We start from the raw sequence: 50,325 nt of genomic DNA, 5'->3' as shown, positions 1-50,325 counted from the left end.
ACCAGCAGCGGGGCAAGAACACGGCCGGCTTCATCAGCGGCTACCGCGGCTCGCCGCTCGGCGGCTACGACCAGGCGCTGTGGAAGGCCAGCAAGTACCTGAAGGCGCAGAACATCGTCTTCCAGCCCGGCGTCAACGAGGAGCTCGCGGCCACCGCGTTGTGGGGCACGCAGCAGCTGGGCTTCTCGCCGCCCGGCACCAACAAGTTCGACGGCGTTTTCGGCATCTGGTATGGCAAGGGGCCGGGCGTCGACCGCTGCTCCGACGTCTTCAAGCATGCCAACATGGCCGGCACGACGGAGTTCGGCGGCGTCATCGCGGTGGCCGGCGACGACCACATCTCCAAGAGCTCGACCGCGGCGCACCAGAGCGACCACATCTTCAAGGCCTGCGGCACACCGGTGTTCTTCCCGGCCAACGTGCAGGAAATCCTCGACCTCGGCATCCATGCCTTCGCGATGAGCCGTTTCGCCGGCATCTGGTCGGGCATGAAGACGATCCAGGAGATCGTCGAATCGAGCGCCACCGCGATGATCGATCCCGAGCGGGTCGAGATCGTGATCCCGACCGACTTCCAGATGCCGCCCGGCGGCCTGCACATCCGCTGGCCCGACCATGCGCTCGAACAGGAAGCGCGTCTGATGCACTACAAGTGGTACGCCGCGCTGGCCTACATCCGCGCCAACCGGCTCAACCACAACGTGATCGAAGGGCCGAACGACCGCTTCGGCATCATGGCCAGCGGCAAGGCCTTCAACGACACGCGCCAGGCCTTGATCGACCTCGGCCTGGACGACGCGGCCTGCCGGCAGCTTGGCATCCGGCTGCACAAGGTCGCGGTGGTGTGGCCGCTCGAGGCCCAGCTCACGCGCGAGTTCGCCACCGGCCTGCAGGAGATCCTGGTGGTCGAGGAGAAGCGCCAGGTCATCGAGTACCAGCTCAAGGAAGAGCTCTACAACTGGCGCGGCGATGTGCGGCCCAACGTGGTCGGCAAGTTCGACGAAGGCGAGGTCCACGAGGCCGAAGGCTATTCGGGCGGTGAATGGTCGGTGCCGAACCCGACTGCGCACACGCTTTTGCGCGCCAACGCCGACCTGAACCCGGCACTGATCGCCAAGGCGATCGCCCAGCGCCTCAAGAAGACCGGGCTGCTGGCCGCGGCCGGCGCCGACATGGCGGCGCGCATCGACGCCCAATTGGCGATCCTCGAGGCCAAGGAGCGCGCGATGGCGGCGCCGAAGTCGCTCGGTGCCGCCGACGCGACGCGCCAGCCCTGGTTCTGCTCGGGCTGCCCGCACAACACCAGCACCGTGGTGCCCGAAGGCTCGCGCGCGATGGGCGGCATCGGCTGCCACTTCATGGCGACCTGGATGGACCGCTCGACCATCGGCTTCACGCAGATGGGGGGCGAGGGCGTGCCATGGGTCGGTCAGCAGCCCTTCACCACCGACCAGCACATCTTCGCCAATCTCGGCGACGGCACCTACTTCCACAGCGGCCTGCTGGCGATCCGCCAGAGCATCGCGGCCGGCGTCAGCATCACCTACAAGATCCTCTACAACGACGCGGTCGCGATGACCGGCGGCCAGCAGGTCGGCGAGCGCCCCGAAGGCCATTCGGTGCTGCAGATCGCCGAAAGCCTCCATGCCGAAGGCGCGGTCAAGGTGGTGGTGGTCACTGACGAGCCCGAGAAATACGAAGGCGTGACGGTGCCCGGCGACCACGTCAAGGTGCGTCACCGCGACGAGCTCGACGAGATCCAGCGCGAGTTCCGCGAGATCAAGGGCACCACGGCCATCATCTACGACCAGACCTGCGCCACGGAGAAGCGCCGCCGCCGCAAGCGCGGCACGGCGGTCGACCCGGCGGTGCGCGTGGTGATCAATGAGCTGGTCTGCGAAGGCTGCGGCGACTGCAGCGTCAAGAGCAACTGTCTGTCGGTGGAACCGCTCGAGACCGAGTTCGGCCGCAAGCGCACGATCAACCAGAGCACCTGCAACAAGGACATGAGCTGCCTCAAGGGTTTCTGCCCGAGCTTCGTGACGGTCGAGGGCGGCCAGCTCAAGAAGAAGTCGAAGAGCAAGGGCGCCTCCCCGGTCGAACTAGGCGCATTGGCCGACCCGGTGCTGCCGGCGCTGGGCAACGGCCAGGTCTGGGGCGTCGTGGTGGCCGGCGTCGGCGGCACCGGCGTGATCACCATCGGCCAGCTGCTCGGCATGGCCGCGCACATCGAGGGCAAGGGCATCGTCACGCAGGACGCGGCCGGCCTGGCGCAGAAGGGCGGCGCGACCTGGAGCCACGTGCTGATCGGCGACACCCAGGATTCGATCCGGACCACCCGCGTCGGCACCGCCGCGGCCGACCTGGTGCTGGCCGCCGACCCGCTGGTTGCGGTCAACGCCGAGACCACGGCGCGCATGCGCGAGGGGCGCACCAACGTCGCGCTCAACAGCCACAGCACGCCGACCGCGGCCTTCGTGCGCGATGCCAACTGGGTCAATCCGCAGGACGATTGCGCAAACGAGATCGCGCGCATGGTGGGCGCCGATGCAGTCGGCGCCTTCGATGCCGATGCCGCGGCGACCTCGCTGATGGGCGACAGCCTGTATGCCAACCCGATGCTGCTGGGCTTCGCCTGGCAGAAGGGCTGGATCCCGCTCGCCCACGAGTCGCTGATGCGGGCCATCGAGCTCAATGCGGTGGCCATCGACAACAACAAGACGGCCTTCGAGTGGGGCCGCCAGGCCGCCCAGCGACCGGCGGAGCTGCAGAAACGCATGCAGCCGGGGCAGGTCATCGAGTTCAAGAAGCGCGAGACGGTTGAGAGCCTGGTGGCCCGCCGCGTCGAATTCCTGACCGGCTACCAGAACGCCGCCTATGCCGGCGAGTACAAGGCCTTCGTCGCCAAGGTGCAGCAGACCGAGTCGGCGCTCGGCAAGACCAGCCTGACCGAGGCGGTGGCGCGCTACCTGTTCAAGCTGATGGCCTACAAGGACGAGTACGAGGTTGCGCGACTGCACATCGACCGCAGCTTCCTCGACCGCGTCGAAGGCATGTTCGAGGGCGACTTCAAGCTCAACTACCACCTGGCGCCGCCGATCATCGCGAAGAAGAACACCAAGGGCGAGTTGCAGAAGCAGAAGTTCGGCCCGGCGATGCTGACCGGCTTCAGGCTTCTGGCAAAGCTCAAGGGCCTGCGCGGCACCGCGCTCGACCTCTTTGGCCGCACCGAGGAGCGCAAGGCCGAGCGCGCGCTGATCGGCGAATACCGCGCCAGCATCGAAGAGGTGATCGCCGGCTTGAGTGCTGGCAACCACGCCACAGCGCTGGAAATCGCCAGCCTTCCCGAACAGATCCGCGGCTACGGCCACGTCAAGGAGCGCAATCTGGCCGCCGCGCGGGTGCGCTGGGCCGAACTCATGGCCAAGTGGCGCAACCCGCAGGCCCCGCGCGCCGTGGCCTGAGTGCCCGGGGCTGCCAAGCCCCGAAAACCCCAAGCACGGCCCCGGAATAGGGTCGTCTGCCCTCTATACAATGCCCGGTGCTGTGCGCGGCGGCTTGGCCCCGCGCTGCGTGGCTGCTGGGTGCGGCCGCGGAACCGCCGGGCCCTTTTCCCATCCAAGGCCGGCGCTCCTCTTCTTTCCCTCTGTTGGAGACTCCCTTGTTCATTTCCTCTGCTTTCGCCCAGACCGCGCCCGCTGCCGGTGGTGGCGACATGATGTCCTCGCTTGGCAGCATGCTGCCGCTGGTGTTGATGTTCGTGGTCCTTTACTTCGTCATGATCCGCCCGCAGATGAAGCGCCAGAAGGAAGCGCGCGCCATGATCGAGGCCCTGGCCAAGGGTGACGAGGTCGCCACCTCCGGCGGCATGCTCGGCAAGATCACCCAGCTCGGCGAGCAGTACCTGACGATCGAGATCGCCAAGGGCGTCGAGGTCCAGATCCAGCGCAGCGCCGTCGTGCAGGTGCTCCCCAAGGGCGCGATCAAGTAAGTAGAGCTACAACGCGGGCGCCGGACACCGCGCGCCCCTGAAGGTTGAATCGATGAACCGTTACCCGGTCTGGAAGTACGCGATCATCGTGATCGTGCTGCTGGTGGGGCTTGTCTATGCCCTGCCCAATTTCTTCGGCGAGGCGCCTGCGGTGCAGGTCTCGTCGGCCAAGTCGACCGTCAAGGTCGACGCCGGCACGCAGGCCCGTGTGGCCGAGGCGCTCAAGGTCGCCGGGCTGGCGCCCGACCTCCTGACGCTCGACGCCACCTCGGTGCGGGCCCGCTTCGCCACCACCGACGACCAGTTGAAGGCGCGCGACACGCTGCAGCGGGCCCTGGTGCCCGATCCGAGCGACCCGCCCTACACGGTGGCGCTGAACCTGGTGTCGCGCTCGCCGAGCTGGCTCGCGGCGCTGCACGCATTCCCGATGTACCTGGGCCTCGACCTGCGCGGCGGCGTCGACTTCCTGCTGCAGGTCGACATGAAGGGCGCCATCGACAAGCGCGCCGAATCCTTCGCCAGCGACCTGCGCACCGGCCTGCGCGACAAGAGCGTGCGCGGCAGCGCGGTCAGCCGCAACGGCCAGACCGTCGAGATGCGTTTCCGCGATGCCGCCGGCCTGGACGCCGCCAAGCGGCTGCTGCAGGACCAGTTCCCCGACCTGACCGGCGTCGAGAGCCAGGAAGGCACCGATTTCAAGCTGGTCGCCTCGATCAAGCCCGAAGCCGTGCGCCGGCTGCAGGACGCGGCCCTGAAGCAGAACATCACGACCCTGCACAACCGGATCAACGAACTCGGCGTGGCCGAACCCGTGATCCAGCAGCAGGGCCTGGACCGCATCGTGGTCCAGCTGCCCGGCGTCCAGGACACCGCCAAGGCCAAGGACATCCTGGGCCGCACCGCCACGCTCGAGATGCGCCTGGTCGACGAAAGCGCCGAAGGCCGCGCGGCCGAGCTCGGCACCGGCCCGGTGCCCTTCGGCTCGGAGAAGTTCCTCGACCGCCAGGGCCGTCCGGTGATCGTCAAGAAGCAGGTGCTGGTGACCGGCGAGAACCTCACCGACGCCCAACCCGGCTTCGACTCCCAGACCCAGCAGCCCAAGGTCGACCTGACCATGGACGCCAAGGGCGGGCGCATCATGCGCGACGTCAGCCGCGAGAACTTCCGCAAGCGCATGGCGATGCTGATCTTCGAGAAGGGCAAGGGCGAGGTGCTGACCGCGCCGTCGATCAACGGCGAACTCGGCAACCGCTTCCAGATCTCCGGCTCGATGAGCGTGGTCGAGGCCAACGACCTGGCGCTGCTGCTGCGCGCCGGCTCGCTGGCGGCGCCGATGGAGATCATCCAGGAACGCACCATCGGCCCCAGCCTGGGCGCCGACAACATCAAGAAGGGCTTCGACAGCGTGATGTACGGCTTCGCCGCGATCATGGTGTTCATGTGCCTGTACTACGCGCTGTTCGGCGTCTTCTCGTCGATCGCGCTGGCGGTCAACCTGCTGCTTCTGGTGGCGATCCTCTCGATGCTGCAGGCCACGCTGACCCTGCCCGGCATCGCCGCCATGGCGCTGGCCATCGGCGTCGCGATCGACTCCAACGTGCTGATCAACGAGCGCATCCGCGAGGAACTGCGCGGCGGCGCCTCGCCGCAGGCCGCCATTCACGCCGGCTACGAGCGCGCCTGGGGCACCATCCTCGACTCCAACGTCACCACGCTGATCGCCGGCGTGGCGCTGCTGGCTTTCGGCTCCGGCCCGATCCGCGGCTTCGCGGTGGTGCACTGCATCGGCATCGTCACCTCGATGTTCTCGGCCGTGTTCTTCTCGCGCGGGCTGGTGAACTTCTGGTACGGCAGCAAAAAGAAGCTCAAGACGGTGTCGATCGGCACCGTCTGGAAGCCGGACACCACCGCCGTGGCCAACGCGAAATAAGGGACACGACAAATGGAATTCTTCCGGATACACAGGACGATCCCGTTCATGCGCCACGCGCTGGTGCTGAACGCGGTGTCCTTCATCACCTTCGCGCTGGCGGTCTTCTTCCTGTTCCACCGCGGGCTGCACCTGTCGGTGGAGTTCACCGGCGGCACGGTCATGGAAGTCGCCTACCAGCAGTCGGTCGACGTCGGCAAGGTGCGCGCGACCATCTCCAAGCTCGGCTACCAGGACGTGCAGGTGCAGAACTTCGGCACCTCGCGCGACGTCCAGATCCGCCTGCCGGTGCAGAAGGGCCAGACCTCGGCCCAGCAGAGCGAGCAGGTCATGGCCGCGCTGCAGGCGGTCGACCCGACCGCGACCCTGCGCGGCAACGAGTTCGTCGGCCCGCAGGTCGGCGAGGAACTGACCACCAACGGCCTCAAGGCGCTCGGCATGGTGGTGGTCGGCATCATGATCTACCTGGCCTTCCGCTTCGAATGGAAGTTCGCCCTGGCCACCGTGCTCGCCAACCTGCACGACGTGGTCATCATCCTGGGCTTCTTCGCTTTCTTCCAGTGGGAGTTCTCGCTGGCGGTGCTGGCGGCGGTGCTGGCGGTGCTGGGCTACTCGGTCAACGAGTCGGTGGTGATCTTCGACCGTGTGCGCGAGAACTTCCGCCGCTACCGCAAGCTGAGCACCCCCGAGGTGATCGACAGCGCGATCACCTCGACCATCAGCCGGACCATCATCACGCACGGTTCGACCCAGCTGGTGGTGCTCTCGATGTTCTTCTTCGGCGGCCCGACCCTGCACTACTTCGCGCTGGCCCTGACCATCGGCATCTGCTTCGGCATCTACTCGTCGGCCTTCGTGGCGGCGGCCATCGCCATGTGGCTGGGCGTGAAGCGCGAGGACCTGGTCAAGGGGCCGGTCAAGCGGGACGGCGATCCGAATGACCCGAACGCCGGCGCGACAGTCTGAACCTGGGGTAGCCGAGCATGGAGGGCTCTTGTGCGGTTACGCTTCCCGATGCAAGCTCGTGCCTGCCGTCGAAACGAAACAATTGCCGTCCTGACCATCCATGACCCCGCGGTCCCATGCAGCTTCCCTCCAACTCTCCCGTGAGACACGCGAGCGTTTCGTCTCCGCCACCGAGCCGCTGATCGCGCCGATCGGCCAGGCGGTCCGCGATCGCCTGACTGCCCTGGCCGCGCAGGTCGGAAACTCGCGCGAGATGCAGGAGAACCGCGACGGATTCCTGGCCTTCGAGGCCCAGGGCGCCAACTGGGTGTCGCAGTCGCGGGCGGCCTGGCGCAAGGCGCTGGCCGGCAGCACGGCCGAGGGGCCGAGCTCCAATTCCTTGGCGAGCCTCGAGCTGATCGGCGACGAAGTGGTCGAGACCAGCATCCTGTCGTCGCGGCTCGCGCAGGCGATCCAGGACAAGGCCAACTTCGAGCTGAATGACTTGCGGCTGCGCATCCAGCACCTCGAAGGAACTCAAGAGCTGAGCGCCAAGGACATTCTCAAGCCCGAGGCGCTGGCCAAGGTCCTGGTCGACCAGTGGCTGGCCACGGGCCTGAGCCGCAGCCTCTGGACCAGGGTGCAGGACCAGGTCCAGCAGCACATGGTCGAGCCCGTGGTCAAGGCCTACAAGGACGCCAACGCTTTCCTGGTCGCCAAGGACGTGATGCCCGAGATCGACCTCAAGAGTTTCGTCCGGCGCACCGGTTCGGTCAGTTCCGGCAACGCGGCACTGGGCGGCAGCTTCGCGGGAGGCAGCGCCCCAATGGGCATCGCCGGCCAGCCCCAGATGGTGCCGGGCGGCTTCGGTGTGCCCGCCGGGAGCTTCGCGCCCGCCGCCATCGGCGTCGGGCGTGGCACGGCCGGTCCCGGCCAGGCGGGCGGCGACACCCTGGTCGCCACCGGCGGCTCGCCGCTGCTGATGGCGCGCCAGCGGGCCCAGGGCGTGCTGCTCAATCTCAAGCGTTTCGTCACCGCGCGCATCGGCGGCGACATCACCCAGCCGCGCGGCCAGGCCGGCAGCCAGATGGTGGGTGGGATGGGCGGCGGCATGGTTGCCGGCGGCGCTTCGCCCGCCTTCGTCGCGGCCATTGCCGACGCCGAGGCGGCCTACCAGGTCGCGGCCTCGCGGTACGTGGTCGGCGAGGAGGCCACGGCGATCCACCATGCCTCGGCCGAACTTCGGCGCCGCTCCAGCGAACTCAAGAAGAAGGCGCCCACCACCGCTGACAAGGCGACGGTCGAGATCGTGGCGCTGATGTTCCAGGCCATCCTGGCCGAGGAGCGGATTCCGTTCTCGGCCCGGGTCTGGTTCGCGCGGCTGCAGATGCCGGTGCTGCGCGTGGCCATCGCCGAGCCGGAGTTCTTCGGCACCCTGCAGCATCCGGCGCGCATGCTGATCGACCGCATGGGCTCCTGCGTGATGGGCTTCGACGCCGCTGCGATCTCGGGCAGCGCGCTCGAAGGCGAGATCCGCCGCGTGGTCCAGGTGATCGAGCAATACCCCGAAACCGGCCAGCGCGTGTTCAAGCTGGTGTTCGACGAATTCGTCGTCTTCCTCAACAAGTACCTGACGCAGAGCGACACCACCCAGCGGGTGATGAGCGTCGCGCAGCAGGTCGAGCAGAAGGAGACGATGGCGATCCAGTACACCATCGAGTTGCGCAAGATGCTCAACGACATGCCGGTGCGCGAGGAGATCCGCGAGTTCCTGTTCAAGGTCTGGGCCGAGGTGCTTGCCATTGCCGCCCTTCGCTATGGCGCGCAGGACGAACAGACCGTGACCCTGAAACGGGTCGCCTCCGATCTCGTGTGGGCGGCCAGTGCCAAGCCCAACCGCAACGACCGGACCCGTGTCATCCAGGATTTGCCGAAGCTGCTGCAGCGGCTGCGTCAGGGCATGACGCTGCTGGCCATCGTGGGCGACCCTCAGGAAGTGCACATCAAGACCATCGGCGCGACCCTGTCCGATGCCTTCCTGTCGAAGACCGAGGCAATCCCGCCGGCCAAGATCGAGGCCATGGCGAAGCGCCTGGCCAACCTCGAGGACTTCGTTTCCGACGAGGGCATGACCGAACTGCCGCTCGACGCGGGAAGCATCGAACTGCTGCTCGGAGTCGATGCCGCTTCGATCGAAGTGGTGCCCGACACCGGCACCAAGGTCAGCGAGGACATGCTGGCCTGGGCCCACGAACTGCAGGTCGGGACCTGGTTCATGCTCGACCACAACGACCGGGTCAACCAGGTCCAGTTCGTCTGGCGCAGCGACCGCAAACAGCTGCATCTGTTCGCGTCGAGCGACGGCCGCAGCTTCCTGATCCAGGTCGGGCGCCTAGCCTCCTACCTGCAGGCCGGCCTGCTGGTGCCGGCCGAAGAGGAAACCCTGACCGTGCGGGCGACGCGCGAGGCGCTGGCCAAGCTGGACGCCAATCCCGAAAGATTGTTGAACTAGCGGCTAGTTGGAGCTAGTGCGCGACGCGATCTGTCGCGTCGTCGCAGAGCTCGTCGAGCACCAGCGCGTCGGGCTCGACGCCGGTGCTCCAATGCACCATCAGCACGATGATCTTAAGCTCGTCGAGCGCCAGCGGCTCGCCCGGGGTGGCCATGGCACGCTCGATCACGATCTCGCGCATGCCGGCCGGCAGCACGCCGGCGGACTCGAGGAAACTGATGAAGCCCAGGCATTCGGCGCCGATATGCTCCTGCTCGGCGGTCGAGTAGACGCGCATGGCATCGGCCGACTGGGGAATCGCGGCATCGGCCGCCGTGCCCGGCAAGACGGTGGCGCTGAGGCCGTCGGCGTGGCGGTCGAGCTGGACGCCTCGCGTCGCCAGGCTCAGACCGTCGAGCCAGTGCAGCGCCTCGCGGATCTCGTCTGCATCGAAGCCCTGCGCGCTGAGCTTGCGCCCCAACTGCTCGGGTTCGGGRCAGGCGTCGCCGCGCCAGTAGTTTTCGTAGACATACACGAGCACTTCGAACATGGGTTCAATATAGCCCACCCGAAGCGCCGCTCGACGAAAGTTGCGTCGACGCGACGCAGCCTGTGGCTCAACCGAGCCCAATGCGCTGGAACAGGCCGCCGGGCAGGCGGGCGATGCGGCCCGCCAGTTCGAGTTCGAGCAGTTGGGCCTGCAGCATCRCCGGGTTGAAACCGGTGCGGGCGCACAGGGCGTCGAGGCTGACGGGATCGAATCCGAGCTCGCGCAGCAGCGCCGTTTCGGTCGCCTCGTCCAGCGCTTCGGGCATGGACGGCCGAGGCGCATCGGCCAGGCGCAGTTCCTCCAGCACGTCGCCGACCGATTCGACCAGCTTGGCGCCCTGCCGGATCAGCGCGTGGCAGCCGCGCGATTGCGGCGAATGGATCGAGCCCGGGATCGCGAACACCTCCCGGCCCTGCTCGACCGCGAGTCGGGCCGTGATCAGCGAACCGGAGCGCAGCGCGGCCTCGACCACCAGCGTGCCGCGCGTGAGTCCCGCGATGATGCGATTGCGCTTCGGGAAGTTCTGGTTCAGGGGCGGCGTGCCCAGGGGGTACTCGCTGACGACCAGGCCCCGGGCGGCGATCCGGTGCGCCAGCGCGCGATGCCGGGCCGGAAAGACGCGATCGAGCCCGGTTCCGACCACCGCCACCGTGGCCAGCCGCTCGGGTCCGCCGGCCTCGAGCGCGCCCTCGTGGGCTGCGCCGTCGATGCCGAGCGCCAGGCCCGAGACCACGGGGATCCCGGCTTCGCCGAATGCCCGCGCGAACGCCCGCGCATTCCCGGCGCCTTGCGCCGTCGGATTGCGGCTGCCGACCATCGCGATGCTGCAATCCAGCTGCGCGAGCTCGAAGGCGGGTGCACCGAGAAGATAGAGCATCAGCGGCGGATCGGCGGTCTCGAGCAGCGAGGCCGGGTAGCCCGGGTCGCCGAGCGTCAGGATGCGGCGCGTGGCGCCCTCGGCGTCGGTGCCGCGCAGCCAATCGAGGGTGCGCTCGAGCAACGCGGCCAGCTCGACCGGCTCGTGCTGCAGCGCCTCGGCCTGCGCGCTGCCGGCGACCTGCAGCAGGGCTTCATGCGACTGGGCGAAGATGCCGGCCGGCAGGCCGAAGGCCGCGAGCAGCGTGCGGGCGACGACGTTCCCGATGCCTGGCGTCAGCGAGAGGCGAAGCCAGCTCGCAAGTTCGTCGCGTTCCACGCCAAGATGGTGCTCACATCAGGGGTTGACCAGCAAGTCGCCAATCCGCGGGGTATCGTTGATCTCGAGCACCAGCGCATAGGACGCCTTCTCGAAGGGGCGGAACACCATCAGCAGGCCGATTCGTTCGTTCGGCAGCTTGAGCACTTCCTTGCCGGTGTAATTGGGGGTGGCGGCGCGGTCGACGATGGTGTCGCCGTTCTTCAGGATGGCCAGCACGTGGCCGGCCTCGATGCCGTCGCGCGTCCCCTTGTTGATCACCACCACCTGGTTCTGGGCCGCGAACTGCACGGCGTTGCCGTAGACCGAGACGATGCGTCCGTTGACGATCTGTTCGGGCGCCCGCGGTGCGTAGCTCAGCAACTGGCGCTGGGGCTCGGGCAGCAGGCGGTCGCCGGCGCGCATTTCCTCGCGCGCCGCCACGATGTCGATGGTGGCCGGGACCACGTTCGCGACCTCCTTGCCGTCGACCAGTTGGCTGGCGATGTTTTGGCTGCGCTTGAGTTGGGCCTTGCCGAGGTAGGCCGCTTCGTAGCCGAGGAGTTCGCCGCTGGCGGGGTCGAACAGCGGTGTCGCATTGCGGAAGATGCGGAAGGTCTTGATCGGGCCGGCGGTCTCGATCAGCGGGGAGTTCGCGTCACCCAGCGCGTAGGCGCGGTCGCCGCGGGCCAGCAGCACGCGGCTGTCGTTGCCAGCCACGATGTGGGGCGCGGTCAGGAGCGTGTCCTCGTCGACGATGATCGGCTCGCTCAGGAAGGGTTCGATCAGGCTCGGGTTGAGGGTCGGCAGCGCCATCCCCGACATCGACTCGTAGCGGGTGCGTGGCGACAGCTTGACCGTGCCATCGGCGGCGCCGCCGCGGCGCGTGCTGAGGCGGGCGCGGCCGCCGCTCTTTTCGAGGAAGAGCACCTGGCCCGGGTAGATCCGGTGCGGGTTCGAGATTTCGCCGAGGTTCATGCCCCAGAGCTCGGGCCAGCGCCACGGGCTGCGCAGGTAGAGCCGGGAAATCGCCCACAGCGTGTCGCCGGGCTTGACCGTGTATTCGTCGGGCGCGTTCGGGGCCAGCTCGCCGATCGGGATGCCGGCCTGGGCCGTCTGCTGGGCCACGGCGCGCTGTTGTGGCGTGACCGGATAATTCTGCGCGAAAGCGGTCGCGGCACCGGCAACCCCCAGGGCGACAGTCGCCAGGGTGGTCAAGAGGCGGGGGCGCGAGCTTTCGCTGATTCGGAGTTTGGTCATGGTTTGATGGTGTGCACACACTACGCCACGCAGGATGTACGAATCCTCACAATTTGCTACGAATTTTGCGCTGAAGCCCTTGATAGGGCAACGTATTCGGGGAGTTCACCGGCAACGCGTCGCGGAAATGGCGAAAATAGCGACAACTTTTCCTCGCTTTCATGGCTAAAAGAAACATTTTGAGTTACCCGGACCCGCGCTTGCATACGGTGGCCAAGCCGGTGCAGGGTGTCGATGCGCGCATCAAGACGCTGGTCGCGGACATGCTCGAGACCATGTACGACGCCAACGGCATCGGCTTGGCCGCGACCCAGGTCGACGTCCACGAGCGCCTGGTCGTGATCGACATCTCCGAAGAACGCAACAAGCCGCTGGTGCTGATCAACCCCGAGATCGTCTGGGCCAGCGACGACAAGGTGCTCAACGAAGAGGGCTGCCTCTCGGTGCCGGGCATCTACGATGGCGTCGAGCGCTCCACTTCCGTGCGCGTGACCGCGCTCGATGCCGAGGGCGAACCGCAGGCGATCGAGGCCGAGGGCCTGCTGGCGGTCTGCATCCAGCACGAGCTCGACCATTTGCTGGGCAAGGTGTTCGTCGAATACCTGTCGCCGCTGAAGCGCAATCGGATCAAGAGCAAGCTGCTCAAGCAGCAGCGCGAAGAGCAGAAATCGGAACAGCGCGAAGGGCGGCGTTGACCACGCAGCGCCTGTGGCCCGTGGCGGTGGCGCTGGTCTTGGCGCTGTCCGGATGTGCGCTCGATCCGACGCGGCTGCCGATCGGCAGCACCCGGGCCGAAGCGCTGCAGAAACTCGGCAATCCGACCGCTACCTACGCCATGCCCGGCGGCGGCGAGCGGCTCCAGTATTCACGTGCGCCGTCAGGTATCACGGTCAACAACGTCGACCTCGACGCCAGCGGCCGGGTGGTCGTCATCCGCCAGGAACTCGAGGACGGCATGTTCGACAACACGATCCAGCCCGGCGTCTGGCGGGTCGATGACGTGTTGCGCAGCTACGGCCGGCCGTTCGAGATTTCGACGGTGCGCCCGTTCGACGGCGACGTCTGGGCCTGGCGCTACCAGTCGCTCAACAATCCGCGCATCCTCTATATCTACATCGACCTGGACGGCGTGGTCGAGCACTATCACACGGCCGACGACCTGCGTCGGCTCATGACCGACCAATGAAAGTCGCGTTTGCGGGCACGCCCGAATTCGCCCGGGTCGCGCTGGAGGCGATCGCGACGGCCGGGTTCGAGGTCGTCCTCGTACTGACCCAGCCCGACCGCCCGGCCGGCCGGGGCATGAAGCTGCAGGCCTCGCCGGTGAAGCAACTCGCGCTGAACCGCGGCTGGCCGGTGGCGCAGCCGCGCAGCCTGCGCCTCGACGGCAAGTATCCGGACGACGCCAGCGCTGCGCGCGAGGCCATCGCCGCCGCGCAGCCCGACGTGATGGTGGTCGCGGCCTACGGCCTGATCCTGCCGCAATGGGTGCTGGATGCGCCGCGGCTCGGCTGCCTCAACATCCACGCCAGCCTGCTGCCGCGCTGGCGCGGCGCGGCGCCGATCCATCGCGCCATCGAGGCCGGCGACTCCCGAACCGGCGTCACGATTATGCAGATGGACGCTGGCCTCGACACCGGCGGCATGCTGATGCGCGAGTCGCTGGCCATCGGCGACGACACGACCGCGCGGCTGCACGACCGGCTGGCCGAGATGGGCGGGCGGCTGATCGTCGATGCATTGCGGCAGGCTGCTGCCGGCCCCCTGACGGCCGAGCCGCAGCCCGCCAAAGGCGTGACCTACGCGCACAAGGTCGAGAAGGCCGAGGCCTTGATCGACTGGTCGCTGGATGCCGCCACGATCATGCGCCGGGTGCGTGCCTTCGACCCGTTCCCGGGCGCCAGCAGCGTGCTCGACCGCGAGACGATCAAGTTCTGGGCCGCCGATGCCCAGCCGGGCGTGCCGGGCGAGGCGCCGGGGACGGTCCTGGCCGTCACGCCTTCAGGCATTGCGGTGGCGGCGAAGGATTCCGTCCTGCGGGTCACCGAACTGCAGCGTGCCGGCGGCAAGCGCCTGGCGGTCGCCGACTTCCTGCGCGGCTTCGACCTCAAGCCGGGCCAAGTGTTCGGCCGGTGAACCGCTCCTGATGTTCCTGTCCTCTGCGATCCGGCGCCAGCCGGAGTTCCGCCAGGGCGTGCGCGACATGTCTTCGGTCGCGGTCGGCATCGGCGCCTGGGGCCTCATGACCGGCGTGGCGATGCTCAAGTCGGGCATGAGCGTGTTCGAGTCGGTGGCAATGACGCTGCTGGTGTACGCCGGCAGCTCGCAGCTGGCAGCCATTCCTCTGCTGATCGCTGGCGCGCCGGCGTGGGTGGTCCTGGCCACGGGCTTCTGCGTCAACCTGCGCTTCGTGGTCTTCAGCCTGCACTTGCGGCCCTACCTGATGCACATGCCCCGCTGGCGCCGCATGACCCATGGCTACCTCACGGCCGACATGAGCTATGCGCTCTTCACCCGCAAGTACGCGCAGCCGCCGGTCACTCTGGCCGAGAAGCAGGCGCAGGAGGCCTATCTCACCGGCAACTATTGCGTGACCTGGTGCGCCTGGATGGGCATGAGCCTGCTCGGCATCGTGCTGGCCAACATGATTCCGCAAAGCTGGGGCCTGGGCTTCGCCGGCGTGCTGAGCCTGGTGGCGATCGTGTGTTCGATGGCGACCACCCGGCTGCGGCTGCTGGCGGTGCTGATCGCCTCGGCCACCGCGGTGGCAGCCTACGCCCTGCCGCTCAAGCTCAACATCGTGGTCGCCATTGGCGTCGCGGTGCTGGCCTGCTTCTCGCTCGAGAAGCAGTTCGGGCTCGATGTCGACGCGGAGGACGACAAGTGAGGGCATTGTTTGATGGGACGGATTTCTGGACCCTGGCGGTGATCCTTGGCCTGGCCGGCGTCACCGTGCTCACGCGCTGCTTCTTCTTTATTCTCGACCGGCCCTGGGGCCTGCCGGAGTGGGCCCACCGTGCACTGCACTACGCGCCCGCGGCCGCGCTGGCGGCGGTGATCGCGCCCGAGGTCGTCATGACGCAGGGTCACCTGGTCTCGACCTGGCAGGACGCCCGGCTCTACGGCGCCGCCGCCGGCGCCGTCTACTTCTTCTGGCGCCGCGGCGTGCTGGGGACGATGCTGGCGGGGATGGCGGTGTACCTGCCGCTGCACCTGGGCCTGGGCTGGTAGCCGTTCAATCCGGATGCGCCAGTGCGGTGTGGACCGCGGCCGAGATGGATGCCGGCGTCGGGTCGGTCAGCAGCGCGGCGCGATAGGCATCCGGGCGCACGATGCACAGGCTGCCGTCTGCCGGATCGCCGAGATGGCGCGCCAGCATCTCGGCGGGCTGCAGCGTGGGCAGCCCGCTGTCGCCGCCGACGGCCACGAGCCGCAGCGGGAGCGAAGCCGCGAGGTCGGCCACCGCCGCGGCTTCGGCGGGCGTCGGCGCGAACCAGAGGCCGAGGCATCGGGTGCCGTCGGCCAGCAGTTCCATGAGAGTGGTCGATGTTCCGTCGAGGTGGTGCAGCGGCAGGTTCTGCACGCTCCGCCCGCCCTCGGGCAGGTGGGTCGCCGCCGGATAGTCATTGGCCACCGACATGCGGCCCGTGTTGACGAGCGCGCGAGCGAAGGCATGGCGCGACGCCAGCGCCACCACCGCGCGCCGCAGCGTGTGCTCGGCCGGCGATCGCGGCGCCAGGAAGCGTGCCGAGCGGCTGGTGACGCGCCGATTCTCCACCGCAGCGGGACGCCGCTCGGCGTCGTAGGTGTCGAGCAGCGCGTCGCCGGCAAGGCCCTGCGCGACCAATGCCAGCTTCCAGCCGAGGTTGGCCGCGTCCTGGATCCCGCTGTTGCCGCCGCGCGCGCCGAAGGGGCTCACGACATGCGCCGAGTCGCCGATGAACACGATGCGGCCGTGCCGGAAGTTGTCGAGCAGGTGGTCGCGGTAGCCGTAGGGCCCGATCCACACGAACTCGAACTCCACCCCCGGCCCGAGCTGCTCGCGCAGGCGCGCACCGGCCACTTCGGGCTTGCTGATGTGGGCCGTGTCGCAATCCTCGGGCATCTGGTAGTCGATGCGCCAGACGCCGTCGCCCATCAGGTGCTGCCAGACGGCGCGGCCTTCGTTGAAAGGCGCGTCGACCCAGGTCCAGCGCTCGGTCGGCAGCGGCTTCTTGAAGCGCACGTCGCTGATGCACCAGCGGTCGGTGCTGCGCGACGGGTGCGCGTCGATGCCGAGCTGGGTGCGGATCGGGCTGTTGGCGCCGGTGGCATCGATCAGGTGGTCGGCTTCGATCGTGTAGCTGCCGGCGGGTGTCTCGACGTCGACGCGAACGCCGTCGGCGAGCGGCGTCACCTGCGTCGCGCGGTTCTTCCAGCGCAGGTCGGTCAGACCCAGTTCGATGATGCGGTCGACCAGGAACCACTCGACATAGAACTGCTGGAGGTTGATGAAGGGCGGCTGCACCGAGACGCTGTCTGTCTTCAGGTTGAAGTTATAGACCTCCTGCTCGTTCGAGAAGGTACGGCCGAAGGACCAGGTGATGCCTTTCTCCGCGATGCGCTCGTAGATGCCGAGGCGCGCGAAGATCTCGAGGCTCTTCTGGGCGTAGCAGATTCCGCGCGACGAGGCGCCGCGCACGCCGACCGTGTCGTCCTCGTCGAGCAGCACGGCGCGCACGCCGCGGCGCGCGAGGTCGCAGGCCAGCGTCAGCCCGGCCGGGCCGGCGCCGACGATCACGATCGGATGGCGCACGGTGGCGTCGCTGCCCAGTTCGGGCGGCGGCACGAAGGGCCAGCTCGGCAGTTCGTACGCGGGTGCGAAGTGGTACGTTTCCATCCCAGTGCTCACAGTGCGTGCGCCCATTCGGCGATCGCATCGGCGGCTTGCTCCACCAGCTCCGGCTGGCCCGCCAGGTAATGGTTGCCGCCGACGATGTCGACGTTGCGGATGCGCGCGCCGCCAGCCGCCAGCCACACATCGCGCGTGCTCGGGAAGGTCGATTGGTCGCCGGTGTAGGTCAAGAGCAGCTTGGGCACAGTCGTGCGCGCCAGATTCGTCGGCCCGTCGGCCTGCGAGCGCGAGGACCATTGCGACAGGAAGGCGGTCAGCGAGGTGGTGCGGCCCATCGCATTGGCCGAGTAGTTCACCTGCCGCGCATCGCCCCAGACGCTGCCGGGTGCGCGGTCGTTGGCATCGATCGACAGGTCCACGCAGCGCGGATCGGCGTGCGTGCGGTAGACGATGAAGGCCTGGTCGCGCGGGGCACCCGGCGTGCTGCGCAGCAGCCGGAGCCGGTCGAGCGCCCAGTGCTCGATGCGGTCGAGCCGCGCCTTCTGCGCTGCGCTGAAGCGGGCCAGGAACTCGGCGCCGTAGGGCAGCGCATGGCGGGGGTCATACATGTCTAGCTCGGGATCGACCGACAGCGGATCGTGCTCGTCGGTGACCGACGGGTCGATCCAGTCGCGCATGAGCTTCGAGCGACCCTGGTGTGCCGCACACAACGCAATGCTGTCGACTGGTGGCAGGTCGTCCGGGTGCAGGTGCGTCGGGTCGCCATCCGGGAAGTGGTGCGCCGTGAGCTGCTCGGCCTGCGCCTGGTAGAAGCTGGCCAGCGCGGCGCCGCCCGAGTTGCCGACCAGCAGCACCTTCTCGTAGCCGGCGGTGCGAAGGAACTGCACGCCGGCGCCCAGGTCCTGGATCGCGCGCTCCATCAGCAGCACCGTGTCGTTGCCCATGTAGCGCGAGTTCAACCCCATGCAGCAGATGCCGCGCGCGGCCAGCGGTGCGATCAGGTAGTGGCCCATGAAGTTGCTGGTTGGATGCATCAAGATGGCCGCGACCTTCTTCGGACCGGACGGCACCTGGTACGCACCGTAGATCCGCGGGCGCAGCATCTGCAGGCCCGACTGGCTCTCGAGCGAGGCCCCGGGCTTGACGTCGATGACGGCGAGTTGCAGCTCAGGCATGGGGAGCCTCTACGGCAGCGGCGGCGCGCAGGCCGGCCTTGCGCAGCGTCCAGGCGTCGAGGTCGGCGCGCGCATGCAGGGCATGGGCCTCCATCTCGGCCTGCGGCACGGTCGGCGTGGTCAGCTCGACGCGGATCCCGTTCGGATCGAAGAAGTAGATCGATTCGATGATGTGGTGGTCAGTCGGGCCCAGCACCTCGACCCCGGCCGCCTCGAGCCTGGCCTTGGCCGCCAGCAGGTCGGCCACCGAATCGACGCGCAGCGCGATGTGGTTGACCCAGGCCGGCGTGTTGGGGGACGGCAGCGCCGCGATGTCGTCGCCGAGGTCGAAGAAGGCGATGTACGCGCCGTCGCGCATCTGGAAGAAGATGTGGACGTAGGGACAGTACTCGCCGGTGCTCGGCACGTGGTCGCTCTTGATCACGTGCACCAGCGGCAGGCCCAGCAGGTCTTCATAGAAGCGGCGGGTCTCTTCGCTGTCGCGGCAGCGCCAGGCGAAGTGGTGCAGTCCGCGCACGGGCACGGGCGGTGGTGTTGGCGATGGCATGGCTGTCTCCTTCTGGGGGCTCGGGGCGGATTGGGCCGCGATTCTTCTTATGATTCAATCGAAATAAATTCATCGATTGATGAAGAATGACCATGAATCTGACCCTGCGCCAATTGCGCGCCTTCGCTGCCGTGGCCGAGACCGGCAGCTTTACCGCCGCGGCCGCGACCCTGCATCTGACCCAGTCGGCGCTCAGCGTGCTGGTGCGCGAGCTCGAGCGCGAGTTGGGCGTGCAGCTGTTCGACCGGCACACGCGGCGCGTGCTGCTGTCGGAGGCCGGGCGCGAGTTCCAGCCTTCGGTGCAGCGCCTGCTGGCCGACCTGGCCGGCGCGGTGGCCGGCGTCACCGACCTGCGCGACAAGAAGAAAGGCGTGCTGCGGCTGGCGGCGCCGCAGCTGATGGCCTGCACGCTGATGCCGCGCGTCATCGCCGCCTATCGCGAGGGGCACCCGGACATCGACGTGCGATTGGCCGACACGCTGCCCGAGCACCTGCTCGACGGCCTGCTATCGGGCGAGGTCGAGCTGGCGGTTGGCCAGGACGTGGCGGTGGATGCGGCGCTGGTCGAGCGCCGCACGCTGTTCCGCGACCGCCACTGGCTGATCTGCCCGCCCGGCCATCCGCTGTCGCGCCGGCGCAAGGTGCGCTGGAGCGAACTCGGCCCCTACACCTTCATCGCGCCGACGCGCGACTTCCGTCAGCGCGTGCTGCCCGAGCTGGCCGCCGATGCGCGCGCGCTGATGCTGCGCGCGACCACTCAGGAGGTCTCGTACATGACCACCGCGCTCGGCATGGTCGCCTCGGGACTCGGGCTGACGGTCTGCCCGACCTACTCGGTCTCGCTGGTGCGGGCCCATGGCCTGCAAATGGTTCGGCTCGACCAGCCGGACTTCCATCGCGAGGTCTGCGTCTACGGGGCGGCGAAGCGCTCGCTGTCGCCGGCGGCCGCAAGCTTCGTCGAGCGGCTCCAGCAGTTCGTGCAGCAGCCGGGCCTCACGGGCTGAAACCTACAATGGGCGCTGCCCGTCGCGGCGCCCCTTCTTCGTTATTTGATCGCCACCCATGAACGTCCTTCGATTCACTGACCTCTGTGCGCAAGGCAAAGTCGCCGGCCAGCGCGTTTTCATCCGAGCCGACCTCAACGTGCCGCAGGACGACAGCGGCGGCATCACCGAGGACACCCGCATCCGCGCCTCGGTGCCCTGCATTCGCGCGGCGCTCGACGCCGGCGCCGCGGTGATGGTGACCTCGCACCTTGGCCGCCCGACCGAGGGCCAGTTCAAGCCCGAGGACTCGCTGGCGCCGGTTGCGGCCCGCCTCGGCGAGCTGCTCGGCCGTGAAGTACCGCTGGTGCCCGACTGGGTCGACGGCGTGCAGGTCGCGCCGGGCCAAATCGTGCTGCTCGAGAACTGCCGCCTCAACAAGGGCGAGAAGAAGAACGACGAGGCGCTGGCGCGCAGGCTCGCCGCGCTGACTGACATCTACGTCAACGACGCCTTCGGCACCGCGCACCGCGCCGAAGCCACCACCTACGGCATCGCCCAGTTCGCCAAGGTCGCCTGCGCCGGCCCGCTGCTGGCGGCCGAGATCGACGCCATCACCAAGGCGCTGGCCCAGCCGCAGCGCCCGCTGGTGGCGATCGTCGCCGGCTCCAAGGTCAGCACCAAGCTGACCATCCTCGAGAGCCTGGCCGAGAAGGTCGACCAGCTGATCGTCGGCGGCGGCATCGCCAACACCTTCATGCTGGCCGCCGGCCTGAAGATCGGCAAGTCGCTGGCCGAGCCCGACCTGCTCGACCAAGCCAAGGCCGTGATCGACGCCATGCGCGCGCGCGGTGCAGCGGTGCCGATCCCGGTCGACGTGGTCACGGCCAAGGCCTTCGCGGCCGATGCGGCGGCGACCGTCAAGGATGCCAGCGACGTCGCCGACGACGACCTGATCCTCGACATCGGCCCGAAGACCGCCGAGCTGCTGGCCGCGCAACTGCGCGAAGCCGGCACGATCGTCTGGAACGGCCCGGTCGGCGTGTTCGAGTTCGATGCCTTCGCCAACGGCACCAAGACCATCGCCCACGCGATCGCCGACAGCAAGGCCTTCTCGATCGCCGGCGGCGGCGACACGCTGGCCGCGATCGCCAAGTACGGCATCGAGGACAAGGTCGGCTACATCTCGACTGGTGGCGGGGCCTTCCTCGAGATCCTCGAAGGCAAGACGCTGCCGGCCTTCGAGATCTTGGCAAAGCGCGCGGCCGGATGAGTCGCCCTCACGCTCCGTCACTTCGTGTACTCGCCGCCCCCCAAGGGGGCCGCAAGCCGCCTTGGGGCGGCCCGGCGCCGGCTTGATTGGCGGCACGGCGGTTCGCCCCCTTCCGAAGGCCACACAAAGTGTATACAGTACGGAATACAAACAGGAGACAGCAACGATGAGCACGCCCCGCCTGCCCCGCCACGCCACCAAGATCGTCGCCACCCTCGGCCCGGCCTCGAACACGCTCGAGTTGCTCGAGCAGATGATTCACTACAAGGTCAGCGTGGTGCGGCTCAATTTCAGCCACGGCACCGCGCAAGACCACATCAACCGGGCCGCGATGGTGCGCGAGGCGGCGCGCCGCAGCGGCCGCGAGGTGGCGATCATGGCCGACCTGCAGGGCCCGAAGATCCGGGTCGGCAAGTTCGCCGAGGGCAAGATCTGGCTCGAGCCCGGCGCCCGATTCGTGCTCGATGCCTCGCGCACCGAGCCCGGCGATGTCGACGCCGTGGGCCTCGACTACAAGGACCTGCCGCGCGACGTCAAGCCCGGCGACAGCCTGCTGCTGAACGACGGCCTGATCGTGCTGACGGTCGACGCCGTCAAGGGCGATGCGGTCCACACCACGGTGCGACTCGGCGGCGAGCTGTCCAACAACAAGGGCATCAACAAGCAGGGCGGCGGCCTGACCGCGCCGGCGCTGACCGCCAAGGACATGGAGGACATCAAGACCGCGATGAGCTTCCAGGCCGACTACGTGGCCGTGAGCTTCCCGAAGAACGCCACCGACATGGAGATGGCGCGCCAGTTGTGCAACGTGGCGGCGGCCGAATTCGGCCACAAGCCCGGGATGATCGCCAAGATCGAGCGCGCCGAGGCGATCCCGAAGCTCGAGGAGATCCTGCGCGCCAGCGACGGCATCATGGTGGCGCGCGGCGACCTCGCGGTCGAGGTCGGCAATGCCGCGGTGCCGGCGCTGCAGAAGAAGATGATCCGGATGGCGCGCGAGATGGACAAGGTGGTCATCACCGCGACCCAGATGATGGAGTCGATGATCACCAACCCGGTGCCGACGCGCGCCGAGGTCAGCGACGTCGCCAACGCGGTGCTCGACGGCACCGATGCCGTGATGCTCTCCGCCGAAACGGCCTCGGGCCGCTACCCGCTCGAGACCGTGCAGGAGATGAGCCGCATCTGCGAGGCCGCCGAGGCCGCGGAGGACCTACAACTCGACGCCGATTTCAGCGGCAAGAACTACGCCCGCATCGACCAGTCGATCGCGATGGGGGCGCTGTTCACCGCGCACCACCTGGGCGCCAAGGCGATCGTCGCGCTAACCGAGTCGGGCTCCACTCCGCTGTGGATGAGCCGCCACCGGGCCCACATCCCGATGTATGCCCTGACGTCACGCCTGTCGACCCAGCGCAAGATGGCGCTGTACCGCAACGTGCGGCCGCTGCTGATGGATTCGGAAAGCGACCGGGACACCGCGCTCGATCAGGCCGAGGCCCACCTCAAGAAGCGCGGCATCGTGCAGACCGGGGATGTCTACGCGATCACCTGCGGCGAACCCATGGGGGCGCCGGGCGGCACCAACATGCTGAAGATCTGCCGGGTCAGCTAGCCGCGCCCCAGCGACGCAAAGGCCATCGAATCTGTCCTACAGGGGCCCTCGGTAGAATCACGAGAGTTCTTTCGTCTTCATCCTTAGATTCCCGCGAGGTATTCCCATGGCACTCGTCTCGATGCGCGAACTGCTCGACCATGCCGCCGCCAATGGCTACGGCATCCCAGCTTTCAACGTCAACAACCTCGAACAGGTTCAGGCCGTGATGGAGGCTGCCAAGGAAGTCGGCGCGCCCGTCATCCTGCAGGCCAGCGCCGGCGCCCGCAAATACGCGGGCGAGGCCTTCATCAAGCACCTGATCCAGGCCGCCATCGAAGCCTATCCCACGGTGCCGCTGGTGATGCACCAGGACCACGGCCAGAGCCCCGATGTGTGCCGCGGCGCGATCGACCTCGGCTTCAGCTCGGTCATGATGGACGGCTCGCTCGAAGCCGACGGCAAGACCATCGCCAGCTACGACTACAACGTCGACGTCACCCGCAAGGTGGCCGACATGGCGCACAAGGTTGGCGTCACGGTCGAAGGCGAACTCGGCTGCCTGGGCTCGCTCGAGACCATGAAGGGCGACAAGGAAGATGGCCATGGCACCGATGCCACGATGACCCGCGAGCAGCTGCTGACCGATCCCGAGCAGGCCGCCGACTTCGTCAAGCGGACCCAGATCGACGCGCTGGCGATCGCCATCGGCACCAGCCACGGCGCTTACAAGTTCACCCGCAAGCCCACCGGCGACATCCTGGCGATCGACCGCATCAAGGAAATCCACCGCCGCATTCCCAATACCCACCTGGTGATGCACGGATCCTCGAGCGTGCCGCAGGACCTGCTAGCGATCATTCGCCAGTACGGCGGCAACATGAAGGAAACCTACGGCGTGCCGGTCGAGGAAATCCAGGACGCCATCAAGCACGGCGTGCGCAAGATCAACATCGACACCGACATCCGGCTCGCGATGACCGGCGCGGTGCGCAAGTTCCTGGCCGAGAACCCCGAGAAGTTCGATGCCCGCGAATGGCTCAAGCCGGCGCGCGAGGCGGCCCGGTTGATCTGCAAGCAGCGCTACATCGAGTTCGGCTGCGAAGGCCAGGGCCCGAAGATCAAGGGCGATAGCCTGCAGGTGGTCGCCGCCAAGTACGCCAAGGGCGAGCTCGCGCAAGAAGTCGTCTAAGACCTCCATTGCGCCTGAAAGCCACCTTCGCGGTGGCTTTTTTCTGCGCGGGCCACTCCGCGCGCACAATCTCCGGCGTCACTCGTCACGCTTCACTCATTTCGCCATGACCACCGTCCATACCTCTTCCATCAAGAGCCTTCCGCTGCTGGCGCGCGGCAAGGTGCGCGACAACTATGCCGTCGGCAACGACCGCATCCTGATGGTCGCGAGCGATCGCCTCTCGGCCTTCGATGTCATCATGGGCGAGCCGATTCCAGGCAAGGGCGTGATCCTCACGCGGATGGCGCTGTGGTGGTTCGACCGGCTCGGCCACCTGTGCCCGAACCACCTGACCGGCGAGGCGCCCGAGAACGTGGTCACCCCCGAGGAGGTGCGGCAGGTCGAGGGCCGCTCGATGCTGGTCAAGCGCCTGACGCCGATCCCGGTCGAGGCCGTGGTGCGCGGCTACCTGGCCGGCAGCGGCTGGAAGGAATACCAGGACAACCGCGCGGTCTGCGGCGTGCCGCTGCCCGAGGGCTTGACCAACGCGAGCAAGCTGCCGCGACCGATCTTCACGCCGGCGGCCAAGGCCGCGGCCGGCGCGCACGACGAGAACATCAGCTACGACAAGGTGGTCGAGGTGGTCGGCCCGACACTCGCGCAACAGATCCGCGAGACCAGCATCACGATCTACGAGACCGCCGCCGAGATCGCACTGGGCAAGGGAATGATCATCGCCGACACCAAGTTCGAGTTCGGTCTCGACGAAGCCGGCACGCTGGTGCTGATGGACGAAGTGCTGACGCCCGACAGCTCCCGCTACTGGCCGGTCGAAGGCTACGAGGCCGCGCTGGCCGCCGGCGCCAACCCGCCGAGCTACGACAAGCAGTTCGTGCGCGACTGGCTCGAGGCCACCAAGATCAACGGCAAGCCCTGGGACAAGACGCCGCCAGCGCCGCGGTTGCCGGCCGAGGTGATCGAAAAGACGGCGGCCAAGTACCGCGAGGCGCTGCAGCGGCTGACCGGCTGAGCGGGGTGGAGAGCCCAGCCGCGGAATGTAAATAAATCACAAACTGCGCGGCAATACTCACCGCACGACAGGGTCGCAGTCTTCCACACTCTTTTCATCCCCCCAGATGAGGAGAGCACCATGGAAACGGCAGCCGACTTTCAGATTTCCTACGTCGAGCGCTTCGGCCGAGACGTCACTGCAGCCCCGCCCGATGCCCTGCAGCCCGGGATGCTGGCCCGGGTGCTCGACGAGATCGACCATGGGCTGCTGCTGCTGGATCTGACCGGCCGCATCCTGCACGCGAACTTCCCGGCCCGGCGCGAACTGACCTCGGCGCACGCGCTGCGCAACGGCGACGGCATGCTGTGCGCCGGCAGTCCCGCATCCCAGGCGAAGATTCGCCAGGCCTTGAAGGACGCCGAGCGCGATTGCCGCAGCATCGTGGAACTCGAAGACGGCAGCGATGCGCTGTCGGTGGCCTTCATCCCGCTGGCGGCGGTGCACGGCAGCGAAACGGTCGACACGGTGCTGGTGATCTGCAGCCGCCGGCCGGGCTGCGAGATGCTGACCATGCAGATGTTCGCCCGCGCCCGGCACCTGACGCGAGCCGAGCAGAACGTGCTGGCCCGACTCTGCGCCGGCCATGGCGCCGAGGAGATTGCCTGCCTCGAAGGCATTCGGATGTCGACAGTGCGCACTCACATCAAGAACGTGCGGCAGAAGACAGGCAGCAGCAGCATCCGCGAGGTGGTGCATCGCGTCTCGCGCATGCCGCAGATCGTCTCTGCCTTGAGGCTCGTCGACTGAGCGCGGCCGGGGTCGTCCCGATAGGACAACGGACTGACCGTATATTCCATGGATGCCCTCAGCATCCGTTGCCGACTCCCCCGCGCTCCCGTCCGCACTTCTGCAACTGGTGCAGCGCGGGGTGCAGCGCCGCTACCGCACGCGGGCGCTGCTGATCGAGGAGGGAGAACAGGGCGGTTCGGTCTACATCGTGCTGTCGGGGCGGCTGCGGGCCTTCCTGTCTGATTCCCGCGGGCGTGAAATCACGCTGAGCCTGCACGGGCCCGGCGAGTACGTCGGCGAGATGTCGCTCGATGGCGGTCCACGCTCCGCCAGCGTGGAGGCGATCGAGCCCACCGTCTGCGCCGTGGTGACTCGCGAGACCCTGCTGCAGCACATTGCCGAGCATCCGGACTTCGCGCTGGCGCTGATCGTGCGGCTGATTCGCCGCGCCAGGCTGGCGACCGAAAGCGCCCGCAGCATGGCCCTGCTCGACGTCTATTCGCGCCTCAAGCGACTGCTCGAGGAGCGCTCGGCGCCGAATCCCGATGGCACGCGGCGAATCGCTGAGCGGCTGACGCACCAGGCCATCGCCAGCGAGATCGGCTGCTCGCGGGAAATGGTCAGTCGGCTGCTGAAGGACCTGGAGCAGGGAGGCTATGTGTCGGTCACGCAGCGCCAGCTGGCGCTGCTGCGGGAGCTGCCGGCGCGCTGGTAGGCGGCGGTTTTCAGCGGCGGCCTTTGCCGAATCGCGGCGTGAACCAAGGGGGAGGCGTCGGCGGCTGCGGCAGCGGCACCACCTCGCCACCCTGCGTGGCGGCCAGTTCCCTGACCAATTGCGGCGCGGCGATGCTGGTGCCTGAAAGCCGCAGGCTGACGCCGCTGCGATTGCCCCTGCCCAGCAAGCCCGGGAGCACCCGGCTTTCTTCGATCGGATAGGCCCAGTCCGGAGCGTTGCGCGGGGCCGATGGCCGGCATGGGCCGCCGCTGCTGTAAGGCGCCGGAAGGCCGTCACTGAGGCGATACCCGCTGACCACCACGCCCTCGGCCCCGGTTCCGATGCCGTTGAGGCTGCCGCGCGCGAACACTTCGGCCAGGCCCGTATGAGGTGCATCGGGATCCAGTTGCTCGCTCGGGATCGCCCCGCAGGGGTCGTCGCAGTGAGGGCTGCCGAGATGGCCGCTACGGCCGCGCAACGGCCTTCCCATGTTCGGGTCGCTGCGCGCCAGATAGATGTGCGCCCGGCCCTGGATGTCGACGCCGGCATGCTTCGCCAGCAGGGTCACGCACCAGCGTCCCGGCGTGGCCAGCCGGGACGGCGCCGCTGCCGCCGCGGAGTCGGTCGAGGCGCGGGCCGTCGGCGAAACGCTGATCGTGATCTGCAGCTGGGTCTGCATGAGCGGTGGCAGCGGCGACGGCAGCGGCGGCGCCGGGACCTCCGACGTCGTGATGCGAACGGTCGGTTCCGGCACGGCCCCGGCCGCGGGCGGCGCGCTGAGCAGCGCGAATTCCCCTGTGGGTGATTGCGCGCGGACGTCGACATGGTCCAGCGTGACCTGCGGTGGCAGCCAGATCTCGAGCTGTGCGTGCGTTTGCGAGTCGGCCGCCACGAACCAGTCGAAGGAACGCCCGGCGATATCGAGTCCGGCGAGGCTCACCTCGGCGTGGGAGCGCAGCAGATGGTTGTTGCCTGAGGGCAGAACGACCCGGAACACGTAGCCCTCCGCCGTCGCCGTCTCGGTCATCTGCCTGATCGCGCCTTCCATGAAGGAACTGCCATCGTGCGGGCCGGTTTGCGGCCCGTAGCTCAGGTTCACGAGCACCTTGCCGGCGGGAGGGCTGAAGCGCTCACGCGCGTAGGCGCGAATGGCTTGCAGGCCCTCGAGGCCGTATTGCTTCAGCCAGAGGCCCGACGGATCGTCGAGCGCCTCCGTCGGCAGCTGGACGAATGCGATGTCCGTCCTGCCGCTGAGCGACAGCTGCGTGCGGTCGGCGATCGGCCGCGCGCAGCCCGCCGCGTGACTCATGACCTGCGCGCCATGGCTCGTCATTCCGCGCAGGCTTGGCAGCCCGATGAGCGCATAGGCGCTGTCTTCGTCGATGCCCTGGCCGGTGCCCGCCTTGGCCAGGATGACGTCGAGCTGGCTCGTGTACTCGGCGCCGTAATTGAGCGGCGGCGCATCCCCCGGCACCGGCCCGGTACCCGGGGTGCCGCCCTGGTCCCAGATGTAGCGCACGCTCGCTGCCGCCCCGGGGCGGTAGGCCTGGTGCGCGAAGGGGCAGCCATCGTCGATGATCCCGATCACGGTGTCGGGGCCCTGCTGGGCAGGCGGCGGGATGGGCACTGCGACGTCGTTCGGCGTCGGCGCCGCCGGGGTCGCCAACTCGCAGTAGATCGCACCCTGGGCTTGCAGCTCGTACAGCCGGTCGTCGAGGCCGTTGATCGGAACCGTCACGGTCGCATAAGAATAGCCCTTGAAGATCTTGCTGCAGCGCATGGTGCGGCTGTTCAGATCCTCGATCTTCTCGAGCGTGAGCGGGTCTTCGAACTGCACCAGCAGCGTCGCGCGGGTGGACTTGCGCTGGTCGAACAGTCGAACGCCCGGCTGCATGGCCCAGGCCAGATAGGCGTCGATGCGCAGCCCCGATGAATGGACGAGTGCCATCGCGGATCCCGCCTAGGGCATGAGCGCCGCGCGCTCCGCCTCGCCGTACGCGTAGATCTGCCTGAGCACCGAGGACGGTTGCGGGGATGCAGCCACGTTCACCGGCAAGCCGATGTTGTCGCCGATGCCCGCGGTGCCGGTCGAGTCCATGAGCTGCGCAACCAGGTCCAGATCGAGGCTGCTGCCAAGGCTGTCCGGCGGCGCGAAGCTGCGCACGATCACCTGGCTCCGCTCGTTCAGCCGGCAGAGGATGTACTCGGCGATCGTGTGGCCGAGCATACGTCCGGCGACGCTGTCGGCCGGAAAATGAAGGCCCGCAACGACCCGGTTGGTGGCGATCCGTGCGGCCTGTCGATAGAGCTGCTCGGCCATCGAAGGCGCCCGGGTGTTCAGGTCCAGGATGCCGACGAGCAGGCGTGCCAGCATGAAGGCCTGGGTCGAATGGCCGCTCGGGAAGGCTCCGTGCCCCGGCGTCGTGAGCATCGGCTGCACCTGGTCCGAATACTGGAAGGGCCGCCAACAGGCAAGCTGGTGCTTGAACTGCATTTCCGTCAGCACGGTGAACTGGATTGCGTTCGCCAGCAACTCGGTGGTCCACCGATGGCGCTCGCCATGGAGTCCGGTGACCGAGGCCACGAAGGCGAACTGGTTGTCGATCTGCGACAGGATCTCGGGCGCGCGTTCGAGCCGCAGTTCGCCCCAGGCCTGCACGAGTCGGGTCTGGCGCTGGAAGAAGAGCGTGCTGGGGCGTGCCAACTCGAAGACGGTCACGTTGTCGGCCAGCATGGACAGCGAACACGCAGTGGGTGCGCCGGGCGGCGGAGGCGTTGGTATCGGCGTCGTGGGAAGGGATACGAAGCTGATCCCCTGGCTCAGTTCCCACTGAAGCAGGTGCGAACGCACCCAGGCTTCCCAGCGGGCCGCGCTGTCGGGCCAGTTGAAGCCCGGATCGACGCGCGTGAAGAGAGGCGCGTCCGGGTTGCCGATGCCATCCCGACTGGTCGTCAGGGCGGTGGTGACCAGCGGGTTGGCGAAGGCGTCGGCCAGCGCCGGGCCGCCCGCGGGGGCGCTGCCGCCGGAAAAGCCGCCGAAACCCCCGAAGCCCCCAAAGCCGCCGAAGCCCCCAAAGCCACCGAATCCGCCCAGCTGTGACATACGGTTCTCCTCGTTGGTCAATCTTTCACTCCGGCCTCGCGCAAGGCGTCGACCAGCAGCCTGAACTGCTCGGGGGCGCGCTCGGCCGCCGGATAGTTCTTCTTGAATCGGGTCAGCGAATACGCCGGATCGAGCCGCATCAGACGCTCGACCGTCGCGCGTGCCTCGTCCGGGCGATGCGACAAGGCCTGCGCGATCGCCAGGGCCCGGTAGGTCGAGGGGTGGATGGCGTTGCGTTGCAGTGAGCGTTGCGCCAGGCGAATAGCCTCTTCGTAGTCGCCGTTGGCGATGGCCATCGATGCGGACAGCGATTCATAGTAGTAGGCCAGGGGGTCCAGCGGCGACAGCGCGCGCGCCCGCCTAGACGCGGCCTGGGCCTGCGGGCCCTGCGCTTCAAAGGCGTGGGTCATGCCCTTGAACAGCCATGCCAGGGGCTCGTTGGGGTTGTGTGTCACGGCTTCGTCCAGCCGCAGCGCCGCCTTGTCGAAATCCTTGATCAGGTGGCAGTAGACGAAGCCCTCCATCGCCAGCGCCAGCGCGTTGGCGGGGTCGCTGTCGAGGGCGCGGCGGGTCTGGTCGAGGGCGCGCGAGGCATCGTCGGCCGGCGACGTGGACAGCCCGCGGGTGGCGCAGAGTACATACCACTTCGCGAGCCAGGCACGGGCCAGCGGGTGCCGCGAATGCCGCTCGACCAGATGCTCGAGCACCTCCCGGCTGCGCACGAAGTCGGCGCGGGCCGAGCGGTGCATGAGGCTGATGCCGCCGAGCATCAGCGAATAGCTGGACAGGGTCGGGATCGGCGCGGTGCTGACCAGCGACAGTTCGCTGCTGAGGATCGCCGAGTTGATCTCCGTGGCGAACTCGTCGATGGTCTCACTGCGGACATTGAACAGGTCCTCCAGCGCTGCCGTGCGGCGCGAGGCCCAGATCACCCGGCCGGAGCCGACATGGGCGAGTTCGGCGTTCATCAGGATCTGCCGGCCGGGCGCGTAGTAGCTGCCGGACAGCACGTAGTTCGCGGCCAGGCGGCCGCCGATGTCGCCCAGGCTCAGGTCGCGCTGTCCCAGCGGGCGGGTGGAGAGCCGGGAGACCACGCGCAGTTGGTCCGACTTGGAGATCTGGGCGATGATGCCGTCGGCGATCAGGTCGCCGATCACGTCCATCTGGGATTCGCCGTGCTGGAAGGAGAATGGCAGCACGGCGATGGTGGCCTGCAAGACCGGCGGGGGCGCTGCGCTGTCGCGAAAGGTGATGGGTGCAAAAGGCGCTCCGAGACGTGCCAGGCGGTAGGCCCGAACCGGCTGGTCGATGTGCTTGAGCCAGCATTCGCCGAGATCCTCGAACACGCCATCGAGCTCGTCGTCCAGCAGATCGTGCATTTCCGCCGTGATCACGGTCTGGCCCGGCGATGCCAGCGTCGCCACGCGCGCCGCCAGGTTGACTCCGTGGCCGTAGATGTCGTCCTGGTCGACATAGACGTCGGTCGCGTGCATGCCCGCGCGCAGTCGCAGGGTGCGGCCATCGGCCAACCGGGGGCAGTGCGTGTCCATCCAGTCATGGATGGCGAACACCGCCGCTGCAGCTTGCCGCGGAGCATCGAACTCCAGCATCAGGCCGTCGCCAAGACTTTTCACCAGCCGTCCTTCGTGGTCGGGCAGGATCGACTGGTTCAGCCGCGCCAGCAAGGCTTGCCAGCTCGTGATGACACCCCGCTCATCTGCCTGCATGAGGGCCACGGATTCGACGAGATCCACGACCAGCACGACCTTGCGGCGGTACGGGAGGCGCAACCCCTCTGCTTCCGGAACGGAGATCGTGTGAGGATTGGTCTGCAACGTCATCCCCTCTCGGCAGGAGGCAAGCGCCAGAACGCGAATTCGCATTCTTGATGCAGACCCGGCGCCTGTCCATCGCACGGATGGCCTACGCCCGGGCGCGGGGGCAATTCCGGGGGAGCCTCAGCGCGAGGTGCTCAGCGTCGCCACGGTGCGGCCACCCGCATCGAGCAAGGCCAGCCGCGTCGGGCTTTGCAGCCGGTAGCTGGTGGTGGCCTGCAGGGCGGCGAAGAACTGCTGCTCCTTGGTGCCGAGCGCCGGATCGGTGCAGGCCATCCGCGTCGACGCCAGCTGGCTCAGCTTGAGCATGCTGCCGCTGCGCTCGAAGGTGCCCGACAGTCGGTTGCAGCCGCCCGAGCCGCTGACGCGCCCGTTGCGGCGGTCGAACTGGACTTGCGGATCGCGCTGCGGGTCGCCGCCGCTGGCCACCGGCTCGCCGCCGAGCTGGTCGAGGCGCCAGACCGGACCCTCGATCGGCTCGTCGAGGCTGATGGCGCTGCCGCATCCGGCGGTCAGCGCGGCGGCCAGCAGGGCGGCTGTGACAAGGGGAATGGCGGCAGGGCGGGAGCGCATGGCCTGTCTGTCCTTCTGCAACAAATTGATATTTGCTGCATCGTATTCGACCGGGCCCGCGCACTCAATCGCGCGGCTCCCGGGCCTTTCAGCTCAGCACCACGCTGCTGAGGCGCCGGCGGTAACTGGCCACGGTCGGGTCATCGGGCGGAATCTGGCCGTCGGCGACCTTGACCTTCGGCGGCTCGATGATGTCGAGGATGGCGATGTAGGTCTTGCGCGCCAGATCCTCGTTCCAGCTCTTGTCGCGCATCAGAATGTCGAGCAGCTCGTCCATCGCGTCGGTCCAGCGCTGGGCGGCCATCAGCAGGCGGGCGCGGTCGAAGCGGGCCTCGAAATCGCGTTTGTTGGCGGCGATCCGGGCTTCCAGTTCAGCCTGGGAGGGCGCGGCACCGCTGGCCGGTGCCGAGAAATCGATCGCATCCATCCAGCGCTGCAGCGAATCGAAGCGGCGCACCAGCGTGGTCTTGGCGATCACCGGGGCGAAGGCGACCTTGGCATCGTCGACGCGGCCTTCCTGCAGCAGCAGCTTGACGTAGTCGAAGCGGGCGTCGTCGTTGGCCGGGTCGGTGGCGACCGCATGCTGCAGCTTCTCGAGGGCGCCCAGCGTATCGCCCTCGGCCAGCGCCTCCTGGGCCGATGCCTCCTGCTCGGCCGCCTCGACCTCCCCGGCCTCCGGCACGTGCTTGTCGAGGAAGGTGCGGATCTGGTCGGCCGGGATCGCGCCGACGAAGCCGTCGACCGGCTGTCCGCCCTTGAACATCACGCAGAAGGGGATGCTGCGCACCCCGAACATCTGGCTCAGCTGCTCGGAGATCTGCGGCACCTTGTCGGCGTCGAGCTTGGCCAGCGTGAAGCGGCCGGCGTATTCGGTCTCGAGCTTTTCGAGCACCGGCCCGAGCTGCTTGCAGGGCCCACACCATTCGGCCCAGATGTCGAGCAGGACCGGCGTGGTCATCGAGCCGTCGATCAGCTCAGACTGGAAATTTTCGAGGGTGATGTCGATCATCGCGGGAAGGTGGGGGTGAAACGTAAAATTGGAACCATGAAGCAAGCAATTCAGGTTGGTGTGGTGATGGGCTCGAACTCCGACTGGGAGACGATGCGCAACGCGGTCGAGATTCTCCAGCAATTCGGCATCGCCCACGAAGCCCGCGTGGTCTCGGCCCACCGGATGCCTGACGAATTGTTCGCCTACGCCGAGAGCGCCGCGCCGCGCGGGCTGGCCGCGATCATCGCCGGCGCCGGCGGCGCCGCCCACCTGCCCGGCATGCTGGCGGCCAAGACCGCTGTGCCGGTGCTCGGCGTGCCGGTCGCGAGCCGGCATCTGCAGGGCGTCGACTCGCTCTACAGCATCGTCCAGATGCCCAAGGGCGTGCCGGTGGCGACTTTCGCGATCGGCAACGCCGGCGCGGCCAATGCGGCGCTGTTCGCGGTGGCGATGCTGGCGGTTGGCGACCCGGCGCTGCGCGCCCGGCTCGATGCCTTCCGGCTGGCGCAGACCGAGGCCGCGCAGGCCATGACGCTGCCGCCGGGCGACGCGGCGCCGGTGTCGCCGTTCTCGCCCCAGGGCGGGGGGGCGCTGTGAGCGTCGTGCTGCCGGGCGCCACGCTGGGGGTGCTCGGAGGTGGCCAGCTGGGCCGCATGTTCGTGCACGCGGCGCAGGCGATGGGCTATTTCACCGCGGTCCTCGACCCCGATGCCGACAGTCCGGCCGGGCGCGTGAGCCATCACCACATCCACACCGACTTCACCGATGTCGACGGCCTGTCGCGGTTGGCCGGACTGGCCGATGCCGTGACGACCGAATTCGAGAATGTGCCGGCGCCGTCGCTCGAGCACCTGGCCGTGTCGCGGCCGGTGGCGCCGGGCCCGGATGCGGTGGCGATCGCCCAGGACCGGATCCGCGAGAAGGCCCACTTCCTGCGCTGCGGCGTCGAATGCGCGCCCTACGCCGTGATCGAGACCGCCGACCACCTGGCCGCCGTGCCCGCCGACCTGCTGCCCGGTATCCTCAAGACCGCGCGGCTGGGCTACGACGGCAAGGGCCAGCGCCGGGTGGCGACCCGGGCCGAGCTCGAAAGCGCATGGAACGATGCCGGCGGCGTGCCCTGCGTTCTCGAGAAGCTGCTGCCGCTGGATTTCGAATGCTCGGTGATCGTCGCCCGCGGCGAGGACGGGCAGATGGTCAACTTCCCGGTGCAGCTCAACCTGCACCGCGACGGCATCCTCGCCGTCACCGAGGTCCATCCGCACAACATGCCGGAGTCGACCGCACGCCGCGCCGTCGCCGCGGCCCGCTCGATCGCCGAGGGCCTGGCCTACGTCGGTGTGCTGTGCGTCGAGTTCTTCGTCCTTGGCGATGGCCGGCTGGTGGTTAACGAGATGGCGCCGCGTCCCCACAACAGCGGCCACTGGACGCTGAACGCCAGCGACGTGTCGCAGTTCGAGCTGCAGGTGCGCACCCTGGCGGGCCTGCCGCTCAATCCGCCGCGCCAGCACAGCGTGGCGATCATGCTGAACCTGCTGGGCGACCTGTGGTTCGTCGATGGCGATGGGCCGCAGGAGCCGCGCTGGGCCGACGTGCTGGCCCTGCCCGGCACCCATCTGCACCTCTACGGCAAGACCGAGGCGCGCCGCGGCCGCAAGATGGGACACCTCAACATCACCGGCGACGCGATCGAAACGGTCCGCAGCACGGCCGATTTCGCCGCCGCGCTGCTCGGCCTGCCTATTCCGCTGTCCGAATGAACGAGGCCCGCGGGATGATCAGCGATGGCAATGCGCCCGATGCCATCGACGAGGCCGCGCAGGTGCTGCGCGCCGGCGGGCTGGTCGCGTTTCCGACCGAGACCGTCTATGGGCTGGGGGCCGACGCCGGCAACGACGCCGCCGTCGCCGGCATCTTCGCCGCCAAGGGCCGGCCGAGCGACCATCCGCTAATCGTCCACGTGCCGGCCGGCGCGAAGGGCGCCGCGGCGCTGGCGCATTTCGCGCGGCCGCTGCCGCCCTTCGCCGAGAAGCTGGTGCACGCTTTCTGGCCCGGGCCGCTGACCTTGATCGTCGAGCGCCAGCCCGGGGTCGGTGCCGCGGCGGCGGGCGGCCAGGACACCATCGGGCTGCGCTGCCCGGCCCATCCGGTGGCGCAGGCGTTGCTGGCCGCCTGCGCTGAACGGGGCGTGCTGGGCGTCGCCGGGCCGAGCGCCAACCGCTTCGGCCGGGTCAGCCCGACCACCGCGCAGCACGTGCAGCAGGAGTTCGGCGACTCCCTGCTGGTGCTTGACGGCGGGCCGTGCGCGGTCGGCATCGAATCGACCATCGTCGACTGCAGCCGCGGGGCGCCGGTGCTGCTGCGGCCCGGCGCGATCACGCGGGCGCAGGTCGAGGCCGCCGGCGGAGAGCCGTTGCGCGACAAGGACACGCTCGGCGCCCCCGACCCGCGGGCCTCCGGCACGCTCGAGGCGCACTATGCGCCGAGCGCCAAGCTGCGCCTGATGGACGCCAAGGCGCTGCAGACCGGCCTCGATGTGCTCGGCGCCAATGCCGCCAACATCGCGGTCTGGTCGCGCACCGTGCTGAGCAGCCGCTCGCAGCGGGTCCTGCAGCGGCGCATGCCGGACGATGCGGCCGCGGCCGCGCAGCAGCTCTTCGCGGTGCTGCGGGCATTCGACGCCGAGGGCGTCAAGCTGATCTGGGTCGAAACGCCGCCGACCGGCCCGGAATGGGAAGGGGTGCGCGACCGCCTCTCCCGCGCCGCTGCGGCCTGACCGGCCCTGCGTCGGCCAGGGCTCAGCCTCCTGCGGTCAGCACGCCGGCGAAGAAGCCGCGCGCGGACGCGAGGCAGAAGGGCGGCACCAGCGTGCCGTGGTAGGCCTGGACCACCGCCTGCTGCTGGTCCGCGGCGGTGCCGCCGGCGTTCGCCGCGGTGTTGATCTTGGCCTGGGCGAAGCCGGCGCGCGCCGTCGAGAAGGCGTCGATGGCGGTGGTTTCCTCGAGGTCGACCACGGCCAGCGCCGACGCCGGCATGCCGCGGGCGCGGAAGTATCCGGCAGTGGCGCGGGTGCTCAGGAAGTTGATGGTCGGATCGTTGGCGCCGCCGCACATCAGCACCGGCCGCAGCGGCAGCCAGTTGCGCAGGTCGTTCGCCACCGCGGCCTTGCGGAAGCCGAGCAGCGGCTGGCAGCCTAGCGGGGAACTGGTGTTCAGCGAGGTGGAGGTCGCCGGCAGCGCGTTGCCGGGGCAGGGATTGGCCAGGATGTCATTGGCAGCCTGCCTCAGGTAGCTCTGCCGGACCAGGTTGTTGGGGGCATAGAAGACCGCCAGCGACGGATCGACCGGGCCCGGGACCGCATTCGGCGGAAAGAGCGCCAGCGGCGGCAGCTTGCCCGTCGTGTAGAGCGTGTTGATCGGCGTCAGGCTCGGCAGCAGGGTGTCGATGCCGGCGGCGTACTGCGCTTCGTAGATGTCGCCGGTGGCACTGTAGACGTTGCCGAACTGCTTCTGCCAGCTGGTCGATTGCAGCGGCGTGAACAGCGTGGCGCCGAGCGCCGGCCAGCCGCTGAAGTTGTAGTCGATCAGCAGGCTGATGGCGGAGGGCGCCGACAGCCCCGCCGATGCCGTGACCGACCTGCCGGTGGCCTGGAGCTCGCGGTGCGCCGCCAGCGCCACATAGCCGCCCTGCGAATAACCCGTGACGAACAGCGATCCCGCGTCGCTGGCATTGATCGCCGAGAAGGTCTTGCGCGCCGCAATCAGCGCGTCGACCATGTCCTTGCCCTGCTGGTCGCCGTTGAGGAAGGGGTGGTAGGTCAGCGTCGACTTGTCGTAGCCAGCGTAGTTCGGCGCCACCACGATGAAGCCCTGGGCCGCGAACATCGCGGCCACGGCCACGCCTTCGCCCGCGGCCGGCTGGCTGGTATCGGTCCAGCGCGCGATGTTGAAGTCGCGTGCCGCCGTGGTGCCGTGGGCGTACAGCACGACCGGGCGCGGTCCGTTGCACCCAGCGTCGGTGCCCGTGGGCACCATGATCGCGGCGGTCGCATTGGTGGCTTCGCCCTGGCCGCCGATGGTGCGGTATTCGAGATAGCGCAGGTCGACGCCGCACTTCGGAGTGCCGGCGATCGTCTGCAGCGTCTTGCCCTGCGGGGTGGCCTGCAGCAGGGTGGAGAAATCGGCGCTCGATAGCTGCTGCACCCGCTCGGGCGGCATCGTCACGACCGAGCCGCGTCCGGTGTCGGTGGTCGCCGGCGTGTTGAACACAAAGCCATCGCTTCCGCCACCCCCGCATCCGGCAAGGACCAGGGCAATGCCCGTCAGGGCGAGGGCGGGGAGTCTGTTCATGGAAGGCGTCTCCTGTGGTGCATTCGAATGGGGATCGATTCTGGGCAGTGCCAGCCTCCTGCGCAATCGGTATCCGCCTAAGGGGCGCAGTGTCCCGCCGCTCAGTCGTCCTCGGCCGCCCAGTCGACCAGGGCATCGAAGGCCGGGCGCGCCGCAGCCGCATTGCCGTGATTGGCGATCGCGACGACCACCCAGCGCCGCCCGCTGGTGCCATGCACGTAGCCCGCCACGCCGGCGGCGTCGCGCAGGCTGCCAGTCTTCAGGTGCGCGGCGCCGCCTGAACGCAGCGCCCGCTTGCGCAGCGTGCCGTCGACGCCCGAGGCCGGCAGCGAGGACACCAGCTCCGGCATCACGGGCGAGCGCCAGGCCAGCTGCAGCATCTTCGCGAGCGCGGCGGCGCTGATGCGCTCGTCGCGCGACAGGCCCGAACCGTTGTCGATCACCGGCTGGCCCTCGCCGGTGCCGACCCGGTCGTTCCACCACTGGCGCAGCGTGGCGCGCGAGACCTCGAGCGTGCCGTGCTTCTTCTGCTGCAGCCCGAGCGTCAGGAAGAGCTGCTGCGCCATCACGTTGTTGCTGTATTTGTTGATGTCGCGGATCACCTCGGCGAGCGGCGGCGACGTCGCCTCGAAGGCCGGCCGCAGCTCGGCCGGGACGCGGCCGTCGCGCACCTGGCCCTTGAGCCGTCCGCCCATTTCGGCCCAGAGGCCGCCGATGGCGCGGGCGGCGTAGCCGCGCGGGTCCGCATAGGCCACCGCCCAGGTCTTGTCGCCGCAGGCCGCCGGGTAGCTGCCCGCGAATCCGAGTCGCTCCGGGTCGGCGAACTCGCCGGCCAGGCTGCTGCGCCAGTCGCCGCACTCGCCGGCCGCGAGCGGCACCGTGGCCTGCATGGCAACGCCGGCCAGCGGCGGCTCGTAGCTCACCTGGGCGGTTTGCGTGCCGCGCTGGGGCGCGAAGTTCATCACCACCGACTTGAAATTGACCAGCAGCGCATCGGGCGCCGCGTTGTAGGGGCGCTGGCCTTCGCCGTCGAAGGCATTCGGATCGGCCTCGGCCACTTCGAAGGCGCTGCGGTCCAGCACGATGTCGCCGTCGATGCCCTGGATGCCCAGGCCCTGAACCCGGCGCAGCAGCAGCCACAGCCGCTCGAGCACCAGCTTGGGATCGCCCTGGCCCTTGATGTACAGGTTGCCCTCGAGTACGCCGTTTCGCACCGGACCGTCGACGTACACCGGCGTGTTCCAGGTGAAGGCCGGGCCCAGCAGGTCGAGCGCCGCGTAGGTGGTGACCAGCTTCATGATCGACGCCGGGTTGACCGGCACCTGGGACCGCCAGGCGAGCCGCGGCGGCCGCACGCCTTCGGCATCGACCACCAGCAGGGTCACGGCGTCGCGCGGCACCTTCGCGCGTTCCAGTGCGGCGTCGACTTCGTTCGGCAGCGGCTGGGCCAGGGCCGGCAGGGCGGCGGCCAGTGCGATGACCCACGCGAAGCCGCGGATTCGATGGGGAAGACGGCGCGCGGCGCGCAGGACGACGGTCATGCGCGAATTATCCCGGGCCGGCCCCAGTTCGCGGACCCGACGCAGCGCGCCGGCCGCCCACCCTGGATAATCGCCCGATGCCCGTCGCTCCCCGTTTTTCAGCCCGCACCATCGGCATCGGCGCGGCCGTCGTCACCGTTGGGGTCTGGACCGCTTTCATCGTGATCGCGCGGGCCTCCGCGGGGCGCTCGCTGACGCCTTTCGACATCACCTTTGTCCGCATCTCCGGCGCCAGCCTGGTGCTGCTGCCCTGGGGCGCCTGGCTGGTGATGCGCGCGCGGGCTGCCGGGGCGACCCAGGATTCGTTCTTCGGGCTCTCACCGCTGCCGCTGCGCCTGACCGCGCTGGCGGGCGTCTTCGGCGGCCTCGCCTACGCCCTCCTGGCCTATACCGGCTTCTTCTTCGCGCCGGCCAGCCATGCCTCGGTGCTGATGCCCGGCAGCCTGCCGTTGTGGACCACGCTGCTCGCGGCCCTGGTGCTGCGCGACCGCATCACGCCGCTGCGTGCGCTGGGGCTGGCGCTGATCGTCCTCGGCGACCTCTTCGTCGGCGGGGCCAGCCTGCTGCACGCGCTGGAAGGCGGCGGGGTCTGGAAGGGGGACCTGCTTTTCATGAGCGCGGCCTTCTCCTGGGCCTGCTACAGCATCGTGGTGCGGCGGCACGGGCTCGAGGCCGTGCGTGCCACCATCGCCATCACCGTGTTCGCCTTCGTGGCCTTCGTGCCGGCCTATGCGCTGCTGACCGCGGCCAGCCTGGTCGCGAGTCGGCTGAGCAGCGCGCCGGTCGGCGAAATCCTGTTCCAGATGGTGTTCCAGGGCGTCGGCTCGGTGGTGATCTCGGGCATTGCCTTCACGCGGATGATCCAGTACTTCGGGCCCGTGCGGTCGACGATGATCACGGCGCTGGTGCCGGGGCTGTCGGCGCTCGGCGCGGTCATCTTTCTCGGCGAGCCTCTGTACTGGAACCTGATCGCGGGGCTGCTGCTGGTGACGGCAGGCATCCTGTTCGGGGTCCAGCGCAGCCGGGCTCCCGGTGCTCGCCCGGCCCCTGCCGTGGCGGTGGCCGGTGCCGCGGGAGGGTGCATCGATGGCTAAGCTGCTGGCGTTCGACACCAGCACCGAGGCGCTGTCGATCGCGGTGCGCCGCGACGACCTGCTGCTCGAGCACAGCGGTGCCGGCGGCGCGCAGTCGTCGGCGAGCCTGATCCCGCTGATCCAGCAGTTGCTCGCGGCGGCTGGCCTGTCGCTGTCCGAACTCGATGCCATCGCCTTCGGCCGCGGGCCCGGCTCCTTTACCGGACTTCGCACCGCCTGCTCGGTGGCGCAGGGTCTGGGTTTCGGCGCCGGTGTCCGGCTGCTGCCGATCGACACCTTGCACGCCGTCGCCGAGGAAGCCCATGACCGTTTCGGCGTCACCCGCGTGGTGGCGGTGCTCGACGCGCGCATGGACCAGGTCTACGCCGCCGGCTACGACTTCACGGTCGAGGTCAGCGCCAGCGACGCCGAACTGCTGGCGCCCGAGGCCGTCGTGGTTCCGGCCGGCTGGGCATTGGCCGGCAATGCCTTTGCCGCCTACGGCGAGCGCCTGCCTCGCGCGGCCGCACGCCACGAGGTGCTGCCGACCGCCGCCGCGATGCTGCGCCTGGCGCCGGCGCTGCTGGCTGCCAGCCGCTCGGTCGCGCCGGCCGAGGCCTGGCCGCTCTATGTCCGCGACAAGGTGGCGCAGACCACCGAGGAGCGCGCTGCGCTGAAGGGGCGGACATGAGCGCCGTAATGCAGCAGCCGCGCGAGGCGCGGCTCGAACCGATCACGATCGACCGGGTTCCCGCTGTCTGCGCCATCGAGCGAAGCGCCTTCACCCATCCCTGGACGCCAGCCAACTTCATCGACTCGCTGGCCGCCGGCTACCACTGCCAGTGCCTGGTGGCCCCGACGCCGGACGATGCCGAAGCGCCGCGCGGCGCGCGGGCCCTCTGGAACAGGGTCACTTCACGCGGCACCGGCGAGACGCTGATCGGCTACTTCGTCGCCATGAAGGGCGTCGATGAAGTGCACTTGCTCAATATCACGGTGGCGCCGGCCTTCCAGCGCCAGGGCTGGGCGCCGCTGATGCTCGAGGCGCTGGCCGGCTGGTCGCGCGGCCTGCACGCGCAATGGCTCTGGCTCGAGGTGCGGGCCAGCAACCTGCGCGCGCTCGCGGTCTACGAACGCAACGGCTTCCGACGCGTGGGCATGCGCAAGGGCTACTACCCCGCGCAGGACGGCGCCCGCGAGGATGCGGTCGTGATGAGCCTGCGCCTGGACGAATCACCCAGCGCGTGGGGCGGATTGAAATGATGACCGATGCAATGAAGCTCGACGCGCGGCAGCGCGCCATGCTCGACGAAATGGGCATCAAGCTCTTCTGGTGGCGCCAGCCGGAACCGGCGGAGACGCCGGCCGCCCCTGAAGGCGTCCCTGCCGACCGGCTCGAGCCCGCGGTCGAGGTTCCGGCAGCAGAACTTCCCGCCGCTGCGCCCGCGCGGGCGGCACCGGCCGTCGCTGCGCCGGCGCCTGCCGTGCATCGGGCATCGCCTGCGCCGATGCAGGGCGCCGCCGTGCTGGCCGAGGCACCGCGGCGCCTCTGTGGCGACCCAGAGGTGTCGCAGGGTGGCTGGCTGATCGTCGCCGACATGCCGCCGGAGCTCGACGGCCGGCACGGCGATCCTTTCGAAGGCGATGCCGGCAGGCTGCTCCATGCCATGCTGAACGCGCTGCAATTGCATGGCGGCGCGCTGCCGGTGCACGTGATGCGCACGCACCGCGGCGTCGCTTCGGGCCAGGCCGGCAGTCCGCGTCCGATCGGCGAGGTACTGGCCGACAGTCTCGCGCCGCYGGCCCCGCGCGTGGTGCTGGCCATGGGGCCGCTGGCGGCGCAGAGCCTGGTGCAGAGCACCGAGCCGCTCGGCAAGCTGCGCGGCCGCGTGCTGCCGATGGACCTGCCGGACCTGCCAGACCTGCCGGCCGTGCCGGTGGTCGCCAGCTACCACCCGGCCTACCTGCTGCGCAATCCCGCCGACAAGGCCCGCGCCTGGGCCGACCTCTGCCTGGCCGCAGAACAGGTGGGACCGGCCGCCTAAAATTCGGTCCATGACCTTCCTGGACAAGCTGCGCGCCGCCGAGCGCCAAAACGGCTCGCTGCTGTGCGTCGGCCTCGACCCCGAGCCGACCAAATTCCCCGCCTCGCTCAAGGGCGACGCCAGCCGAATCTACGATTTCTGCGCCCGCATCGTCGACGCCACGGCCGATCTGGCGATCGCGTTCAAGCCTCAAATCGCCTATTTCGCCGCCCACCGGGCTGAAGGGCAGCTCGAGCAGCTCATGGAACACATGCGCCGCAATGCTCCCCATGTGCCGGTGATCCTCGACGCCAAGCGCGGCGACATCGGCTCCACCGCCGAGCAGTACGCGCGCGAGGCTTTCGAGCGCTACGGCGCCGACGCCGTGACCCTGTCGCCCTTCATGGGCTTCGATTCGGTCGAACCCTATCTGCGCCATCAGGGGAAGGGCGCCTTCCTGCTGTGCCGGACCAGCAACCCGGGCGGTGCCGACCTGCAAGGCCAGCGCCTGGCGGATGTTGAGGGCCAGCCCTTCCTGTATGAGCACGTGGCGAGGCTGGCCCAGGGGCCCTGGAACCTCAACGGCCAGCTGGGACTGGTGGTGGGCGCCACCTACCCGGCCGAGATCGAACGCGTGCGCGCCCTGGCGCCCACGGTGCCGCTGCTGATTCCCGGTGTCGGCGCCCAAGGCGGCGATGCGGTCGCCACCGTGCGCGCCGGCTGGCGCCCCGATGCGCCGATCGTGGTCAATTCGTCGCGAGCCATCTGCTACGCCTCGGCCGGTGAGGACTTCGCCGAGGCCGCCCGGCGCGAGGCCACGCGCACCCGAGACGCGCTCCAGGCCGCCAAGCCTTGATCGACACTCCGCGTCAGTCCGCAAGCCCCTCCGTGGTATCGATGTGACGGGAAAAGTCACATTTGCTCACAACTGTCGTACTAAACACTTCTCTTAATTTCCTCGGGGCCCGGGAAAAGGACGGGCATGGCAATTGCCTGATGAGGGACGGCGCGTCGGCGTCGAGGAGTGGAGTTCCATGGTGGAAGAGATCGCAATCGGTCGCGCCGAAGCGGCCGACGGGACATCGTGCGCGCAGGAAATCGTCGAAGCCTCCTCGGCCGGCGCGTCGTCCCATCGCTTGCCGCTGGCAGCGGCCCTGGCCTCGTCGGCGGCGCTGGCGGCTTGCGGCGGGGGCGGCGGCAGCAGTGGCGGCGGCCTGAGCCTGGCCGGCCTCGGCGGGTCGAGTGCGACCACCGTGCAGGCCGGTTCGCTGACCGCGCTGGCCAGCACCCCGACCGCGCAGACCTACGCCTACACGGAGGCCAAGACTGACGACGAAGCGGCGCGCTTCCTGCTGCAGTCGCAGTTCTCGGCTTCGGAAGCCGACATCGCCGCGGTGCGCAGCAAGGGCTACCTGCTCTGGCTCGGCGAGCAGGTCGACCGACCGGCCGAGCAGACCGGCCGCGACTGGATCCTGAGCAAGCCCTACAACACCGTCAACAGCGACGACATGATCTGGAACCAGCTCATGACCGCGCCCGACGCCTTCCGCAAGCGCATGGCGCTGGTGTTCACCGAGATCTTCGTGGTCTCGCGCAACGACATCGGCTCCAACTGGCCCGACCTCATGATGGCCCAGTACTGGGACATGCTGGTGGCCGGCGTCACGACCAACTTCCGCAAGCTGCTGGAGGACGTGACGCTGAATCCGGCGATGGGCTACTACCTCAACACGAAGGGCAACCAGAAGGAGAACGCCCAGGGTCGCCAGCCGGACGAGAACTATGCGCGCGAGGTGATGCAGCTGATGACCATCGGGCTCTTGCAGCTCGATGCCGACGGCGCGCCGAAGACCGGCAGCGACGGCGCGCCGCTCGACAGCTACAGCCTGGACGACGTGACCCACCTGGCGCGCGTCTTCACCGGCTACGACCTCGACATCCGCGCCGATGAGAAGAGCGGCACGCCCGGCGCCTTCACCCCGCCGGGCGCAACCTACACGGTCGAGAGCAGCGCCTGGACCTCGCGGCCGATGTCGCTCACGGCGTCGAGGCATTCTACGCTCGAAGCCAGGTTCCTCGGCGCCTCGGTGCCGGCCGGCACCGAGGGCGGCGCGGCATTGAAGATCGCGCTCGACACCTTGTTCAACCACCCGAACGTCGGCCCCTTCATCGGCAAGCAGCTGATCCAGCGGCTGGTGACCAGCAACCCGAGCCCGGCCTACGTCAAGCGTGTCTCGGATGTGTTCGCGGACAACGGCGCCGGCGTGCGGGGCGACATGAAGAGCGTCTTCGCGGCGGTGCTGCTCGACAACGAAGCCCGCAGCCCGGCCGGGCTCTCGGATCCGAACTTTGGCCGCCTGCGCGAACCGATGCTGCGCTTCACGCAGTGGGGGCGCAGCTTCGGCGCCGGCTCGACCAGCGGCAACTGGAAGATCGGCGACCTCTCGCGGCCCAACGACCAGCTGGGCCAGAGCCCGCTGCGCTCGCCGTCGGTCTTCAATTTCTTCCGACCCGGCTACGTGCCGCCGTCGACCTCGATGGCGGCCGCGAAGATGGTGGCCCCCGAGTTCCAGCTGGTCAACGAGACCAGCGTGGGCGGCTACCTGAACTTCATGCAGAACATCGTGCTGCCGAAAAGCACCGGCAAGGACGTCAATGCGGCCTATGCCGGCGAGCTGGCGCTGGTGCTCGACCCGACGGCGCTGGTGCAGCGCCTGAACCTGCTGCTGACCGGCAACCAGTTGCCCGCGGCCACCCAGGCGCTGATCGTCGGCGCCCTGGCCAACCCGGTCGTGACCGACAAGAGCACCGACGCTGTCAAGCTCAACCGCATCTACGCGGCGGTGCTGCTGGTGATGGCCTCGCCCTCCTACCTGATCCAGAAGTAAGGATCCGCGCGATGTACCTCATCGACCCGGCCGCGCACACGCGCCGTGCCTTCCTGCGCCGTTCCGGCCAGCTCGCGATGGCCGGCACCGCCCTGCCCTTCGCCCTCAACCTGGCCGCGATGGGGGAGGCGGCGGCCCAGGCCGCGTCCGGCGACGATTACAAGGCGCTGGTCTGCGTCTTCCTGTTCGGCGGCAACGACTATGCGAACACCGTCGTCACCTACGACGACCCGAGCTACAACGCCTACAGCACGATCCGCGTGCCGCAGGCCTCGGGCGGCGTCGCCATCGCCAAGGATGCGCTCGCCAACACGCGGCTGGTGCCGAGCGTGGCGCTGCCCGACGGCCGGCAGTACGCGCTGCATCCGTCGATGACGCAGCTGGCCGGCCTCTTCAACAACGAAGGCAAGGTGGCGGTGCAGCTCAACGTCGGCCCGCTGGTGGTGCCGCTGACGCGGGCCCAGTACAACAACAGCAACAAGAAGCTCTACCCGCAGCCGCCCAAGCTGTTCTCGCACAACGACCAGCAGTCGACCTGGCAGTCGTCCTCGCCCGAGGGTTCGACGATCGGCTGGGGCGGCAACATCGGCGACCTGATGCTGGCGCAGCGGCAGAACACCAATTCGCTGTTCACCTGCATCTCGGTGGCCGGCAACGCGGTCTTCCTGTCGGGCGACCAGGCGTTGCAATACCAGGTCAGCACCGGCGGCGCGGTCGGCATACGGAGCATCAAGGACAACACGACCTTCGGCTCGAGCACGGTCAAGGCGGCGATCGCGCAGCTGGCCCAGGAGTCCCGCAGCCACGCGCTCGAGAACGAATACAACAAGGTCACCAAGCGGGCGGTTGAGGCCGAGACCACGGTCACCGCGGCGATCGCGCCCGCCACCTTCGCCACCGACACCTTCGCCGGCCTCAACAGCGGGCTGGCCAACCAGCTCAAGATGGTGTCGCGGATCATCCGCGGCCGTTCCACCCTCGGCGTCAAGCGGCAGGTCTTCTTCGTCTCGATGGGCGGCTTCGACCTGCACGACAACCTGATCGCCAACCAGCCCAACCTGATGCAGCAGCTGAGCGATGCCTTGGCTGCCTTCCATCGGCAGATGGTCGCCCAGGGCATGGCCGACAAGGTCACGGCCTTCACCGCCTCGGACTTCGGCCGCACGCTGGCAAGCAACGGCGATGGCTCCGACCACGGATGGGGCGGCCATCACTTCGTCGTCGGCGGGGCGGTCAACGGTAAGAAGTTCTACGGCACGCCGCAGGTGGTCAGCATCAACAACGACGCGAAGGTGGCGGGCTACGAAGGCCACGTGGGGCAGGGCCGCCTGATCCCGAGCACCTCGGTCGACCAGTACGGCGCCACGCTGGCCAAGTGGTTCGGCGTGCCCGACGCCGACCTGCCGGGCATCCTGCCGAACCTGAAGAACTTCGGCGGCAACGTCAACGGTCTCGATTTTCCGAAGAACCTTGGATTCATGGCCTGAGCAGGTGTAATCTGCGTGGCGCCAACGCTTCGGAGACGCCCCATGATTTACCAGGGAAGCTGCCATTGCGGCCGGATCGCCTTCACCGCCGACGGCGAGATCGAGGGCGCGCTGGCCTGCAACTGCTCGATGTGCCAGCGCAAGGGCTCGCTGCTGTGGTTCATCCCGCGCACCCGGTTTACGCTGCAGACGCCCGAGGACGACAACATGGGCACCTACCTCTTCAACAAGCACGCGATCCGGCACCGCTTCTGCAAGACCTGCGGCATCCATCCCTTTGCCGAGGCAACGGATCCCAAGGGCCAGCCGACCGTGGCGGTCAACATCCGCTGCCTCGAGGGCATCGACCTCGATGCGGTACCGGTGAAGCATTTCGACGGGCGCTCGCGTTGAACGCCCCCGCGGCCGCCGGGCCGGATCCGTTCCCGATCGAGGGCGGCTGTACCTGCCGCGCGGTCGGCTATCGCATGGCCGCGCGGCCGCTGTTCGTGCATTGCTGCCATTGCCGCTGGTGTCAGCGCGAGAGCGGCTCGGCTTTCGCCCTCAACGCCATGATCGAGACCGATCGTGTCGAGCTGCTCGAAGGCGAGACTGAGCGGGTGCCGACGCCCTCGGCCAGTGGTCAGGGCCAGACCATCGTTCGCTGCCCTCGCTGCCGCGTCGCGTTGTGGAGCCACTATGCCGGTGGCGGCGAGGCGATCGCCTTCGTGCGCGTCGGCACGCTCGACGACCCCGACCTGCTGCCGCCTGACATCCACATCTTCACGATGTCGAAGCAGCCCTGGGTGCTGCTGCCGCCGGGCGCGCCGGCGGTGGCCGAGTACTACCGCCGGTCGGAGTACTGGCCGGCCGAGAGCATCGCGCGCTTCAAGGCCTTGAAGGGGTAGCGCCCAGCCGCTGCGACACCTGGTCGGCGCAGGCTCTGAGCGCGCGCGCGATCTCGCCGTCCCACCGGGTGTCGAAGATCGCCGCCGGTCCGATGGCGGTGACGGCCAGCACGATCGCGCCTGTGGCGTCGAGCACCGGTGCCGACATCGCGCTGATGCCCGGCAGGATCTCGCCCTCCGAGCGGCTCAGGCCGCGGGCCCGCACGTCGTGCAGCTGCGCCTCGAAAGACCTCCAGTCCGGTAGCGGCTGCGCCGGCAGCATGCCGCGCTGCGGCGGCGCGGCCGCGCCCTTCTGCTCCCGCTGGCGCTCCTGCTCGAGCAGCCCGTGGACTACCTTCGGGTCGAGGTAGGCGCCGAACAGCCGGCCCGAGGCCGTGTGGGTGAGCGAGAACACGGTGCCGTGCCGCATGTTGACGTGCAGCGGCGCCGGCGACTCGGCGATCCGCACGATGGTGGCGCCACGGTCGCCCCAGACCGCGATCGCCACCGTGTGGCCGATCTGCTGCGCCAGATCGGCGATTAGCGGCGTCGCGATGTGCACCGGGTTGGCCTGCTGCAGGCTGATCAAACCCAGTTGCAAGGCGAGCGGTCCGAGCAGATAGTGGCCGGTGGTGCGGTCCTGCTCGATCAGCCCGATGCGGCCGAAGCTGACCATGTAGGGATGCGCCTTGGCGGCGGACATCTCGGCCTCGCGCGCCAGATCCTTGAGCGCCATCGGCCGGCCATGGTGCACCAGCGCGCGCAGCAGTTGGCCGCCCACCTCGATGCTCTGGATGCCGCGCTGCGCGCGATCGGACTCAGCCGCCATGGTTTTCGTCATTCGTTGATACAGAAGACATTAGACATTAACTGATCATCGAATTACACTCCTTGCATTCGTTCCACGCAAATTCATTCACCTTAGACAAATTGCAGGAGACTCCGTGATGACCGAGACCAAGAAGTTCGCCAGCCAGGCCGACCTCGAAGAAAAGAAGATCACCTTCAGCCAGATTTCCGAGCACGCTTGGGCCTACACGGCCGAGGGCGACCCCAACACCGGCATCGTCATCGGCGACGACTGCGTGCTGGTGGCCGACACCCAGGCCACGCCCGCGATGGCCGCCGACGTGGTGCGCCGGATCCGCGAAGTCACCGACAAGCCGATCAAGTACGTGGTGCTCACGCACTACCACGCGGTGCGCGTGCTGGGCGCTGCCGGCTACAAGCCCGAGCACATCATCGCCAGCCAGGACACGCGCGACCTGATCGTCGAGCGCGGCGAGCAGGACAAGGCGAGCGAGATCGGCCGCTTCCCGCGCCTGTTCCAGAACGTCGAGACCGTGCCGCCCGGCATGACCTGGCCGACCATGACCTTCACCGGCAAGATGACCTTGTGGCTCGGCAAGCTCGAGGTGCAGCTGATCCAGCTCGGCCGCGGCCACACCAAGGGCGACACCGTGGTCTGGCTGCCCCAGGAGCGCACGCTGCTGTCGGGCGACCTGGTCGAGTTCGACGCCACTCCGTACGCCGGCGACGCCTACTTCCAGGACTGGCCCCAGACCCTCGACAACATCGCGGCGCTCAAGCCCAAGGCGCTGGTGCCCGGCCGCGGCGCCGCGCTGACCACCCCCGAGCAGGTCGCCAAGGGTCTGGCCGGCACGCGCGACTTCATCGCCGACGTCTACAGCAGCGTGCAGGCAGGCGTGAAGGCCGGCCGCGACCTCAACGCGGTCTACAAGGAGACCTACGCCCGGCTCAAGCCCAAGTACAGCCACTGGGTGATCTTCGACCACTGCATGCCCTTCGACGTCAGCCGCGCCTACGACGAGGCCTCGGGCCATGCCGACCCGCGCATCTGGACCGCCGAGCGCGACATTGAGATGTGGAAAACGCTCGAAGGCTGAAGCCATGCAAGGCCTCGCATCCCAAGCCCGAACGCCGGTCGACTACCAGTCGCTGCGCTTCGACTACCGGCGGCACCCCGACCAGGATGCCGCGACGCCGGTCCGCCACCCGGTGGTGGTGGTCGGCGCCGGACCCGTCGGCCTGGCGCTGGCGATCGACCTGGCGCAGCAGCAGGTGCCGGTGGTGCTGCTCGACAACGACTGCACGCTGTCGAGCGGCTCCCGCGCCATCTGCTTCGCCAAGCGCACGCTCGAGATCTTCGACCGCCTGGGCTGCGCCGACCGGATGGTCGACAAGGGCGTGTCGTGGCAGGTCGGACGGGTCTTCTTCGGCGACGAGCAGGTCTACAGCTTCGACCTGCTGCCCGAGGCCGGCCACGAGCGCCCGGCCTTCATCAACCTGCAGCAGTACTACGTTGAGGGCTACCTCGCGGAGCGCGCCGCCGAGCTGCCGCTGATCGACCTGCGCTGGAACAACAAGGTGGCCGGCATCGCGCAGGACGCCGACCAGGCGCTGCTGACCATCGAGACGCCCGACGGCGAGTACCGCCTGGCGGCCGGCTACGTGGCCGCCTGCGACGGCTCGCGCTCCAGCCTGCGGCAGCTGCTGGGCCAGGAGGCCAAGGGCCGCGTGTTCCGCGACCGCTTCCTGATCGCCGACGTGAACATGGACGCCGACCTGCCGACCGAGCGCCGTTTCTGGTTCGACCCGCCTTTCCATCCGAAGCAGAGCGTGCTGCTGCACAAGCAGGCCGACAACATGTGGCGGGTCGACTTCCAGCTCGGCTGGGACGCCGATCCGGTGGAAGAGCGCAAGCACGAGAACATCATCCCGCGGGTGCGGGCGCTGCTCGACAGCATCGGCCACCAGGGCGTGCAGTTCGACATCGGCTGGGCCAGCGTCTACACCTTCGCCTGCCAGCGCATGGAGCACTTCCGCCACGGCCGCGTGCTGTTCGCGGGCGACTCCGCGCACGGCGTGTCGCCCTTCGGCGCACGCGGCGCCAACTCCGGCGTGCAGGATGCCGACAACCTGGCCTGGAAGCTGGCGGCGGTGCACAAGGGCGAGGCGTCCGAGGCGCTGCTCGACAGCTACGCCAGCGAGCGCGAGTATGCGGCCGACGAGAACATCCGCAACTCGACCCGCGCCACCGACTTCATCACGCCGAAGAGCGAGGTCAGCCGGCTGTTCCGCGATGCGGTGCTGGAGCTGTCGAAGCGCCATGCCTTCGCGCGGGCGCTGGTCAACAG

At 68.6% G+C, this 50,325-nt stretch carries 45 protein-coding genes; 31 read left to right on the top strand and 14 right to left on the bottom strand.

Going from position 1 to position 50,325, the window contains the following annotated elements; genetic code table 11:
* From AC1DY5_RS00600 to AC1DY5_RS00580, 5 genes are all read left to right on the top strand, one after another.
* On the top strand, positions 1–3,464 hold a 3,464-nt coding region (locus AC1DY5_RS00600), incomplete at its 5' end, for an indolepyruvate ferredoxin oxidoreductase family protein (protein WP_478107329.1).
* 197 nt (positions 3,465–3,661) lie between these two features.
* Positions 3,662–3,991: a preprotein translocase subunit YajC gene (gene yajC / locus AC1DY5_RS00595; RefSeq protein ID WP_478107327.1), complete on the top strand. Its 330-nt coding sequence runs from the start codon at positions 3,662–3,664 to the stop codon at positions 3,989–3,991.
* A 52-nt stretch (positions 3,992–4,043) separates the two neighbouring features.
* Complete coding sequence (gene secD / locus AC1DY5_RS00590) at positions 4,044–5,921, top strand: protein translocase subunit SecD (protein ID WP_478107325.1); 1,878 nt, start codon at positions 4,044–4,046, stop codon at positions 5,919–5,921.
* Between the two features lie 12 nt (positions 5,922–5,933).
* A complete protein-coding gene (gene secF, locus AC1DY5_RS00585; protein WP_478107323.1) occupies positions 5,934–6,887 on the top strand; it encodes a protein translocase subunit SecF in 954 nt (317 codons plus the stop codon).
* 100 nt (positions 6,888–6,987) lie between these two features.
* Positions 6,988–9,378, top strand: a complete 2,391-nt coding sequence (locus tag AC1DY5_RS00580; protein WP_478107321.1) for a DUF1631 family protein — start codon at positions 6,988–6,990, stop codon at positions 9,376–9,378.
* 13 nt (positions 9,379–9,391) lie between these two features.
* Here AC1DY5_RS00580 and AC1DY5_RS00575 read toward each other — a convergent pair whose 3' ends face one another.
* The 3 genes from AC1DY5_RS00575 to AC1DY5_RS00565 form a co-directional block, all read right to left on the bottom strand.
* Positions 9,392–9,907, bottom strand: a complete 516-nt coding sequence (locus tag AC1DY5_RS00575; RefSeq protein WP_478107319.1) for a Smg family protein — start codon at positions 9,905–9,907, stop codon at positions 9,392–9,394.
* 67 nt (positions 9,908–9,974) lie between these two features.
* Complete coding sequence (gene dprA, locus AC1DY5_RS00570; RefSeq protein WP_478107317.1) at positions 9,975–11,102, bottom strand: DNA-processing protein DprA; 1,128 nt, start codon at positions 11,100–11,102, stop codon at positions 9,975–9,977.
* Between the two features lie 18 nt (positions 11,103–11,120).
* Entirely contained in the window at positions 11,121–12,341 is a 1,221-nt protein-coding gene (locus tag AC1DY5_RS00565) for a LysM peptidoglycan-binding domain-containing protein (protein WP_478107315.1), read from the bottom strand.
* Positions 12,342–12,502: 161 nt separating this feature from the next.
* Here AC1DY5_RS00565 and def point away from each other — a divergent pair, with 161 nt between their 5' ends.
* Genes def through AC1DY5_RS00540 form a run of 5 tightly spaced genes read left to right on the top strand, consistent with a single transcriptional unit; the run spans position 12,503 to position 15,572 of the window.
* Positions 12,503–13,036 (top strand): peptide deformylase, encoded by a 534-nt coding sequence (gene def, locus AC1DY5_RS00560; protein ID WP_478107313.1) that lies wholly within the window; start codon positions 12,503–12,505, stop codon positions 13,034–13,036.
* Complete coding sequence (locus tag AC1DY5_RS00555; protein WP_478107311.1) at positions 13,033–13,527, top strand: hypothetical protein; 495 nt, start codon at positions 13,033–13,035, stop codon at positions 13,525–13,527. The genes def and AC1DY5_RS00555 overlap by 4 nt, the downstream gene beginning before the upstream one ends.
* On the top strand, positions 13,524–14,477 hold the full coding sequence (fmt, locus tag AC1DY5_RS00550; protein WP_478107309.1) for a methionyl-tRNA formyltransferase: 954 nt from the start codon (positions 13,524–13,526) through the stop codon (positions 14,475–14,477). The genes AC1DY5_RS00555 and fmt overlap by 4 nt, the downstream gene beginning before the upstream one ends.
* 10 nt (positions 14,478–14,487) lie before the next feature.
* Positions 14,488–15,228, top strand: a complete 741-nt coding sequence (locus tag AC1DY5_RS00545) for an AzlC family ABC transporter permease (RefSeq protein ID WP_478107307.1) — start codon at positions 14,488–14,490, stop codon at positions 15,226–15,228.
* The gene (locus tag AC1DY5_RS00540; protein WP_478107305.1) at positions 15,225–15,572 is read left to right on the top strand and encodes an AzlD domain-containing protein; all 348 of its coding nucleotides are present in this window, start codon (positions 15,225–15,227) and stop codon (positions 15,570–15,572) included. Before AC1DY5_RS00545 ends, AC1DY5_RS00540 begins: the two co-directional genes overlap by 4 nt.
* A 4-nt stretch (positions 15,573–15,576) precedes the next feature.
* Here the strand turns inward: AC1DY5_RS00540 and AC1DY5_RS00535 are convergent, their stop codons facing one another.
* Genes AC1DY5_RS00535 through AC1DY5_RS00525 form a run of 3 tightly spaced genes read right to left on the bottom strand, consistent with a single transcriptional unit; the run spans position 15,577 to position 18,897 of the window.
* Complete coding sequence (locus AC1DY5_RS00535) at positions 15,577–17,220, bottom strand: FAD-dependent oxidoreductase (protein WP_478107303.1); 1,644 nt, start codon at positions 17,218–17,220, stop codon at positions 15,577–15,579.
* Between the two features lie 8 nt (positions 17,221–17,228).
* On the bottom strand, positions 17,229–18,350 hold the full coding sequence (locus AC1DY5_RS00530) for an alpha/beta fold hydrolase (protein WP_478107301.1): 1,122 nt from the start codon (positions 18,348–18,350) through the stop codon (positions 17,229–17,231).
* Complete coding sequence (locus AC1DY5_RS00525; RefSeq protein WP_478107299.1) at positions 18,343–18,897, bottom strand: VOC family protein; 555 nt, start codon at positions 18,895–18,897, stop codon at positions 18,343–18,345. Before AC1DY5_RS00525 ends, AC1DY5_RS00530 begins: the two co-directional genes overlap by 8 nt.
* A gap of 92 nt (positions 18,898–18,989) precedes the next feature.
* On the opposite strand from AC1DY5_RS00525, the gene AC1DY5_RS00520 reads away from it, so the two are divergent.
* The 7 genes from AC1DY5_RS00520 (at position 18,990) to AC1DY5_RS00490 (ending at position 26,437) form a co-directional block, all read left to right on the top strand.
* Complete coding sequence (locus AC1DY5_RS00520; protein WP_478107297.1) at positions 18,990–19,901, top strand: LysR family transcriptional regulator; 912 nt, start codon at positions 18,990–18,992, stop codon at positions 19,899–19,901.
* A gap of 58 nt (positions 19,902–19,959) precedes the next feature.
* A complete protein-coding gene (locus tag AC1DY5_RS00515; protein WP_478107295.1) occupies positions 19,960–21,153 on the top strand; it encodes a phosphoglycerate kinase in 1,194 nt (397 codons plus the stop codon).
* A 166-nt stretch (positions 21,154–21,319) separates the two neighbouring features.
* Entirely contained in the window at positions 21,320–22,768 is a 1,449-nt protein-coding gene (gene pyk, locus AC1DY5_RS00510; protein WP_478107293.1) for a pyruvate kinase, read from the top strand.
* A gap of 106 nt (positions 22,769–22,874) precedes the next feature.
* Positions 22,875–23,939 carry a class II fructose-bisphosphate aldolase gene (fba, locus tag AC1DY5_RS00505; protein ID WP_478107291.1) on the top strand — a complete coding sequence of 355 codons (1,065 nt, stop codon included), beginning with the start codon at positions 22,875–22,877 and terminating at the stop codon, positions 23,937–23,939.
* A gap of 106 nt (positions 23,940–24,045) precedes the next feature.
* Complete coding sequence (locus AC1DY5_RS00500) at positions 24,046–24,951, top strand: phosphoribosylaminoimidazolesuccinocarboxamide synthase (protein WP_478107290.1); 906 nt, start codon at positions 24,046–24,048, stop codon at positions 24,949–24,951.
* 120 nt (positions 24,952–25,071) lie between these two features.
* Positions 25,072–25,740, top strand: coding sequence for a helix-turn-helix transcriptional regulator (locus AC1DY5_RS00495; RefSeq protein ID WP_478107288.1), 669 nt, complete (start codon positions 25,072–25,074; stop codon positions 25,738–25,740).
* Between the two features lie 52 nt (positions 25,741–25,792).
* The gene (locus AC1DY5_RS00490; RefSeq protein ID WP_478107286.1) at positions 25,793–26,437 is read left to right on the top strand and encodes a Crp/Fnr family transcriptional regulator; all 645 of its coding nucleotides are present in this window, start codon (positions 25,793–25,795) and stop codon (positions 26,435–26,437) included.
* A 10-nt stretch (positions 26,438–26,447) separates the two neighbouring features.
* Here AC1DY5_RS00490 and AC1DY5_RS00485 read toward each other — a convergent pair whose 3' ends face one another.
* The 5 genes from AC1DY5_RS00485 to AC1DY5_RS00465 all read right to left on the bottom strand — a co-directional run bounded on the left by AC1DY5_RS00485 (position 26,448) and on the right by AC1DY5_RS00465 (position 32,957).
* Positions 26,448–28,385 (bottom strand): S8/S53 family peptidase, encoded by a 1,938-nt coding sequence (locus AC1DY5_RS00485; protein WP_478107284.1) that lies wholly within the window; start codon positions 28,383–28,385, stop codon positions 26,448–26,450.
* A 12-nt stretch (positions 28,386–28,397) separates the two neighbouring features.
* Positions 28,398–29,540 (bottom strand): phosphatase PAP2 family protein, encoded by a 1,143-nt coding sequence (locus AC1DY5_RS00480; protein WP_478107282.1) that lies wholly within the window; start codon positions 29,538–29,540, stop codon positions 28,398–28,400.
* Between the two features lie 17 nt (positions 29,541–29,557).
* Positions 29,558–31,381 carry a tetratricopeptide repeat protein gene (locus tag AC1DY5_RS00475; protein WP_478107280.1) on the bottom strand — a complete coding sequence of 608 codons (1,824 nt, stop codon included), beginning with the start codon at positions 31,379–31,381 and terminating at the stop codon, positions 29,558–29,560.
* A 117-nt stretch (positions 31,382–31,498) separates the two neighbouring features.
* Complete coding sequence (locus tag AC1DY5_RS00470; RefSeq protein ID WP_478107278.1) at positions 31,499–31,948, bottom strand: META domain-containing protein; 450 nt, start codon at positions 31,946–31,948, stop codon at positions 31,499–31,501.
* Positions 31,949–32,036: 88 nt separating this feature from the next.
* Positions 32,037–32,957 carry a tetratricopeptide repeat protein gene (locus AC1DY5_RS00465; protein ID WP_478107276.1) on the bottom strand — a complete coding sequence of 307 codons (921 nt, stop codon included), beginning with the start codon at positions 32,955–32,957 and terminating at the stop codon, positions 32,037–32,039.
* Positions 32,958–32,993: 36 nt separating this feature from the next.
* Here AC1DY5_RS00465 and purE point away from each other — a divergent pair, with 36 nt between their 5' ends.
* From purE to AC1DY5_RS00450, 3 genes are read left to right on the top strand one after another with little or no spacing between them, the layout of a single operon-like run.
* A complete protein-coding gene (gene purE / locus AC1DY5_RS00460; RefSeq protein ID WP_478107274.1) occupies positions 32,994–33,536 on the top strand; it encodes a 5-(carboxyamino)imidazole ribonucleotide mutase in 543 nt (180 codons plus the stop codon).
* Positions 33,533–34,699 (top strand): 5-(carboxyamino)imidazole ribonucleotide synthase, encoded by a 1,167-nt coding sequence (locus AC1DY5_RS00455; RefSeq protein WP_478107272.1) that lies wholly within the window; start codon positions 33,533–33,535, stop codon positions 34,697–34,699. Before purE ends, AC1DY5_RS00455 begins: the two co-directional genes overlap by 4 nt.
* A 14-nt stretch (positions 34,700–34,713) precedes the next feature.
* Positions 34,714–35,715 (top strand): L-threonylcarbamoyladenylate synthase, encoded by a 1,002-nt coding sequence (locus AC1DY5_RS00450; RefSeq protein WP_478107331.1) that lies wholly within the window; start codon positions 34,714–34,716, stop codon positions 35,713–35,715.
* A 22-nt stretch (positions 35,716–35,737) separates the two neighbouring features.
* Here AC1DY5_RS00450 and AC1DY5_RS00445 read toward each other — a convergent pair whose 3' ends face one another.
* Positions 35,738–37,288 carry an alpha/beta hydrolase family protein gene (locus AC1DY5_RS00445; protein ID WP_478107270.1) on the bottom strand — a complete coding sequence of 517 codons (1,551 nt, stop codon included), beginning with the start codon at positions 37,286–37,288 and terminating at the stop codon, positions 35,738–35,740.
* A gap of 101 nt (positions 37,289–37,389) precedes the next feature.
* A complete protein-coding gene (gene dacB, locus AC1DY5_RS00440) occupies positions 37,390–38,829 on the bottom strand; it encodes a D-alanyl-D-alanine carboxypeptidase/D-alanyl-D-alanine endopeptidase (RefSeq protein WP_478107268.1) in 1,440 nt (479 codons plus the stop codon).
* Between the two features lie 77 nt (positions 38,830–38,906).
* Here dacB and AC1DY5_RS00435 point away from each other — a divergent pair, with 77 nt between their 5' ends.
* The 9 genes from AC1DY5_RS00435 to AC1DY5_RS00395 all read left to right on the top strand — a co-directional run bounded on the left by AC1DY5_RS00435 (position 38,907) and on the right by AC1DY5_RS00395 (position 47,188).
* The gene (locus AC1DY5_RS00435; protein ID WP_478107266.1) at positions 38,907–39,923 is read left to right on the top strand and encodes a DMT family transporter; all 1,017 of its coding nucleotides are present in this window, start codon (positions 38,907–38,909) and stop codon (positions 39,921–39,923) included.
* Positions 39,916–40,593, top strand: a complete 678-nt coding sequence (gene tsaB / locus AC1DY5_RS00430) for a tRNA (adenosine(37)-N6)-threonylcarbamoyltransferase complex dimerization subunit type 1 TsaB (RefSeq protein WP_478107265.1) — start codon at positions 39,916–39,918, stop codon at positions 40,591–40,593. Before AC1DY5_RS00435 ends, tsaB begins: the two co-directional genes overlap by 8 nt.
* On the top strand, positions 40,590–41,165 hold the full coding sequence (locus AC1DY5_RS00425) for a GNAT family N-acetyltransferase (protein ID WP_478107263.1): 576 nt from the start codon (positions 40,590–40,592) through the stop codon (positions 41,163–41,165). Before tsaB ends, AC1DY5_RS00425 begins: the two co-directional genes overlap by 4 nt.
* Complete coding sequence (locus AC1DY5_RS00420; RefSeq protein WP_478107261.1) at positions 41,162–41,947, top strand: uracil-DNA glycosylase family protein; 786 nt, start codon at positions 41,162–41,164, stop codon at positions 41,945–41,947. Before AC1DY5_RS00425 ends, AC1DY5_RS00420 begins: the two co-directional genes overlap by 4 nt.
* A gap of 10 nt (positions 41,948–41,957) precedes the next feature.
* Positions 41,958–42,782: an orotidine-5'-phosphate decarboxylase gene (gene pyrF, locus AC1DY5_RS00415; RefSeq protein ID WP_478107259.1), complete on the top strand. Its 825-nt coding sequence runs from the start codon at positions 41,958–41,960 to the stop codon at positions 42,780–42,782.
* Positions 42,783–42,960: 178 nt separating this feature from the next.
* Positions 42,961–44,814 (top strand): DUF1800 domain-containing protein, encoded by a 1,854-nt coding sequence (locus tag AC1DY5_RS00410; protein WP_478107257.1) that lies wholly within the window; start codon positions 42,961–42,963, stop codon positions 44,812–44,814.
* An 11-nt stretch (positions 44,815–44,825) separates the two neighbouring features.
* A complete protein-coding gene (locus tag AC1DY5_RS00405; protein WP_478107255.1) occupies positions 44,826–46,301 on the top strand; it encodes a DUF1501 domain-containing protein in 1,476 nt (491 codons plus the stop codon).
* Between the two features lie 42 nt (positions 46,302–46,343).
* Positions 46,344–46,694: a GFA family protein gene (locus AC1DY5_RS00400; protein WP_478107253.1), complete on the top strand. Its 351-nt coding sequence runs from the start codon at positions 46,344–46,346 to the stop codon at positions 46,692–46,694.
* Complete coding sequence (locus tag AC1DY5_RS00395) at positions 46,691–47,188, top strand: GFA family protein (protein ID WP_478107251.1); 498 nt, start codon at positions 46,691–46,693, stop codon at positions 47,186–47,188. The genes AC1DY5_RS00400 and AC1DY5_RS00395 overlap by 4 nt, the downstream gene beginning before the upstream one ends.
* On the opposite strand, the gene AC1DY5_RS00390 is transcribed toward AC1DY5_RS00395, so the two are convergent.
* The gene (locus AC1DY5_RS00390; RefSeq protein WP_478107249.1) at positions 47,169–47,996 is read right to left on the bottom strand and encodes an IclR family transcriptional regulator; all 828 of its coding nucleotides are present in this window, start codon (positions 47,994–47,996) and stop codon (positions 47,169–47,171) included. The genes AC1DY5_RS00395 and AC1DY5_RS00390 overlap by 20 nt on opposite strands.
* A gap of 118 nt (positions 47,997–48,114) precedes the next feature.
* On the opposite strand from AC1DY5_RS00390, the gene AC1DY5_RS00385 reads away from it, so the two are divergent.
* Entirely contained in the window at positions 48,115–49,074 is a 960-nt protein-coding gene (locus AC1DY5_RS00385; RefSeq protein ID WP_478107247.1) for an MBL fold metallo-hydrolase, read from the top strand.
* 4 nt (positions 49,075–49,078) lie between these two features.
* Positions 49,079–50,325, top strand: a 1,247-nt coding sequence (locus AC1DY5_RS00380; protein ID WP_478107245.1) for an FAD-dependent oxidoreductase, incomplete at its 3' end; no start/stop codon positions are given.

This window comes from Variovorax sp. P4_D9 (assembly GCF_056401695.1).
The sequence above is the reverse complement of the archived record's forward strand: the minus strand, read 5'-3'. Positions and strand labels throughout refer to the sequence as shown.

Excerpts from the sequence above, each read along its gene's own strand:
- dacB (WP_478107268.1), bottom strand. The coding sequence starts at position 38,829 with ATGACCGTCGTCCTGCGCGCCGCGCGCCGTCTTCCCCATCGAATCCGC.
- AC1DY5_RS00535 (WP_478107303.1), bottom strand. The coding sequence starts at position 17,220 with ATGGAAACGTACCACTTCGCACCCGCGTACGAACTGCCGAGCTGGCCC.
- AC1DY5_RS00490 (WP_478107286.1), top strand. The coding sequence starts at position 25,793 with ATGCCCTCAGCATCCGTTGCCGACTCCCCCGCGCTCCCGTCCGCACTT.
- AC1DY5_RS00480 (WP_478107282.1), bottom strand. The coding sequence starts at position 29,540 with ATGTCACAGCTGGGCGGATTCGGTGGCTTTGGGGGCTTCGGCGGCTTT.
- AC1DY5_RS00475 (WP_478107280.1), bottom strand. The coding sequence starts at position 31,381 with ATGACGTTGCAGACCAATCCTCACACGATCTCCGTTCCGGAAGCAGAG.
- AC1DY5_RS00405 (WP_478107255.1), top strand. The coding sequence starts at position 44,826 with ATGTACCTCATCGACCCGGCCGCGCACACGCGCCGTGCCTTCCTGCGC.
- AC1DY5_RS00390 (WP_478107249.1), bottom strand. The coding sequence starts at position 47,996 with ATGGCGGCTGAGTCCGATCGCGCGCAGCGCGGCATCCAGAGCATCGAG.
- AC1DY5_RS00520 (WP_478107297.1), top strand. The coding sequence starts at position 18,990 with ATGAATCTGACCCTGCGCCAATTGCGCGCCTTCGCTGCCGTGGCCGAG.
- AC1DY5_RS00410 (WP_478107257.1), top strand. The coding sequence starts at position 42,961 with ATGGTGGAAGAGATCGCAATCGGTCGCGCCGAAGCGGCCGACGGGACA.
- AC1DY5_RS00545 (WP_478107307.1), top strand. The coding sequence starts at position 14,488 with ATGTTCCTGTCCTCTGCGATCCGGCGCCAGCCGGAGTTCCGCCAGGGC.
- AC1DY5_RS00485 (WP_478107284.1), bottom strand. The coding sequence starts at position 28,385 with ATGGCACTCGTCCATTCATCGGGGCTGCGCATCGACGCCTATCTGGCC.
- pyk (WP_478107293.1), top strand. The coding sequence starts at position 21,320 with ATGAGCACGCCCCGCCTGCCCCGCCACGCCACCAAGATCGTCGCCACC.
- AC1DY5_RS00435 (WP_478107266.1), top strand. The coding sequence starts at position 38,907 with ATGCCCGTCGCTCCCCGTTTTTCAGCCCGCACCATCGGCATCGGCGCG.
- AC1DY5_RS00445 (WP_478107270.1), bottom strand. The coding sequence starts at position 37,288 with ATGAACAGACTCCCCGCCCTCGCCCTGACGGGCATTGCCCTGGTCCTT.
- secD (WP_478107325.1), top strand. The coding sequence starts at position 4,044 with ATGAACCGTTACCCGGTCTGGAAGTACGCGATCATCGTGATCGTGCTG.
- secF (WP_478107323.1), top strand. The coding sequence starts at position 5,934 with ATGGAATTCTTCCGGATACACAGGACGATCCCGTTCATGCGCCACGCG.
- fba (WP_478107291.1), top strand. The coding sequence starts at position 22,875 with ATGGCACTCGTCTCGATGCGCGAACTGCTCGACCATGCCGCCGCCAAT.
- AC1DY5_RS00425 (WP_478107263.1), top strand. The coding sequence starts at position 40,590 with ATGAGCGCCGTAATGCAGCAGCCGCGCGAGGCGCGGCTCGAACCGATC.
- fmt (WP_478107309.1), top strand. The coding sequence starts at position 13,524 with ATGAAAGTCGCGTTTGCGGGCACGCCCGAATTCGCCCGGGTCGCGCTG.
- tsaB (WP_478107265.1), top strand. The coding sequence starts at position 39,916 with ATGGCTAAGCTGCTGGCGTTCGACACCAGCACCGAGGCGCTGTCGATC.
- AC1DY5_RS00530 (WP_478107301.1), bottom strand. The coding sequence starts at position 18,350 with ATGCCTGAGCTGCAACTCGCCGTCATCGACGTCAAGCCCGGGGCCTCG.
- def (WP_478107313.1), top strand. The coding sequence starts at position 12,503 with ATGGCTAAAAGAAACATTTTGAGTTACCCGGACCCGCGCTTGCATACG.
- AC1DY5_RS00525 (WP_478107299.1), bottom strand. The coding sequence starts at position 18,897 with ATGCCATCGCCAACACCACCGCCCGTGCCCGTGCGCGGACTGCACCAC.
- AC1DY5_RS00580 (WP_478107321.1), top strand. The coding sequence starts at position 6,988 with ATGACCCCGCGGTCCCATGCAGCTTCCCTCCAACTCTCCCGTGAGACA.
- AC1DY5_RS00500 (WP_478107290.1), top strand. The coding sequence starts at position 24,046 with ATGACCACCGTCCATACCTCTTCCATCAAGAGCCTTCCGCTGCTGGCG.
- AC1DY5_RS00465 (WP_478107276.1), bottom strand. The coding sequence starts at position 32,957 with ATGATCGACATCACCCTCGAAAATTTCCAGTCTGAGCTGATCGACGGC.
- AC1DY5_RS00470 (WP_478107278.1), bottom strand. The coding sequence starts at position 31,948 with ATGCGCTCCCGCCCTGCCGCCATTCCCCTTGTCACAGCCGCCCTGCTG.
- purE (WP_478107274.1), top strand. The coding sequence starts at position 32,994 with ATGAAGCAAGCAATTCAGGTTGGTGTGGTGATGGGCTCGAACTCCGAC.
- AC1DY5_RS00400 (WP_478107253.1), top strand. The coding sequence starts at position 46,344 with ATGATTTACCAGGGAAGCTGCCATTGCGGCCGGATCGCCTTCACCGCC.
- AC1DY5_RS00385 (WP_478107247.1), top strand. The coding sequence starts at position 48,115 with ATGACCGAGACCAAGAAGTTCGCCAGCCAGGCCGACCTCGAAGAAAAG.
- pyrF (WP_478107259.1), top strand. The coding sequence starts at position 41,958 with ATGACCTTCCTGGACAAGCTGCGCGCCGCCGAGCGCCAAAACGGCTCG.
- AC1DY5_RS00450 (WP_478107331.1), top strand. The coding sequence starts at position 34,714 with ATGATCAGCGATGGCAATGCGCCCGATGCCATCGACGAGGCCGCGCAG.
- AC1DY5_RS00495 (WP_478107288.1), top strand. The coding sequence starts at position 25,072 with ATGGAAACGGCAGCCGACTTTCAGATTTCCTACGTCGAGCGCTTCGGC.
- AC1DY5_RS00565 (WP_478107315.1), bottom strand. The coding sequence starts at position 12,341 with ATGACCAAACTCCGAATCAGCGAAAGCTCGCGCCCCCGCCTCTTGACC.
- AC1DY5_RS00515 (WP_478107295.1), top strand. The coding sequence starts at position 19,960 with ATGAACGTCCTTCGATTCACTGACCTCTGTGCGCAAGGCAAAGTCGCC.